This is a genomic window from Arthrobacter sp. K410C (assembly GCF_059090105.1).
This window is the reverse complement of sequence record NZ_JBNHFJ010000013.1, coordinates 1-53824: the sequence shown is the minus strand read 5'-3', so window position 1 is coordinate 53824 and position 53824 is coordinate 1. Positions and strand designations below refer to the sequence as shown.

General features: G+C 65.1%; 58 protein-coding genes, 2 pseudogenes and 1 riboswitch (1 of these 61 cut by a window edge). Of the genes and pseudogenes, 34 read left to right on the top strand and 26 right to left on the bottom strand.

Annotated elements, in window-relative coordinates; genetic code table 11:
- The 3 genes from thrS to AC5RU7_RS16470 form a co-directional block, all read right to left on the bottom strand.
- Window positions 1-905, bottom strand: partial view of a threonine--tRNA ligase gene (thrS, locus tag AC5RU7_RS16480; protein ID WP_494009288.1) — the 5' end (the start) only. It extends 1105 nt beyond the left edge of the window; the window shows 905 of its 2010 coding nt (coding positions 1-905); the start codon lies at window positions 903-905; the stop codon falls past the left edge of the window.
- Window positions 906-1021: 116 nt separating this feature from the next.
- Window positions 1022-4510, bottom strand: coding sequence for a DNA polymerase III subunit alpha (locus tag AC5RU7_RS16475; RefSeq protein ID WP_494053144.1), 3489 nt, complete (start codon window positions 4508-4510; stop codon window positions 1022-1024).
- The gene (locus tag AC5RU7_RS16470; RefSeq protein WP_494053143.1) at window positions 4507-4845 is read right to left on the bottom strand and encodes a DUF6504 family protein; all 339 of its coding nucleotides are present in this window, start codon (window positions 4843-4845) and stop codon (window positions 4507-4509) included. The genes AC5RU7_RS16475 and AC5RU7_RS16470 overlap by 4 nt, the downstream gene beginning before the upstream one ends.
- A 159-nt stretch (window positions 4846-5004) precedes the next feature.
- On the opposite strand from AC5RU7_RS16470, the gene AC5RU7_RS16465 reads away from it, so the two are divergent.
- Window positions 5005-5394 carry a hypothetical protein gene (locus AC5RU7_RS16465; protein ID WP_494053142.1) on the top strand — a complete coding sequence of 130 codons (390 nt, stop codon included), beginning with the start codon at window positions 5005-5007 and terminating at the stop codon, window positions 5392-5394.
- A gap of 32 nt (window positions 5395-5426) precedes the next feature.
- Here the strand turns inward: AC5RU7_RS16465 and AC5RU7_RS16460 are convergent, their stop codons facing one another.
- Window positions 5427-5747 (bottom strand): chorismate mutase, encoded by a 321-nt coding sequence (locus AC5RU7_RS16460; protein WP_494009292.1) that lies wholly within the window; start codon window positions 5745-5747, stop codon window positions 5427-5429.
- A 19-nt stretch (window positions 5748-5766) separates the two neighbouring features.
- Here AC5RU7_RS16460 and AC5RU7_RS16455 point away from each other — a divergent pair, with 19 nt between their 5' ends.
- Window positions 5767-6189, top strand: coding sequence for a VOC family protein (locus AC5RU7_RS16455; protein ID WP_494053141.1), 423 nt, complete (start codon window positions 5767-5769; stop codon window positions 6187-6189).
- 25 nt (window positions 6190-6214) lie between these two features.
- On the opposite strand, the pseudogene AC5RU7_RS16450 reads toward AC5RU7_RS16455, so the two are convergent.
- Window positions 6215-6658: pseudogene (locus tag AC5RU7_RS16450) on the bottom strand (SOS response-associated peptidase); the annotation flags it as partial.
- Between the two features lie 180 nt (window positions 6659-6838).
- Between AC5RU7_RS16450 and AC5RU7_RS16445 the strand changes: the two are divergent.
- The 4 genes from AC5RU7_RS16445 (at window position 6839) to AC5RU7_RS16430 (ending at window position 11358) form a co-directional block, all read left to right on the top strand.
- On the top strand, window positions 6839-8017 hold the full coding sequence (locus AC5RU7_RS16445) for a tyrosine-type recombinase/integrase (RefSeq protein ID WP_494053140.1): 1179 nt from the start codon (window positions 6839-6841) through the stop codon (window positions 8015-8017).
- Window positions 8004-10136, top strand: a complete 2133-nt coding sequence (locus tag AC5RU7_RS16440) for a tyrosine-type recombinase/integrase (protein ID WP_494053139.1) — start codon at window positions 8004-8006, stop codon at window positions 10134-10136. The genes AC5RU7_RS16445 and AC5RU7_RS16440 overlap by 14 nt, the downstream gene beginning before the upstream one ends.
- Window positions 10133-10549, top strand: a complete 417-nt coding sequence (locus AC5RU7_RS16435; protein WP_494053138.1) for a hypothetical protein — start codon at window positions 10133-10135, stop codon at window positions 10547-10549. The genes AC5RU7_RS16440 and AC5RU7_RS16435 overlap by 4 nt, the downstream gene beginning before the upstream one ends.
- An 89-nt stretch (window positions 10550-10638) precedes the next feature.
- A complete protein-coding gene (locus tag AC5RU7_RS16430; protein ID WP_494053137.1) occupies window positions 10639-11358 on the top strand; it encodes an SOS response-associated peptidase in 720 nt (239 codons plus the stop codon).
- Window positions 11359-11368: 10 nt separating this feature from the next.
- On the opposite strand, the gene AC5RU7_RS16425 is transcribed toward AC5RU7_RS16430, so the two are convergent.
- A complete protein-coding gene (locus AC5RU7_RS16425; RefSeq protein ID WP_494053136.1) occupies window positions 11369-12028 on the bottom strand; it encodes a hypothetical protein in 660 nt (219 codons plus the stop codon).
- Between the two features lie 205 nt (window positions 12029-12233).
- Window positions 12234-12557: pseudogene (locus tag AC5RU7_RS16420) on the bottom strand (SOS response-associated peptidase); the annotation flags it as partial.
- Between the two features lie 131 nt (window positions 12558-12688).
- Between AC5RU7_RS16420 and AC5RU7_RS16415 the strand changes: the two are divergent.
- Window positions 12689-12946 carry a mycoredoxin gene (locus AC5RU7_RS16415; protein WP_009357459.1) on the top strand — a complete coding sequence of 86 codons (258 nt, stop codon included), beginning with the start codon at window positions 12689-12691 and terminating at the stop codon, window positions 12944-12946.
- 34 nt (window positions 12947-12980) lie between these two features.
- Here the strand turns inward: AC5RU7_RS16415 and AC5RU7_RS16410 are convergent, their stop codons facing one another.
- Window positions 12981-13754 carry a lipoate--protein ligase family protein gene (locus AC5RU7_RS16410; protein WP_494053135.1) on the bottom strand — a complete coding sequence of 258 codons (774 nt, stop codon included), beginning with the start codon at window positions 13752-13754 and terminating at the stop codon, window positions 12981-12983.
- 144 nt (window positions 13755-13898) lie between these two features.
- Window positions 13899-14702 carry a thioesterase family protein gene (locus tag AC5RU7_RS16405; protein WP_494053134.1) on the bottom strand — a complete coding sequence of 268 codons (804 nt, stop codon included), beginning with the start codon at window positions 14700-14702 and terminating at the stop codon, window positions 13899-13901.
- Window positions 14703-14878: 176 nt separating this feature from the next.
- Between AC5RU7_RS16405 and AC5RU7_RS16400 the strand changes: the two genes are divergently transcribed.
- The gene (locus AC5RU7_RS16400) at window positions 14879-15556 is read left to right on the top strand and encodes an endonuclease/exonuclease/phosphatase family protein (RefSeq protein ID WP_494009298.1); all 678 of its coding nucleotides are present in this window, start codon (window positions 14879-14881) and stop codon (window positions 15554-15556) included.
- On the opposite strand, the gene AC5RU7_RS16395 is transcribed toward AC5RU7_RS16400, so the two are convergent.
- Both AC5RU7_RS16395 and AC5RU7_RS16390 read right to left on the bottom strand, forming a co-directional pair.
- Window positions 15553-16083 (bottom strand): NUDIX domain-containing protein, encoded by a 531-nt coding sequence (locus tag AC5RU7_RS16395; RefSeq protein WP_494053133.1) that lies wholly within the window; start codon window positions 16081-16083, stop codon window positions 15553-15555. The genes AC5RU7_RS16400 and AC5RU7_RS16395 overlap by 4 nt on opposite strands.
- 50 nt (window positions 16084-16133) lie before the next feature.
- Window positions 16134-16325: a DUF1918 domain-containing protein gene (locus AC5RU7_RS16390; protein WP_494009300.1), complete on the bottom strand. Its 192-nt coding sequence runs from the start codon at window positions 16323-16325 to the stop codon at window positions 16134-16136.
- A 74-nt stretch (window positions 16326-16399) separates the two neighbouring features.
- Between AC5RU7_RS16390 and AC5RU7_RS16385 the strand changes: the two genes are divergently transcribed.
- Together AC5RU7_RS16385 and AC5RU7_RS16380 are read left to right on the top strand one after the other, a co-directional pair.
- Window positions 16400-16906 (top strand): metallophosphoesterase family protein, encoded by a 507-nt coding sequence (locus AC5RU7_RS16385; protein ID WP_494053132.1) that lies wholly within the window; start codon window positions 16400-16402, stop codon window positions 16904-16906.
- Between the two features lie 88 nt (window positions 16907-16994).
- Window positions 16995-17888 (top strand): glucose 1-dehydrogenase, encoded by an 894-nt coding sequence (locus AC5RU7_RS16380; RefSeq protein ID WP_494053131.1) that lies wholly within the window; start codon window positions 16995-16997, stop codon window positions 17886-17888.
- 3 nt (window positions 17889-17891) lie between these two features.
- Here the strand turns inward: AC5RU7_RS16380 and AC5RU7_RS16375 are convergent, their stop codons facing one another.
- The 4 genes from AC5RU7_RS16375 to AC5RU7_RS16360 are packed head-to-tail and all read right to left on the bottom strand — an operon-like array spanning window position 17892 to window position 20633.
- Window positions 17892-18335 (bottom strand): DUF1810 domain-containing protein, encoded by a 444-nt coding sequence (locus tag AC5RU7_RS16375; protein WP_494053130.1) that lies wholly within the window; start codon window positions 18333-18335, stop codon window positions 17892-17894.
- The gene (locus tag AC5RU7_RS16370; RefSeq protein WP_494053168.1) at window positions 18319-18906 is read right to left on the bottom strand and encodes a DNA alkylation repair protein; all 588 of its coding nucleotides are present in this window, start codon (window positions 18904-18906) and stop codon (window positions 18319-18321) included. The genes AC5RU7_RS16375 and AC5RU7_RS16370 overlap by 17 nt, the downstream gene beginning before the upstream one ends.
- A complete protein-coding gene (locus AC5RU7_RS16365; RefSeq protein ID WP_494009304.1) occupies window positions 18903-19259 on the bottom strand; it encodes a TraR/DksA family transcriptional regulator in 357 nt (118 codons plus the stop codon). The genes AC5RU7_RS16370 and AC5RU7_RS16365 overlap by 4 nt, the downstream gene beginning before the upstream one ends.
- Before the next feature lie 21 nt (window positions 19260-19280).
- Complete coding sequence (locus tag AC5RU7_RS16360; protein WP_494053129.1) at window positions 19281-20633, bottom strand: aggregation-promoting factor C-terminal-like domain-containing protein; 1353 nt, start codon at window positions 20631-20633, stop codon at window positions 19281-19283.
- Between the two features lie 280 nt (window positions 20634-20913).
- A riboswitch (cyclic di-AMP (ydaO/yuaA leader) is annotated at window positions 20914-21084 on the top strand.
- Between the two features lie 3 nt (window positions 21085-21087).
- On the opposite strand from AC5RU7_RS16360, the gene AC5RU7_RS16355 reads away from it, so the two are divergent.
- Window positions 21088-21951: a LysM peptidoglycan-binding domain-containing protein gene (locus AC5RU7_RS16355; protein WP_494053128.1), complete on the top strand. Its 864-nt coding sequence runs from the start codon at window positions 21088-21090 to the stop codon at window positions 21949-21951.
- A 134-nt stretch (window positions 21952-22085) separates the two neighbouring features.
- Here the strand turns inward: AC5RU7_RS16355 and AC5RU7_RS16350 are convergent, their stop codons facing one another.
- The 6 genes from AC5RU7_RS16350 to AC5RU7_RS16325 all read right to left on the bottom strand — a co-directional run bounded on the left by AC5RU7_RS16350 (window position 22086) and on the right by AC5RU7_RS16325 (window position 27452).
- Window positions 22086-23561: a protein adenylyltransferase SelO gene (locus tag AC5RU7_RS16350; RefSeq protein ID WP_494053127.1), complete on the bottom strand. Its 1476-nt coding sequence runs from the start codon at window positions 23559-23561 to the stop codon at window positions 22086-22088.
- Window positions 23558-25000 carry an APC family permease gene (locus AC5RU7_RS16345; protein ID WP_494053126.1) on the bottom strand — a complete coding sequence of 481 codons (1443 nt, stop codon included), beginning with the start codon at window positions 24998-25000 and terminating at the stop codon, window positions 23558-23560. Before AC5RU7_RS16345 ends, AC5RU7_RS16350 begins: the two co-directional genes overlap by 4 nt.
- Window positions 25001-25019: 19 nt before the next feature.
- Complete coding sequence (locus AC5RU7_RS16340; RefSeq protein ID WP_494053125.1) at window positions 25020-25946, bottom strand: ribonuclease Z; 927 nt, start codon at window positions 25944-25946, stop codon at window positions 25020-25022.
- Between the two features lie 342 nt (window positions 25947-26288).
- Complete coding sequence (locus AC5RU7_RS16335; protein ID WP_494009310.1) at window positions 26289-26717, bottom strand: hypothetical protein; 429 nt, start codon at window positions 26715-26717, stop codon at window positions 26289-26291.
- Between the two features lie 105 nt (window positions 26718-26822).
- A complete protein-coding gene (locus tag AC5RU7_RS16330) occupies window positions 26823-27221 on the bottom strand; it encodes a hypothetical protein (RefSeq protein ID WP_494053124.1) in 399 nt (132 codons plus the stop codon).
- An 18-nt stretch (window positions 27222-27239) separates the two neighbouring features.
- Window positions 27240-27452 carry a hypothetical protein gene (locus AC5RU7_RS16325; protein ID WP_494053123.1) on the bottom strand — a complete coding sequence of 71 codons (213 nt, stop codon included), beginning with the start codon at window positions 27450-27452 and terminating at the stop codon, window positions 27240-27242.
- 406 nt (window positions 27453-27858) lie between these two features.
- Between AC5RU7_RS16325 and AC5RU7_RS16320 the strand changes: the two genes are divergently transcribed.
- The 4 genes from AC5RU7_RS16320 to AC5RU7_RS16305 are packed head-to-tail and all read left to right on the top strand — an operon-like array spanning window position 27859 to window position 31079.
- Entirely contained in the window at window positions 27859-28143 is a 285-nt protein-coding gene (locus AC5RU7_RS16320) for a universal stress protein (protein ID WP_494053122.1), read from the top strand.
- Window positions 28140-29609 (top strand): DUF4389 domain-containing protein, encoded by a 1470-nt coding sequence (locus tag AC5RU7_RS16315; protein WP_494053121.1) that lies wholly within the window; start codon window positions 28140-28142, stop codon window positions 29607-29609. The genes AC5RU7_RS16320 and AC5RU7_RS16315 overlap by 4 nt, the downstream gene beginning before the upstream one ends.
- Complete coding sequence (locus AC5RU7_RS16310) at window positions 29606-30064, top strand: universal stress protein (protein WP_494053120.1); 459 nt, start codon at window positions 29606-29608, stop codon at window positions 30062-30064. Before AC5RU7_RS16315 ends, AC5RU7_RS16310 begins: the two co-directional genes overlap by 4 nt.
- A gap of 13 nt (window positions 30065-30077) precedes the next feature.
- Window positions 30078-31079: a polysaccharide deacetylase family protein gene (locus AC5RU7_RS16305; protein ID WP_494053119.1), complete on the top strand. Its 1002-nt coding sequence runs from the start codon at window positions 30078-30080 to the stop codon at window positions 31077-31079.
- 157 nt (window positions 31080-31236) lie between these two features.
- On the opposite strand, the gene AC5RU7_RS16300 is transcribed toward AC5RU7_RS16305, so the two are convergent.
- A complete protein-coding gene (locus tag AC5RU7_RS16300; protein WP_494053118.1) occupies window positions 31237-31677 on the bottom strand; it encodes a universal stress protein in 441 nt (146 codons plus the stop codon).
- A 322-nt stretch (window positions 31678-31999) separates the two neighbouring features.
- Between AC5RU7_RS16300 and AC5RU7_RS16295 the strand changes: the two genes are divergently transcribed.
- Window positions 32000-32623 (top strand): response regulator, encoded by a 624-nt coding sequence (locus tag AC5RU7_RS16295; protein ID WP_494053117.1) that lies wholly within the window; start codon window positions 32000-32002, stop codon window positions 32621-32623.
- 26 nt (window positions 32624-32649) lie between these two features.
- Here AC5RU7_RS16295 and AC5RU7_RS16290 read toward each other — a convergent pair whose 3' ends face one another.
- Window positions 32650-34332, bottom strand: a complete 1683-nt coding sequence (locus AC5RU7_RS16290) for a GAF domain-containing sensor histidine kinase (protein ID WP_494053116.1) — start codon at window positions 34330-34332, stop codon at window positions 32650-32652.
- Between the two features lie 436 nt (window positions 34333-34768).
- Between AC5RU7_RS16290 and AC5RU7_RS16285 the strand changes: the two genes are divergently transcribed.
- The 5 genes from AC5RU7_RS16285 to AC5RU7_RS16265 all read left to right on the top strand — a co-directional run bounded on the left by AC5RU7_RS16285 (window position 34769) and on the right by AC5RU7_RS16265 (window position 38698).
- Window positions 34769-35635: a universal stress protein gene (locus AC5RU7_RS16285; RefSeq protein WP_494053115.1), complete on the top strand. Its 867-nt coding sequence runs from the start codon at window positions 34769-34771 to the stop codon at window positions 35633-35635.
- 34 nt (window positions 35636-35669) lie between these two features.
- Window positions 35670-35957 (top strand): DUF5655 domain-containing protein, encoded by a 288-nt coding sequence (locus AC5RU7_RS16280; protein WP_494053114.1) that lies wholly within the window; start codon window positions 35670-35672, stop codon window positions 35955-35957.
- A gap of 431 nt (window positions 35958-36388) precedes the next feature.
- Window positions 36389-36655, top strand: coding sequence for a YegP family protein (locus tag AC5RU7_RS16275; protein WP_494053113.1), 267 nt, complete (start codon window positions 36389-36391; stop codon window positions 36653-36655).
- A gap of 273 nt (window positions 36656-36928) precedes the next feature.
- Window positions 36929-37792: a universal stress protein gene (locus AC5RU7_RS16270; protein WP_494053112.1), complete on the top strand. Its 864-nt coding sequence runs from the start codon at window positions 36929-36931 to the stop codon at window positions 37790-37792.
- Between the two features lie 6 nt (window positions 37793-37798).
- Window positions 37799-38698, top strand: coding sequence for an HNH endonuclease (locus AC5RU7_RS16265; protein ID WP_494053111.1), 900 nt, complete (start codon window positions 37799-37801; stop codon window positions 38696-38698).
- Window positions 38699-38714: 16 nt separating this feature from the next.
- Here AC5RU7_RS16265 and AC5RU7_RS16260 read toward each other — a convergent pair whose 3' ends face one another.
- Complete coding sequence (locus tag AC5RU7_RS16260) at window positions 38715-38987, bottom strand: hypothetical protein (RefSeq protein WP_494009326.1); 273 nt, start codon at window positions 38985-38987, stop codon at window positions 38715-38717.
- 215 nt (window positions 38988-39202) lie between these two features.
- On the opposite strand from AC5RU7_RS16260, the gene AC5RU7_RS16255 reads away from it, so the two are divergent.
- The 6 genes from AC5RU7_RS16255 (at window position 39203) to AC5RU7_RS16230 (ending at window position 47198) form a co-directional block, all read left to right on the top strand.
- Window positions 39203-40225 carry a LacI family DNA-binding transcriptional regulator gene (locus tag AC5RU7_RS16255; protein WP_494053110.1) on the top strand — a complete coding sequence of 341 codons (1023 nt, stop codon included), beginning with the start codon at window positions 39203-39205 and terminating at the stop codon, window positions 40223-40225.
- Between the two features lie 143 nt (window positions 40226-40368).
- Complete coding sequence (locus tag AC5RU7_RS16250) at window positions 40369-41661, top strand: ABC transporter substrate-binding protein (RefSeq protein ID WP_494053109.1); 1293 nt, start codon at window positions 40369-40371, stop codon at window positions 41659-41661.
- Between the two features lie 73 nt (window positions 41662-41734).
- Complete coding sequence (locus AC5RU7_RS16245) at window positions 41735-42709, top strand: carbohydrate ABC transporter permease (protein ID WP_494053108.1); 975 nt, start codon at window positions 41735-41737, stop codon at window positions 42707-42709.
- A gap of 1 nt (window position 42710) precedes the next feature.
- Window positions 42711-43589: a carbohydrate ABC transporter permease gene (locus AC5RU7_RS16240; protein ID WP_494009330.1), complete on the top strand. Its 879-nt coding sequence runs from the start codon at window positions 42711-42713 to the stop codon at window positions 43587-43589.
- Window positions 43590-43592: 3 nt separating this feature from the next.
- Complete coding sequence (locus AC5RU7_RS16235) at window positions 43593-45113, top strand: glycoside hydrolase family 32 protein (protein ID WP_494053107.1); 1521 nt, start codon at window positions 43593-43595, stop codon at window positions 45111-45113.
- A gap of 213 nt (window positions 45114-45326) precedes the next feature.
- Window positions 45327-47198 (top strand): vWA domain-containing protein, encoded by a 1872-nt coding sequence (locus AC5RU7_RS16230; RefSeq protein WP_494053106.1) that lies wholly within the window; start codon window positions 45327-45329, stop codon window positions 47196-47198.
- Here the strand turns inward: AC5RU7_RS16230 and AC5RU7_RS16225 are convergent.
- Both AC5RU7_RS16225 and AC5RU7_RS16220 read right to left on the bottom strand, forming a co-directional pair.
- Window positions 47195-48079 (bottom strand): hypothetical protein, encoded by an 885-nt coding sequence (locus tag AC5RU7_RS16225; RefSeq protein ID WP_494053105.1) that lies wholly within the window; start codon window positions 48077-48079, stop codon window positions 47195-47197. The two genes, AC5RU7_RS16230 and AC5RU7_RS16225, sit on opposite strands and share 4 nt — an antisense overlap.
- Window positions 48060-49826 (bottom strand): NAD(P)/FAD-dependent oxidoreductase, encoded by a 1767-nt coding sequence (locus AC5RU7_RS16220; protein ID WP_494053104.1) that lies wholly within the window; start codon window positions 49824-49826, stop codon window positions 48060-48062. Before AC5RU7_RS16220 ends, AC5RU7_RS16225 begins: the two co-directional genes overlap by 20 nt.
- A gap of 99 nt (window positions 49827-49925) precedes the next feature.
- On the opposite strand from AC5RU7_RS16220, the gene AC5RU7_RS16215 reads away from it, so the two are divergent.
- The 7 genes from AC5RU7_RS16215 to AC5RU7_RS16185 all read left to right on the top strand — a co-directional run.
- Window positions 49926-50288, top strand: a complete 363-nt coding sequence (locus tag AC5RU7_RS16215; protein WP_494053103.1) for a UBP-type zinc finger domain-containing protein — start codon at window positions 49926-49928, stop codon at window positions 50286-50288.
- 61 nt (window positions 50289-50349) lie between these two features.
- Complete coding sequence (locus AC5RU7_RS16210) at window positions 50350-51042, top strand: MSMEG_4193 family putative phosphomutase (RefSeq protein ID WP_494053102.1); 693 nt, start codon at window positions 50350-50352, stop codon at window positions 51040-51042.
- Between the two features lie 24 nt (window positions 51043-51066).
- Window positions 51067-51621 (top strand): DUF3090 domain-containing protein, encoded by a 555-nt coding sequence (locus AC5RU7_RS16205; RefSeq protein ID WP_494053101.1) that lies wholly within the window; start codon window positions 51067-51069, stop codon window positions 51619-51621.
- Window positions 51621-52391, top strand: a complete 771-nt coding sequence (locus AC5RU7_RS16200; RefSeq protein WP_494053100.1) for an SCO1664 family protein — start codon at window positions 51621-51623, stop codon at window positions 52389-52391. The genes AC5RU7_RS16205 and AC5RU7_RS16200 overlap by 1 nt, the downstream gene beginning before the upstream one ends.
- A 612-nt stretch (window positions 52392-53003) precedes the next feature.
- Window positions 53004-53171: a hypothetical protein gene (locus tag AC5RU7_RS16195; protein WP_494053099.1), complete on the top strand. Its 168-nt coding sequence runs from the start codon at window positions 53004-53006 to the stop codon at window positions 53169-53171.
- A complete protein-coding gene (locus AC5RU7_RS16190) occupies window positions 53171-53353 on the top strand; it encodes a hypothetical protein (protein WP_494053098.1) in 183 nt (60 codons plus the stop codon). Before AC5RU7_RS16195 ends, AC5RU7_RS16190 begins: the two co-directional genes overlap by 1 nt.
- Window positions 53354-53504: 151 nt before the next feature.
- Window positions 53505-53824 (top strand): hypothetical protein (locus AC5RU7_RS16185; RefSeq protein ID WP_494053097.1); only part of this gene is annotated, 320 nt, incomplete at its 3' end.

The window sequence follows — 53824 nt, the reverse complement described above, 5'->3', positions numbered from 1 at the left end:
CGCTGGCGTGAGTAGTCCTCCATCTCCTTGCGGATGATGCCGCCCTTGGGGTGGAAGACGGGCAGGCCGGAGCCCAGCTCGTCCGGGAAGGAGAAGAGGTCCAGTTCCGAGCCGAGCTTCCGGTGGTCGCGGCGTTCTGCCTCGGCGAGCCGCTCCTGGTACGCCTTGAGCGCGTCCTTGGTGGGCCAGGCGGTGCCATAGATGCGCTGCAGCTGCTGGTTCTTCTGGTTGCCCAGCCAGTAGGCGGAGGATGACCGGGTCAGGGCAAAGGCGTTGGAGATGAGCTTGGTGTTGGGCAGGTGCGGCCCGCGGCAGAGGTCGCACCAGACGGTGGTGCCGTCCTTGCGCTCCACGTTGTCGTAGATGGTGATGTCACCGGCACCCACCTCGACGTTCACGCCTTCACCGGCCTCGGCGGCGTCGTTCTTCTTGCCCAGCAGCTCCAGCTTGTAAGGCTCGTTCTTCATGGCCTCACGGGCTTCGTCCTCGTTGACCACGCGGCGGACGAACTTCTGGTTCTGGTTGATGATCTTCTGCATCATCTTCTCGAGGGTCTTGAGGTCCTCGGGGGTGAACGGCTCTGCGACATCGAAGTCGAAGTAGAAGCCGTCGGTGATGTAGGGGCCGATTCCCAGCTTGGCGTCCGGCCGCAACTGCTGGACTGCCTGGGCCATGACGTGGGCGGTGGAGTGGCGGAGCACGTTCAGCCCGTCAGGGGAATCGATGGTGACGCCTTCGACGTCGGCGCCCTCGGGAAGTTCCTGGTCCAGGTCCTTCAGTTCGCCGTTGACGCGGGCCACAACTACATCGCGGCGCTCAAAGAAGAGTTCCGCACCGGTTGTCCCGGTAGTCACCTTGGTCTCTTCGCCATCGACGACGAGGGTGATCTGCTGGGCATCTGACACGGGTGTCTCCTATTCAAAGTTCAGGCTTCATAGCTTGTGGCGTACGGGGACCACAGCCAGCCATCGTCAATGCTATCTGTTCGGGGATAGGCCGACCAACGCGGCGCACGGCAGTGTCAGCCGTTGAATCCGGTAATGGCGAGGCTTCTGCTGATCCCGTCCAGAGGATGTGGCACGTCCGGCGCCTGGGCTGCGGGATCCGGGAACGGCAGGGTTTCGGTCCGGCTCAGGTCCCAGGCCATGCTGGCACTCAAACTGATTCCCCGGGGACCGGTCCGCCGGGTGGTACCCCTGATCAGGAGCAGCCGGGTGCCGAACAGGAGCATCCCAGCTTTTTCCTGGGCCTCGTGGAAGAAGACAGAGTCAACACAGCCGGTGCCGTCGTCGATGCTGATGAACACCACCCGCCTGCCGCCCCGCATGGGAGGCGTCTGGGTGGCCACACGCACCCCGGCCACCAGGACCTCCGTACCGTTGCGCAGGCCCAGCAGTTTGTCTGCGGTGGTGACGCCCAGCCTGTCCAGCAGGGGCCGGTGGCTGTCCATCAGGTGGGTACTGACGTCCACCGCCATCAGGTCAAGCTCTGCCCGGACGTTTTCCACCAGGGTTGGTTCCGGCAGTCCCGGGGCGACATTCCGGAGTTCAACATCCCCAAGGGGCAGCGGTAACTGTCCCTCCAGGACCTCGACGCCTTTCCTGCTGCTGCCGGACGCCTGGAGCTTCTGCAGATGCTGCACCAGGTCTGCCCGGTTGGCAGTACCTCCCGCCTCCCGGTGCAGTGAATCGAAGGCACCCAGCTGCGCGAGCCTTTTGATGTTTGGCTTGCTGATTTTCGACCTTGCCCGGAGGTCGGCCAGCGATTCGTACGGCTGTCCGGCAACGATTCTCTTCAACTCTGTCCTGGAGAGCCCGTAAATACCGTTGAGGCTCAGCCGGATACCGAGTTTTCCGGCGTCAGGGCCGGACTGGACCCGCTCCACCCGGTACTCAGCCTTGCTGAGGTTGATATCAAGAGGAAGGATAGGGATGCCCAGCCTTCTCGCCTCGGCAACCAGCAGCCGTTTGGGGTACATGCCCGGATCGTGCTCCCACAGCCCGGCAAGGAATGCCTCGGGGTGGTGGGTTTTCAGCCAGGCTGACTGGTAGGTGGGCACAGCGAAGGCCGCACCGTGGGCTTTGCAGAAACCGAAGCTGGCAAAGGATTTAAGGGTGTCCCAAACCTTGTCAACGACGTCTGCTGAATACCCCTTCACTTTTGCCTTCCTTCGGAAATAATCTTCGACGCCGGCTTCGCCTTCTTCGCTGCTCAGGGCCCTGCGGAACTCGTCCGCTTTGGCCAAGCCGCACCCGGTCATGACGTCGAACGTCCTCAGGATCTGCTCGTGGAACACGGTCACGCCGTGTGTTTCCGCCAGCACCGGTTTCAGGTCGGGGTGGGGGTAGACCTCCGGGGCAAACCCGTGCCGGTGTTCAAGGAAGGGCCGCACCATATCCGACTTCATGGGCCCGGGCCGGAACAGCGAAATATCGATGATGAGGTCGTTGAATTCACGCGGGGCCATCTTGCCGATCAGCTCGCGCTGGCCCGGTGATTCGATCTGGAAGCAGCCTAAAGTGTGCGTGCTGCGGATCAGTTCGTAGGTGGGCTCGTCATCGAGCGGCACGGCGTTGAGGTCGATGTGGCCGTTGTCAGCAATATAGGCTGGTCCCGAACCATCCGCCCCGGCAGGGTGCCGGCCGGCAGTAACAACCTCATTCTTTGAAGGATGAATCCGGATGATTTCCCGGACCGCGAATGCCATGGCGCTTTGCATCCGCACACCCAGGACATCGAGCTTCAGCATGCCCATGGGGTCCATGTCGTGCTTGTCGAACTGGCTCATGGGCAGCCCCAGTCCGCTGGGCTGTACCGGGGTGCGGTCCAGGAGCGTGGCGTCACCGAGGATCACCCCACAGGGATGCATGGAGATGTGGCGTGGCAGCCGGTCAAGGCGTTCGGTCAGGTCCACCAGCAGATCGAGCTGCTGGTTGCCGTCGGCATCGCGCTGCTCAACCCTTCCGGCGAACTCCTTGAGTTCGGGCTTTTCCTGCAGCGCTTCACGGAACTTGCGGGCCGAGAAGCGCCACAGCTGCTTGGCGATCTCACCCACTTCGCCGTCATCCATGCCGAGTGCCATACCGGCATCGCGTACCGCTCCCCTGGCCCGGTAACCGTTCTGCATGCTCATCAACGTGACCCGCTCGGCACCGAACCGCTCGAAAATCCGCCGGTAGACGTTATGGCGCTCGGCACTTTCGACGTCGATGTCGATGTCCGGCAGGGTTGCCCGGTCCTGGGAGAGGAAACGCTCGAAGATCAGGTCATGCTGGAGGGGGTTCACGTGGCTGACATCGATGAGGTAGTTCACAAGGCTGGAAGCGCCGGATCCGCGGGCCGCAGCCCGGACACCCATGTCCTGGATCATCCTGGACACCTCTGCCACTGTCAGGAAGTAGGAGGAAAAACCGAGGTTCCGGATGATACGCAGTTCATGCTCAAGCCGTGACTCCATGGTTCTTTCCGCCGCCCCGCTGATGCCTGGAAACCGCCTGCCGATCCCTGCATTGCAACGCTCCACCAGCTCCTGGTGCGGGTCCTGGCTGATCCCCAGCACGGCTGTCTCCGGCACAACAGGCTGCTTCCACCCCATATCGGCAGCGGGATCAATCCGGCACAGGTCGGCGAGCGCCTCGGTCTGCGTCATCAGCTGCTTAAGGTCAGCGGCACCGTAACCTGCGGCAGCGATGATTTCCTTGCCGAGCAGGAGCATCTGGTCAGCAGACTTTAGCCAGCCCTGGCCGGTGGGTTGCAGCAGCGGTTCGGTGGCGAGCTCCGGAAGCGATTTCAGGGTCCTTGCCGAATCAAGAACGTCAGCTGTGGGTGCGCCGTCTGCAGCACAGTACCGGACTGCGTTTGTCAGGATCGCCGGTACGTGGTGTTCCTCGGCAAGCCGGAGCATGCGGACTGCGTGGGCAGTGCTCAATGGTGACCCCGGGGCGCTGAGCTGGGAGACAATCTCTGCCACCACCGTCCCGCCTGGCATGGCATCCAGCCATTGCTTAAAAAGGGTACGCGGGCGGAGATAGCGCCGGCCTCCCATTGCCCGGCCAACATCCGAATCAGGGCCGATCAGGACAGTCAGTACCGGCTTGAGGGTCTGGGGATCAAGCGTCCGGGAGGCAAGTTCGGCACGTGTCACGGCAACCGGCACCGCTCCCCCGGCTTTTCCCGTTGTCCGTGCGTGGGCATCGGAGATCAGGCGGCACAAGGCCCGATAGCCGGCACCGTTGTTGTGCCCGCGGGCAAGGACAACCACCCTGCCTGCCACCTGGGTACGGTGGTCGCCGTCGTCGTCAAGGACCGCAAGGTCAACTCCGACGATGGGATCCAAACCGGCAGCCATGCAGGCCTTAAGGTGCTTGATGGTTCCATACAGGCCGTCGCGGTCCGTGCAGGCAAGGGCGGTGGCGCCGTCCGCGGCGGCAGCCTGTGCCAGTTCATCCGGCCAGGAAACCCCATAGTGGGCGCTGAATGCGGTGGAGACGTGAAGGTGCGTGAAGCTCATGCTGTTCTGGGCCGGAGGGCATCATGGATCCGCACCAGCCGCCAGCGGCCACTGCGGATATGGCGGGAAAGGTCAAGGGTCAGTGGTTCACCGTGCGCCGTGCTTCCGGCGGCTCCACCCGGGGACGGCAATACCTGCACCCGCCAGATTTCATGGTCCACCACCCCGGGACCGCTCCCCAAAGGCGCCCTGCTGTCTTCCGCCCACCACTGCCGGCGCTCATACCAGCGCATTGGTTCGGCACAGACATCGTAGGACCTGCCGGCCCAAACAAGGCTTACAGGTTGGCCCTCAGGAGAGCACAGGACATCAACGGATTCGCTGAACATGCCCATGGCGCCTCCCGGAATAACCTGACCCTATTCGAATATGTGTTCGAACAGTTCAAGTCTACGCCCGGTTCAGCCCAATGCATAGAAAGGGGTCGCAGGGCTTCCCCGCCGTTACCGGACAAGGGGGTGGACGGAGCGGAAAGCAGGGAGCAGGATGGAGCCATGGAAACCCAAGACGCACTCCTCAAGCAGGCAAGCCTCAAGGCACAGGACTCCACCCTCGTGGCCACCTTCGACATCGACGGCACCATTCCAGGGTCCGGCGCATATGTCGTGGGAATGGTCGGGGCCACACCGGATTATTCGTCGCAACGGCGGCTGTGCATTGAGTTCATGAACGGGGAGGCCATTGCCTTCTACTCGTTCAACCGCGAACAGGGCATTGAGGAGAACTACGACCTGTCAGGTGTATCGCACTCCGAAAACACCATTACCGGGCAGTTTCCCAAGGCAGCCATCAACGGGCTGGGGCAGGGGCATGTCATCTCCGCCTTCAGTGAGGCGGACGGCCGGGAATTCCAGTCCGGCGTCCCGGTAGAGGAAGCCCTGTAAGGCTTCCTCTTTTTCTTGCCCTGGCGCGGGGTTCAGCTGGATTCTTTGTGGACCCGCATCTCGAGTTCAATGAAGCCCGAGATCATGGCCCGGTACGTGGATTCCACGATGTCCGGGTCAATGTCCTTCTTCTCAGCGGCCGAACGGACGTGTTCGATAATCCGTTCCACGCGGTCGGGCGCACGGACCTCCGCGTCGTCGCCCTTCAGGGTGCCGGCGATGCGAATCAGCCGTTCGCGGCGGGCGATGAGGGTGACGATCTGTTCATCCACCTCATCCACAGCAACCCGGACGGCAGCGAGCTGTTCTTTGTCGGCCAAAGCGTCCCGATCGTTTCCTTGAATAGTTGCCATCGTCTGACAGTATCGAAGCATGCAGCCAAGAGTCGACTTCATTTCACTGGGCGTCCGCAGCGTTCCAGCGTCCAGGGCGTTCTACGTGGATGGCCTGGGCTGGCCGGTCCACAAGGAGGTTGCCGGGGACGTGGTGTTCATCCAGGTCAACCATGGCCTGGTGCTTTCACTCTGGGACGCGGGGCAGATGCAGGCGGAAGCAGGCGTCAGCGCCCCCGGGCCGGTCCCCTGCATCACCCTCAGCCAAAACCTGGCGAGCGTTGAGGAGGTGGACCAGGTAATGGCGGAGGCGGCGGCCGCGGGTGCCGCCATTGTTGCCGAGCCGGTCACCCAGCCGTGGGGCGGCTATACAGGGTACTTCGCGGACCCGGACGGTTTCCGCTGGGAAGTGGCGTACAACCCCACCTGGGCTGTGGACGACGACGGTTCAGTCACCGTCTAAGTCAACGCCGCCGGGGCGGGGACTCCTAGAACAGCGCCTCTACGGGCCTGATCAGTTCCGGACCGTTGTTGCGCACGTTGCCCACTTCCTTGCCCACCGACTCCACGCGCCAGTCCGCAGCAACGTCCTTGACGCCGGACCGCACGAGGTCCACCAAGCCGGCGGCATCATCAGCTTCCGGGTCCAGCCAGGCCCGCATGGTGGCCTTGTCCATGGGCAGCGGAACCCGGTCATGCAGGGCAGTGAGCTTCCCGAACACTGTCGATTCTGATCCCGGGGGCGGTGTGTCCGTTGTCAGGATGGAGGTGGAAAGCATCCACTGCCCGGGCTCGCCGGCCGGCACGGAGGGGTCCCTCCACCATTCGTAGAGGCCGGCAAAGACCAGGCCCCCGTTTTCCCCGGGATGCACGTAGTAGGGCTGTTTGGTCTTCCCCGGGCCCTGCTTCCATTCGTAGTAACCGTCCGCCGGGTTATCCGGTACTCCCAGGCCGCCGTCTTTTACGTCTTCAACAGTCAGACTTTGCCCTCTGGAAAGTGTTGAAGTCGGCATTACCCGGTACCCGTCTTTGACGCTGCGGCCATCTTTCGTGTCGTTGCGAGGCAAGCGAGCAGGCCGGGTGGACTATGGGCTTGGCAAAGGAGCCGCGCGATGAGGGTGCAAAGCATTCGGTTGGAGGGCGAGGAGCCCACTTGGACTGTTCTGGGCGCTGATCTACTGCCAGCCAAGGAGATCGAGTCGTACCTTGAGTTTTTGCGGCAGACCGACGCCTCGCCGAACACAGTCAAAGCTTACGCGCGAGGGTTGGCGTTGTGGTGGGAGTTCCTCGAGCTTCGCGGTCGGAGCTGGGACGTGTTCGGTGTTGAGGATTTCACTGGGTTCCTCGGCTGGATGCGGTCGGGGCTTCCGCCGGGAGTTGCATCGTTGTCCGCTGTGCCGGCGCGGATCGCGGATGCAACGGCGGCCCAGAGACTGCAGGCGGTTCGCTCGTTCTATGTGTTTCAGCAGTGGCGCGGCCTCGAGGGAATTCCGGCGCTGTTCCTGGGTCGGGAATCTAGTTCGCCGTACTTGCCGTTCCTGACTCACATCCGACGCGGTTCTCGTGCGGCGTCGGTGTCGGTGAAGGTCCACCGGCGACGGCGGGCGGCACCGACCTTGACGCCCGTGCAGATCGATTCCATCAAACATGCCTGCGCGCACTGGGACCCCGGCACGCGCTCGTGGTCGGGATCTCTCAGGGACCGATTGTTCTTTTCTTTGCTTGAGGAGACAGGCTTGCGGCTGGGCGAGGCGCTGTCGTTGCAGCACCGGGACTGGCATTCAGGTGGCGGCGAGAACCCGTACATCGAGGTTGTCCCACGCCCCCATCCCCACGGGGCGCGGGTGAAGGGCGGAAATTACCGCAAGCTCTACATTTCCGACGGGCTGGACCGTCTCTACGCCGAGTACGTCTGGCACCTCTGCGAGGCGGGTCTGGACCTGGTGGTGGAGGACATCGACGCGTCATACGTTTTCGTGAACGTCGCCGGCGGAGAGCGCTTCGCGCCGATCCGCCCGGAGACGATTTACAAGCTGATCACCCGGATAAAGCGCGTACTTGGCGATCTTGTGCCGGCGCGTTGGTCCCCGCACTGGTTCCGTCACACGCATGCCACGGCCCTGCTTCTCTCTGGGCGACCGATTCATGTGGTCAGTCGGCGACTCGGCCACGCCGATGTCCAGACGACTTTGAACACCTACGCCTGGGTGACTGAGGACGAAGAGTTACGGGCACTGGCCGATTGGGCCGCCGTGACAAAGCAATGGAGGGACGGGCATGCGGACATCTGACGCAGAAATGGTCGGGATCCTGAGTGCCGGCGGAGCGCCGGGCTTCAATGCGGCACGGAACGAGGAACTGGTCAGCGCAGTCCCCGAGGGCCTTCGGCTGCTGCACTACACGCGGGACTCGATCCCGGCCGAGCATTTGAGCTCATTCGGTTTTTATCATGACAAGATCGGCAACATTCACCTCGACGGCCTGACCACGACGATGCAGAACGAGCTGATGTTCGCGATCTGGCGCATCGTGGAGCTCGGCGGGCGAGTGCCCTGCGCGCCGCTGGGATTACTCCTGAGGGAACTCGCCGCGACATCGAAACGGCTGCAGCGGGCCGGCCAGCCGTTCGAGAGCGTGATGGACTACACGCCGGCCGAATGGCGCACGGAACTCGCTACGACTTGGGTCCGACGCACGAAGCAGCTGCCTAATACGAACACGCTGCGCACGATCCTGTCGCCGCTGGATCGGGTCAGCAAGCTTCTCTGGTTCGCCTATGACACGAGGCCATGGTGGCAGCGAGAGATCTGGGACCTGACCATGGACCGGCGGATCCCCCGGCGGCCCCAGGAGATGCTCTCGCAGGTCGCGGTCCACTGGCACCGACTCCAACCCACATGGTTCCGTCAGGGCGCGATGTTCTACGTCAAGACCCAGCTCGAGGCGGGCCAGCTGACCTGGGCAAGCGTGCACGGCCGCCACAACGCGCTCCTTCCCTTCGGAGAATTTGCGGCAGCCCGAAATCTCCCGGGTCCGCGACTCACGCCGGACCCTGCCCGACTGCGCCCGTTGATGCTGGAGTTCCTGGGCGAAACCCGTCAAACGAAAACGCGCCACGGGAAGAACACCGGCAAACCGCGCTCGATTGGGAGCGTTGCCCAGATTACAGCGGCGGTCCGGGGCCTCTACGCATTCATGAACGATTTCGGACCCGAGGCTGCGGCCGCGGTCGGTGATGAGCGGTGGGCCGGTATTGGTCCTGAGTATCTGAGGTTCTGGCGACCGGGAGACATCCCGCGCGTTCACAAGAACCGCTACGACGAACGGCACCTGTTTACCGACACAGTCATGTCAGCGCTGGCGTCACATGCCCATCTGCTTGGCGTCCCTCGCCCGCTGGGTGGATTAGGGGATGAGCAGGGGATGCGGATTCTGTTGCTGATGATGGCTACCGGGCGTCGGATCAATGAAATCTGCATGCTGGATCCGGATCCGATCATCCCGGTTGAGGGCCCTACGCCTGAAGGCGGAAACATCGCGAAACTGCGCTACCAGCAGACGAAAATCGTGGACGCGCCGGACACGATCTTCGTCGACCAGGAAGTCACCGCCATCATCGCAGAGCAGCGCCGCTGGCTCACCGAACACTTCGAAGCCGGGGTGACGCCGAAGTACTTGTTCGTGAAGGCTCAGGGAAATCTGCTTGGCCAGCACCCCTACAAAGACGGACGGTTCCGACGACAATTGCATCATCTCGTTGCCCTCGCCGGGTTGACTGAAGCCGACGGGACCCCGCTGGACTTGGGCAAAACGCACCGGTTCCGGCACACGAAAGCGACAGGCCTGATCAACGCAGGCGTGCCCCTGCACGTCGTCCAGCGCTACATGGGCCACCTAAGCCCCGAAATGACGATGCACTACGCGCAGACCCTCGACGCGACAGCGAAGGCCGAGTTCCTCCGCTACCGCAAGATCACAACGTCGGGTTCCGCATCAGCGATCCAGGGTGAGGACCTCTATGAGCTGATGGCGTTGGACTCACGCACCGACCGGGTACTACCAAACGGCTGGTGCACACTGCCCCCTGCCAAGAGCTGCGACAAAGGCAACGCCTGCCTCACCTGCAACCTGTTCGTCACCGACGAACGATTCCTGGGCGTCCACGAGGGCGAAGCCGTCGCTCTCGACCAGCTCATCGACAACCGGCAGGCTGCGCACCAGCAACGCACAGGACAACCGATGAGCGAAAACCACGTCTGGCTCACCCTCCGGCGCCGCGAGCAGCTTGCACTCAAGACCATCGTTGAAACGCTCACTACACAAACGGACGATGCCCACGAGCCAATCCGCGGCGCAGGAGAGCAAACCCGAATCAGCGCGGACCGACGCGATCCGCAGGAGTCGCAATGAGCCGCGGCAACCCGGAACTACTCGCCCAGGCCGCGTCACGAAAACGCCAAGCAGCGCGGGACCGCGCTGACGCCGGCATACGCGCACTACTAAAAGCCGGCGCACCCATCACCTTTGAGGCGGTCGCGACGGCGGGCCACATTTCCAAGGACTTTCTCTACCGCACGACTGATCTGCGTAACCGCATCCAAGACCTTCGCAGCCGCACAGCCGGCATACGGGCGGCAGGGCCGCCCAGCGAGCCCGCCGCGGCAACCTCCACAAGCAACATCGTCCGCACACTCACCATCGCCCTCCGAGACGAACGGGCCCGGAATCGGGCCGAGATCTCCGAACTCAAGGCCGCTCTGGAAGCCGCCCATGGCGAACTGCTGCGGCTGCGGCGCCACCCTGGTTTGCACGACGCCGACTGACCAACGGATCCCCCTTCCATCAATGCAATAGACGATAGTTGCGGCGATGGGACAGGATCAGCGGCCGCAGCAGCGGGCATAATGGCCCTATGTGCGGCAGATACGTCATGAGCAGAGCTGTCGGTGACCTTCTCGCGGCTTTCGACGTCGAGGAATCCTACGTCGATGAGCTCCAGCCTTCCTACAACGTCGCCCCAACCGACATGGTCCCCCTGATTCTGGACCGGAGCTCAGGAGACGGCGCACCAGTGACACGAAAGTTAGTCACCGCCCGCTGGGGCCTGGTTCCGTCCTGGGCCAAGGACCCCAAAGGCGGCGCGAGACTCATCAACGCCAGAATGGAAACCATCACAGAAAAACCCTCCTTCAGGAAAGCCGCATCCGCAAGACGGGGATTACTCGCAGGCGACGGATACTTTGAATGGGAAAAAACCCCTGACGGCGGGAAGATCCCCACATACCTCTACGGGTCGGACGACCAGATCCTTGCCTTCGCCGCCCTCTTTGAAAACTGGCCCGATCCTTCCCTGCCCAACGACCACCCGGACAAATGGCTGCGAACAGCCACGATCATCACCACCAATGCCTCCGACGCCCTCGGCCACATCCACGACCGCACCCCGCTGATCGTGCCTCCGGAAATGTATTCGGACTGGCTCGACCCGGACACAACCTCCGAGGCAGACGTCCGTGCCCTACTGGATTCCATGCCCGAACCGCACCTGGTCCCACGTGTCGTCAGCGACCGTGTCAACAGCGTCCGCAATGACGGGCCGGAGCTTATAGAACCAGCCACCGCAGGAAAGTAACCCAGCCGGCTCAGAAAGATGATCCGTGACTCACCTGGTTGGCCGTGCGTGCCAAGAACCGGCCCGCCCGCCGGAAGTCCCGGACAAACAACAACACTGCAATCACAGCGACAACAACTCCGACTGCCATCACCCAAGCGGCCACGCTGTTACCGCTCAGAGCAAAGTTCACGGCCTGAGGAGTAAAGACGAGCGGTAATAGCGGTGCCTGGATCACGAGTTGCGTCGCCAAACCCTTCCGCTGTTGCACCGCGGCACCCCGCGAGACTAGAAGGTGTTGCGGATCCACGTCAGTCTTCCCGGCTATCTCCCTACGAACCTGCTTTCGCTCATCGCTCTCCAGCGAAAGCAGCACATCGATTCTCCCAGTTCTGGCCGCAGGGACCACTTTTTTGGAGTTGTAAACGAGACCCCCAACTAGAACACCGAGGACTGCGAGGAAAAACCCGAACACCAGATAGGCTGCCCAGTCCCCTCGAAGACCCGGGAAGGCCACCATCCCGCCCACCGTCCCGGAGGCAAGGAGTAATACCAGCCCGGCGGGAAAATACCGCGTGTAATACATTTTCACGGCCTCGCCCAAGCCGTCGTCACCAAGCCCCTGAGCTCTTCTCGCGGCATGATCCCAGCGCTCATTGGACTCGTCCATGAGACCTTCGATTCCGCCCATCGTCTTCTTCCCATGGAGGCCACTGACGCCGACAAGACCTTCGGAAAATCATCTGGAGCCGCTGGCCATGTTCAAATACTGGACCATTCGCATGCGAACGCCAACGGGCTTGACGAAAAACTGAGGGTTACGGCTTCTTTACGGACGCGTCTTCAACAGTTCCGGCCCCTACCTTGCCCGGCCGATCGACAGACAACTACAGATAAGCCGGCACTGCACAGCGCCGCGACTGGACAGCCTTACGGAACGCCGGCTTCTCCAGCACGGATTCGCTTCTGGCATTGATCATCCGGGAACCGATGCCCGGATCCTTCGCCCAGGAAGGGACGAGCCCCCAACGGGCCACATGCAGCTGCCGGACCTGCCTGCGCTCCGGCCCGTCATCCACCAGCCGTTCCAGGACGATGGGGACGTCGTCAGTGGGCGCCACATTCCACGACGGCGGAATGCTCACCTCGTCCTCCAGCTCGGCGTCGAATTCCGCCAGGAGGTCCCCCACAGCACGTGCCATCACATAGCGTCCACACATGGCTCCAGCATGCCATCGGCGACATCTGCTGTCATCCGGGCCGTCCGGGAAGCCGCGGGCGCACGGGAATAGGGGGAGGCACGCTACCGTTGACAGGAACGGAACCCTACATCGACACAGAGGAGACCCCTGTGGATTTCACTCCCGAATCCGGCACCATCACCATGTTCTCCACCACCTGGTGCGGCTACTGCAACCGGCTGAAGAAGCAGCTGGATGCGCAGGGCATCGGCTACACGGAGATCAACATCGAGGAAGTGGATGGCACCGCCGAACTCGTGGAGCAGCTGAACGGCGGCAACCGCACCGTTCCCACCGTCCTGTTCCCGGACGGTTCGGCAGCGACCAACCCGTCAGCAGCCGAGGTGAAGGCGCGCCTGGCGGCATAAGCACGGCCGGCCGTAAACACTTTCGCGATGCGGGTCATGCCCCCAGGCTGCTGAAGGAAGCAGACTCCAGGGCGGCATGGCCCGCATACGTTTGCAGCAGCGCGTCCTCAACGGCCTGGACGGTGGCACCGGGCACCAGGTCTTCGACGGCGCCCGCAGTGGCAGGATCCCATTCAAGCCCCAGGGCGGCGTAGCTGTCCGTCAGGACTTTCCGGATCGGGGCAGAGTTTTCCACGACGATCACGGAGCTGAACAGCCAGCCGCCCGCCACGACCCGCTGGGCCGTGCCTACGAGCTTGATCCGGTGTGAGGAATCGTCCGGGTGTGTTCCGTGGACGCTGAACTCGCCCGGGCAGTACTCCCCCGGTATTTCCCCCACGGCGGCGTGGACGCCGACCACCTGCAGTGCCTGGGCGAACAACTCCCCGAAGTACCCGAAGCGGGTTTTGGAGCCGGCGATCGCATCCACGTCCGGCTCAATGTGGTCCACCACCAGCGTCCCCTGGTGATAGGCAGCGGCGCGTCCGCCGGCCCTGCGGACCAGCGGTTCAAAGCCGTTGTCACGGCAGGCACGGGCCGCTGCTTCAAACCCCGGCAGGCGGGTGTCCCGCTGTCCGAACGCCACGGTGGGGGCGGGACGGTAGAGCCGAAGGGTGGGGCCGATCTGCCCCGACCTGGCCTGTGCCAGGAGCTCCAGCCCGAATCCCAGGTCCCGCCCCGCTCCCAGCGAAACTTCCTGCCGCACCACAGTCAGCGTGCGCGTTTCCTGAACGGGGTGGTGCATGGTGCCGGGCTCCCTTATGGTCATCTCGCAGTTCCTGGTTGAACTGCCGGCGGACAGGCCAACCCTAGGTTACGCCGTCGCCCCCCCACGACGTTTAAAGGCCACGGCGTCCGCCCACAGGCCCGGCAGCAATCCGGCCACCACCAAGTCCCACGGATCGGCAGCCGGTCAGGTACGGCGCAGTGTCAAAATCTGTTCGGCCCGCCCGAAGGGGCCCTGCCGGTCATGCAGGACCGTGGACGTCAGGCCGATCCCGTCCCCGCCGAAGGACACCGCGTTGTCCAGCCCCAGCCACTCCCCTTCGGGCCGCCGGTACATGTGGATCTGCAGGTCCAGGTTGGGGAAGGCGTAGCTGTCCTTGCCGGGAGGCACCCGGGCGGCGATCCCGTTGGCGGTGTCCACCAGGCCCATCAGGCGGGCCAGATCGGTACTGTCCTCCCGGTCCGTCAGCGGGTGGTCGGTGCGGAGCCACACCTTGCCGGCGCCCGGCCGGTGCCCTTCGGCAACGCGCATCTCGAGGGACCGGATGTAGCCGCCGGGCCAGACAGCCGAACCGTCGTAGGGCTTGCAGTCGTCCGGGCCCGGAATGGCCGCATCCTCGACGGCGGCGACGGCAGCAGTGTCGCTGGTGATCATCCGCCAAGCGGTTGCCCGGATTGCTGTCCGGCCCGCAGCCACCAACTCTGCCTGCAGCAGTTCGATGGTCTTCCCTGGCCTCAGCGTAGAGGTCTCGATCTGGAATTCCCCGCCCGGGATCAGTCCCAGGATCTCGTAGCTGAGCCGGGCCATCCGCATGTCCGCCCGCGGCTGGTGGCGTTCAAGGGCTTCGGCCAGCAGGCCGGAGGCAGGCGCCATGTGTTGTTCGTGGGCGTTCCAGGCCCCCTGCGCATGGATGGTGGAGCGGAAGTGGCCGCCGCCCAGGACCTGGTAGTAGGCGTTGCCTTCAGCAAGCTCTTGGAACTCTTCAGTCAACGCTGGCCTTTCGCAGAGAACTTCAGTGAATTGCCACTAACTCTAACCGCTCGCGCCGGAACGGCAGCAGCGGTCCGGCGCGAAATGCTGGGCCAGCGAAATGTTTGAGACTGGATGATGCCAGCGGACTAGACTCAGGAACTGGTCCTGTCAGCGACCTCGAAAAGAGGTATTCCATGCGCGTCATCAGCTACAACCTCCGCAAACACAAAGCCAGCGGCGAGCTTCTTGCCCTGGCCAGGAACCATGACGTCGATGCCCTCTGCCTCCAGGAGGTGGATGCCACGGACCTCCCCGAAACCCTGGGGCCGCTGCATCTGGCGCATGTCACGAAGGGAAACCGCTTGGGCCTCGCCGTCTACTACCGCACCAGCCGCTTCACCGCACTGGACACCCAATCCTTCGCCCTGAAGAAGTCGATGCACGACAGGGTCCTGGCTCCGGCGCACGAACGGCTGATTGGGGTGCGCGTGATGGACAACGACACCCAGCATGAACTGGTGATCGGCTCGTTCCACGCGGCGCCGCTGACCGCCTCCAATTCGCTCCGGCGCAAGCAGATCCACGCTGCCCATGCCGAACTGCTCAGCATGGGAAAAGGCCTGATGACGCTGATGGTGGGCGATTTCAACTACCCGTTCTTCACCAAGAACCTGGACATCCACATGAAGAACTCCGGGTATGCCCTCTCCCTCAGCAACCGGCGCACCTACACCAGGTACAAGGTATTCAAGGGCCACTTCGACTTTGCCACGTCCCTGGGCCTGGACATCCAGAACGTAGAGACGCTGCCGCGCGGCAACTCGGACCACCTGCCCATCCTGGTCACGGCGGAATACGGTCCGGACTACTAGCAAGCGCCGCCGGGATACGGGCCGGCGCCAGCAAGCCGTCGCCTCAGGTCCGGCCAGGCGGCAGCGAAGCCGGGGTGCAGTTCCTTCCGCTCCACCTCGTCAAGGGGGACCCACAGCAGTTCGATGCTCTCGGGATCGCTGATCACCGGGTCGAACGGCTCCCGCACCAGCACCACCACCGTGGTGTAGGACCAGTAGCCCAGGTCCAGGAGGGAAGTGAACAGCACGTCAACACCCTCCGGCGGAACCGCCGCCTCCTCCTGGGCTTCCCGCAGCGCGCCGGCCACGGGCTCCTCGCCCTGGTGGAGCGCTCCACCCGGCAACCCCCACGTTCCGCCGTTATGGCTCCAGACCGCGCGGTGCTGCAGCAGCACCCCCCTGGGCGGATCGAACGCAAGAACGCCGGCCGCACCGAAACGCCCCCAAAAGCGTCCGCGGTCCCCCTCCACCCAGGCGTCGCCCGGATCCCGGGGACCGGTGCGGAGGGGCGGGGTGGTGGACGCTGCGGAAGCCAGAGAATGATCCATCAGCCCAGTCTGACAGGTACATCATGCCCGGGCCCAGCACACGCCGGGCGTCAGTTGCCGTGCGGGCGTTCGACGGCGAAATCACCGCCGGGATACATGATGGTTTCGTGCCCGTCATCAAAGCGGACCAGGTAAGGCGGGGTTCCGTCCTGTCCCCGCACCTCCAGGATCACCCCGTGGCGGTCCGTGGATCCAACATGCCGGCCGTGGACGATAATGCGGTCGCCCTGCGCTGCCTCCATGGCAATCACCTCCCAGCCCCCAGATTACGACTCTCACGGGAACCGGAACAGGCCCAGCGTGGCAGGATTTCCCTATGCCGCTGAACATCGTCCTGGTTGCCGATACCCACATCCCCAAGCGGGCCAGAGACCTGCCCGCCCCGGTGTGGGCCGCCGTCGAAAGCGCAGACGTGGTCTTCCACGCCGGTGACTGGGTGCAGGCCGGGGTCCTGGACAAATTCCAGGAACGCAGCCGGTACCTGGTGGGCGTCTACGGGAACAATGACGGGCCGGACCTGCGCGCCCGCCTCCCTGAAACCGCGCACATCACCCTGGACGGCATCCGGTTTGCCATGGTCCATGAGACCGGGCAGGCCAAGGGGCGGGAGCTGCGGTGCGAGGCGCTCTATCCGGACACGGACGTCCTGGTCTTCGGGCACAGCCACATCCCCTGGGACACCACGTCCCCGGCAGGCCTGCGGCTGCTCAACCCCGGCTCGCCCACGGACCGCCGGCGCCAGCCCGCCTGCACATACATGACAGCAAAGGTCGACGGCGGCCGGCTGGCGGAGGTGCGCCTGGTGGAGGTGGCGCGGGAGTAGTTCCGGGTTGGCAGGTGGCCGCCGGTTGCCTAGGCTGGGACGGTAAGCATACTTAGCTTCTTGGAATCCACCCAGCAGGAGGACCGCCATGACAGACCAGTACACTTTCCGGAATCCGGTCACCGCCTACGAGCACATTTCCCCGCCGGAGCAGCACCAGCCCGAGCCGGGACTGGACGCGGAGCTGACGCCCAAGGCGGACCTCGGTGAGGAAACTTACCGCGGCACGGGACGGCTGGAAGGCCGGAAGGCAATCGTCACCGGTGCGGATTCGGGTATCGGTGCCGCCGCGGCCATCGCGTTCGCCAGGGAGGGGGCCGACGTCGTCATGTCGTACCTGCCGCAGGAGGAGGAGGACGCTGCCAGGATTGCGGGCATTATCGAAGCCGCGGGACGCAAAGCCGTGAAGGTTCCCGGGGACCTCAAGGACCCGTCTGTCTGCCGTGACGTGGTGGATACCGCGGTGGCCGTCCTGGGTGGTGTGGACATCCTGGTCAACAACGCCGGAAAGCAGGTGGCCCAGGAGGACCTCGCGGACATCACGGACGAGCAGTTTGACCACACGCTGAAGACCAATGTCTACGCCATGTTCTGGCTGACCAAGGCAGCCCTTCCGCACATGCCCGCGGGGTCCACCATCATCAACACCACCTCGGTGCAGGCCTACAACCCCTCCCCGACGCTGGTGGACTACGCCACCACCAAAGCCAGCATCAACAACTTCACCAAAGGCCTGGCCCAGCAGCTCGCTCCCAAGGGGATCCGTGTCAATGCCGTGGCGCCGGGACCCATCTGGACTCCGTTGCAGGTCAGCAGCGGCCAGCCCAAGGAGGAGCTGCCGGAGTTCGGGCAGTCCACTCCGCTGGGCCGCGCCGGCCAGCCCGCAGAACTCGCGCCGGCGTATGTTTTCCTGGCCTCGCCCGAGTCCAGTTTTGTGCTGGGCGAGACGCTGAACGTCAACGGCGGCAGCCCCACCCCGTAGTTCTTATGCCTGGTCCTGCCCGGCGAGCAGTTCATCGGTGGCTTCGTCGGGCTGGCCGTCGAAGAACTGTGCAAGAACGGTCTTGAACACCGTTTCGCCGGGCGCCGCGCGGAGGAACAGCGTCATGGACGACTGCAGCTTGCGGGCGTCAATGCCGCCCAGAATATCCTCGGCCGTGCGCCCGGCGTGGTTGGTCAGGGCCTGTGCGCACTCCAGCAGGCGCGGACCCAGCACGTCGTGCTCAAGGTATCCCCGGGCCTCGTCCAGTGACCTGATGGCATACTTCCGCGAGGTGGCGCTCTGCCCCAGCCCGGCGATCTGCGGAAAGACGAACCACATCCAGTGGCCGCTCTTGCTGCCCAGCTGCAATTCGGACAAGGCCTGCTCATATGTCCCGCCGCTGTCCTGTGCAGCGACGAAGCGTTCAAGGTCATAGGGATCGTTCATGGATGTCTCCTTGTCGGGGGGTGTTGGGACCGGGCGGGAAGCCGGCGCCTGGCGGCTGCCCAAGTACTGCTGCAGCCTGGCGCAGGCTGGTGTGCGGGTCCTGGGCCCACCGCGCCAGCACCACATCGGCGCGCTGCCTGTCGCGCTCCGGCAGCCCGGCAAGCAGCGGCGCCACCACATCGGCCACGAGGGGGCCTTCCAGTTCCGCTGTAGAAGCGGAGCGGAGGAACCCTTCGATCCGGGTCAGGTCCGAGTGGCGGAGCCATCCGGCCTTGGCTTGGAGCAGCACCACGGCAGCCAGCCGCCGCTCGAAGACCGGCCTTGCGCCAGGGTTGGGCCGGCCCCAGAGGACTGAGGCCAGCTGGACCGTGGCATCGTGGTCCAGGGCTTTGAATTTCCGCAGCGCATCACGGACGGTTCCCCGGACAGCGCCCACGGAGGCTCCGTAGGAGGCGAGGACCCCGCCCAGCCGGGTGGCGACGTCGTCCGCGCGGTACCAGGAGCCCTCGTTCTGCAGCGTACGGTCGATGAATTCCGCCGCCGCGGCAACGATGTCCGGCCCCGCTGTCACTGCCGGCCTGCCGCGGCGTGGTTGATGCAGAACGCGGTCCATGGCCGGGCTTCCAGCCTGCCCTCGGCAATGGCTTCGCCGCAGACGGCGCAGGTGCCATAGGTTCCGGCGTCCAGCCGGGCGAGGGCGGCCTCCACCTGGTCCAGGCCGGCGGCGCTCTGCTTCAGGAGTGCGGCCGCCTGGGACAGCTCGAAAGCGATCGTGGCGCCCTCGGGATCGTGTTCGTCATCGACGTTTGAATTGAGCCGTGCCGAACTGGCCGAGGCGATGTCCGCGCGAAGGTCCGGAAGCAGTGCAGCCTTCCGCTTCCGCTCCTCCTCGAGCAGCACCCGGAACCGCTCAAAATCTGGCATGGAGAAAGCCTAGCGCGCCTCTCAGTACCAGTTCCTGGCTACGGAGTGGTCCCACGCCGCGCAGGGTGTACGGTAGCGGTCCCGGATATACCCGAGCCCCCACTCAATCTGCGTACGGTAGCTGGTAAGCCAGTCGCTGCCGGCGCTTCCCAGCTTGCCGGGCGGCAGGGCCTGCGGAATCCCATAGGCCCCGGAGTAGGGGTTGGTGGCGGTGGTCAGCCAGTTGGATTCCTTGGTCCAGAGCTGGGCGAGGCACAGGAACTGGTCCTGGCCCCAGCCGTAGGCTGCAAGGCGGCCGGAGGCGTAGCTCTTGGCCGCAGCGGGATCGTTGACTGCGCCGCCTGGAACGGAGGGCACGACGACGGCGGGCGGGCCGGGGATTGCAGGCGCCGGGGCAACGGGGGCGGGGTTCGCCGGGGCCGGGTTCACGGGAGCAGGATTTACCGGGGCCGGATTTAGCGGCGCGGGATTCGCTGGCACCGGCGCTGCCGGGACCGGGTTTGCCGGAGCGGGAGGTCTTTGAGCACCGGCAAGGGCAGCATCTGCAGCTGCCTGCCGGCGGGCCTGCTCCTCGGCAGCCGCTCGCTTGGCAGCCTGCGCCGCCTCATAGGCTGCAAGCGCCGCCTGGCCTTGCCGGTATTCGCCCTCGAGCGCCGCCGTCGTGCCCTTGAGGGACGCCAGCTGCGCGGTCAACTCTCCGCTGCGCCGCTGCTCTTCGGCGACCTGCCGGGCCACCGCGTCCTGGGCGGAACGGGCAGTGTCCAGCTTGGCCTTCGCCTCCCCGGACAGGCGTTCGCGCTCCGCCCTGGCGGTCTTTTCCTGCTCCGCCAGCGCAGCGGTGGCTTTGCCGGCGGCCTCCGCCCGGCTGACCAAATCCGCGGTCTTGGCTCCCACCACCTCAACGACGTTGAGCCCGTGGATGCTGTTGTTCTCCAAAGCTTCCAGTGCCACAAAGAATCCCATGGTGGTTCCGCCGGTCTTGTACGATCTGGCGGCCAGCGCACCAACGGCCTGTTGATGCCGCTGCAACTCCGCGTCCGCCTGGGCAGCCTGGCCTGCAAGGGCATCCACCCTGGCCGTTGCGGACTGCAGGGCGGCATCCGCCAGTGCATAGTCGGCTGCGGATGCCACGGCGGCCGTCCCGAGCGCTTCGGACTCGGACCGCAGGCCTTGAAGCAGGCCTGTGATGTTCTCGATCTCGGCCGCCTTCCCGGCTTCAGACTGCTGCGCCTTCTGAACGTCTTCCCACGATGGGTACCCGCCCGGCGGAGCCTCATCCGCGGCCGCCGGAGGCAGGGCAGCGGGGCCGGCCAGGGCAAGTGCCAGCAGCCCTCCCAGCAGCGGGGGCTTGAACATGCTTCCGATCAGGCGCATAGCTCCGAAGCTTAGCGGGTTTCAACACTAGGTTGAGGGTTGGGCGACCTCCCGCCGCTACCTTAATAAGTTTGTGACATAAATAACAGGCGACGCCAGCCGCAAAATATCACGCGAGGTCAGAAAGGTGTGCTAGTACCTCCAGACGTTTGCTTAATTTGATAGAAGCGCCTCGTATGTTACCCAAACGTGACAATTGCTCCGGGGCCGGGTTATGGTCTTCAGGTGTCCCTCCCAATCGGGACATTCCCATCAGTATGCCGAGCCCTGCCACTGACCCGGGATTCAATCGCTTTCCAGCTGGCAGGGACGGGGGAACCAAGTTTCCACGGCCGTTACGGCCTTGGGGTTAAGTCGATAGCGCCTCCGTCCATTGTGGGCGGTTGCCTTCGGCCGGGTATCTCCAACCCGAACCCGACAGCTCACCCCGCAGGCATGGGAGAGGCGATCACACGTGTCAAAAAATTTCCCTACCGCCCGTCACCGCGCAACTCCGGCCCGCTCAATCGCGCTCCAGGGCTTGGCTGCTTCCGCAAAGTCCCAGGCACGGACGCTCAGCCGTCCGATGCTCGCAGTTGCCGCTGCGTCCGGCATTGCGTTCGGTGTTGGAGCTCCCGCCCATGCAGGCGTGACCGGCCCGGATACCACCGAAACCGCTAGCGTCCAGGCGTCCAGCGCTCCGGCAGCCGCAGTGGCTGCCCCCGCTGCCGCAGCCCCTGCCGCCGGCAACGTCTACACCGTGGTTTCCGGAGACACCCTGGGCGCCATCTCGGCCGCTCACGGCGTCAGCCTGAACGATGTGCTGGCCGCCAACGGCCTGGACATCTCCACCATCATCTACCCCGGTGACCAGATCACCATTCCGGGCGCCGGCTACGTGGCACCTGCCGCTGCTCCTGCCCAGGCCGCACCTGCCCTGGCGAACACCGGCTCCACCATGAACTATGCCTCCGCGGCCGTTGCCCCGGCTCCGGCTCCGGCCCCGGCCCCCGCACCTGCCGCGACCGGCACCGGCACGGGTGCAGCCATCCTGGCTTCCGCCTACGGCCAGTTGGGCGTGCAGCAGGACTGCACCGCCATGGTGGAGAAGGCCCTCCGCTCCGTCGGCAAGTCCGTCGGTGACCTGGCTCCCGGCCAGTTCTACCAGTACGGCACCACCGTGGGCACCCCCGCCCCCGGCGACCTGGTGATCACTGCAGGCCACGTGGGCGTGTACGCCGGCGACGGCCAGGTTGTCAGCGGCGGCGTGGACGGCTACAAGACCGAAGTCCACTCCATCAGCTGGCTCGGCGGAGCTTCCTTCGTCCGGGTAGCGTAGTTACCCCGCGCAACTGAAGCAGCCGCACCAAGAGCTGCGCACATAAGGGCGGCAGCCGGGAAGACCCCGGCTGCCGCCCTTGCCGTGTTAACGTGTTGCCACCGGGACCCCCCGCCACTTTGCGGCGCAGCCTGTCACGTGCCGCAGAACGTCATGTACTTGCCGAAATCTTCCGGCGCGCCTTCGGCGTAGCGTTCCAGCCCGGGTCGCTCTTCGTAAGGGGAGCCCACTGCTTCAAGGAGCCTGGTAAGCGGCTCCAGGTCGCCGCCGGTGGCCGCAGCGAGCGCCTCTTCCACCAGATGGTTGCGCGGAATGTACACGGGATTCACCCGGTCCATCCGGTCCGCATCCGGCTTCATGGACCGCCAGCGCCCGGCCCAGGCGTCGAATGCTGCCAGGTCCATGACCATGCCCCGGACAGGCCTTTCATTTCCGCGCGCTGCTTCGCCCAGGTTGCGGAAGAACCGCGTGTAGTCCACCGGGCCGTCCTTCAGGATCGCAACCACCCCGTCCACCAGTTCGGATGCCGCTTCGGCCTCAGGGCTTCCGGCGGGGCTGGCGGGCAGGCCCAGCTTGGTCCTCATCCCGTCGAACCAAGCATCGCTGTACTGCCTGCGGAATTCGCCCAGCGCCTCCACGGCGGGAGCGACGGCCTGCTCCTGGTCCTCGTTGATCAGCGGAAGGATCGACTCGGCGAGGCGCGCCAGGTTCCATTCGGCAATAACAGGCTGGTTGGCGTAGGCGTACCGCCCGCCCACATCGATGGAACTGTAGACGGCGGCGGGATTGAAGTCGTCCATGAACGCACAGGGCCCATAGTCGATGGTCTCGCCGGAAATGGTCATGTTGTCCGTGTTCATCACGCCGTGGACGAATCCCACCAGCATCCATTGCGCCACCAGCGCGGCCTGGGCCGACACCACCGCCCGGAAAAGCGCAAGGTACGGATTCTCAGCTTCCGCGGCGGCGGGGTAATGCCGGCTGATGGCGTGGTCCGCCAGGCGGCGCAGCAGCTCCAGGTTGTCCGTGGCCCGCGCATACTGGAAACTCCCCACCCGCAGGTGGCTGCTGGCCACCCGAGCCAGGACTGCCCCGGGCAGCATCTCGTCCCGGCGCACCAGGCGTCCGGTGCCGACGACGGCGAGAGACCTGGTGGTGGGAATCCCCAGCGCGTGCATTGCCTCACTGACGAGGTATTCCCGGAGCATGGGCCCGACGACGGCACGCCCGTCACCTGCCCGCGCAAATGGTGTGCGGCCCGAGCCTTTGAGGTGGATATCGCGCAGGCGGCCGTTGGCGTCCAGGATCTCGCCAAGCAGGAGGGCCCGCCCGTCCCCCAAGAGGGGTGAGTATCCGCCGAACTGGTGCCCGGCGTAGGCCTGGGCCACCGGCGCTGCCCCCTCCGGCACGTGGTTGCCCAGCAGCAACCGCACCCCCTCCGCGCTGCGCAGGTAGCGGGCATCAAGCCCGAGCTCTTCCGCGAGGGCGTCGTTGAAGACCAGGAGCCGGGGCTCCGGAGCTTCCTCCGCCTGCCAGGGAACAGCCATGTCTGCCAGTTCGCTGGCGAAACGGCTTTCGAGGATGACCGTTGATTCTGCAGCGGTAGTCATGGGTTAACCCTATCCCCGCGGTTGGTCCGTCGGTTGATCAGCCAGGTGACAAGCCACAGGATCACGCCGATTGCCATCAGCCCGCCGGCTATCTGGTACTGGATCACGTTGCGTCCCACCCATGGGCCGGCAAGGAAAGCACACAGGATGGCTGCCACCAGGGGCAGTGGGCCGGGCGAGGTGAAAAAGACCTTACGGTTCGGATCCCGCTTCCGGCGCAGCACCAGGCATGCCACGTTCACCACGGTGAAGACGCACAGCAGCAGGAATGCCGTTGTGCCGGAAAGGTTGGCGACGATGTTGCTTTCCGGATCGCTGGCCACATAGAGGATGAGTCCCAGGGCAAGGACCGTGGAGAAGGCGATGCCGGCCCACGGGGTGCGGCGAACGGGCAGGACCTTGCCCAGGGGACGCGGCAGGACCTGCTGCCGGGCCATGCCGTAGATCAGCCGGCTGGCCATGAGCATGTTGATCAACGCAGTATTGGCCACGGCGAAGACGGCCAGGAACGGGAAGACCCTATCGATGGGAAAGTCCGGTGAGCCCTTATGCACCACTTCGAGCAGTGCCGCGCCTTCGGCTTCGCGGATTCCCTCCAGTTCTGTGGGTGTCAGCACGCTGACTACGGACACTGCAACCAGCATGTAAAGGAGCACGGCGATGCCGAGGCCGGTCAGCATGGTCCGGGGGAAGATCTTCTCGGGATTGCGCGTTTCCTCCACCATGTTCACCGAGTCCTCAAAGCCCACCATGGCGAAGAAGGCGATGGAGGTGGCGGCGGTGACGGCGAGGAACAGGCCCTTGTCCTGGTAGTCGCTGAAGACGAAGATCTCGCCGGGGTTGCCTGTGCCCTGCGCCATGACGAAGAACCCGACGCCGATCACGATGCACAGCGCCACCATTTCCACCACGGTGAGCACCACGTTGAACTTGACGCTCTCCCCCACACCCCGCAGGTTGATGGCGGCCAGCAGGAGCATGAATGCCAGGGCGACGGCGGTGATCATGCCCTGGCCGGGATCACCCATGACCCCGTTGACCTCCAGCCCGCCGAAGAAATTCTGTGCCAGGACATTGGCCGAGGTTGAGGCGCTGGTGATGCCCGAGCAGACCACCGCGAATGCCACCAGGAACGTGACGAAGTGGATGCCGAACGCCTTGTGCGTGTACAAGGCGGCGCCTGCCGCCTGGGGATACTGGGTGACCAGCTCCAGGTAGGAAAAGGCCGTCAGCGTCGCCACCACGAAGGCCAGGAGGAACGGCAGCCAGACAATCCCGCCCACCGTCCCGGCCATGGTGCCCGTCACGGCGTAGACGCCGGCGCCAAGGATGTCCCCCACGATGAAGAGCAGGAGGAGCTTGGGGCCAAGGACCCGTTTCAGCTCGGGCTCCCTGCCCTGCGGAGTAACGCCCTGGACTTCCTCGGATGTGGCGCTCATTGTCGGCCTCCTTGCCGGATCAGGTGGTGGGACTGGAAGATGCGTGCCAGGTCGACACGGGGCTGCGCCGCTGCGGAAAGGGAATCCGCTGCAGGTCCGCGGCGGCCGTGACGGCAGACGTGCCCGCGCGTGCGGATGCCTGCGCGGCAAGCACGGTGGCGTCGTCGCCGTAGCGGGACGAGAAATGCGTCAGTACCAGAGTGCGGACACCGGCGCGCGACGCCAGCTCCCCTGCCTGCCCGGCGGTGAGGTGGCGGTATTGCTGCGCCAGGCCGGCGTCGTCATCGCTGAAGGTTGACTCGGCAACCAGGAGGTCGGCGCCGTCGGCCAGTTCCTCAGCACCTTCGCAGGGCGCGGTGTCCATGACGAAGGCGAAGCGCTGGCCGGGCCGATGGATGCTGACGGCCTCGAGACTGACGCCGTTGAGGGTTCCTTCACGCTGGAGGCGCCCGACGTCGGGGCCCGCGATGCCCGCTGCCGCCAGGCGGTCTGGCAGCAGGGTCCTGCCGTCCGGTTCCACCAGCCTGTAGCCGTAGGTATCGATGCGGTGCTTCAGCGGCCGGATCTCCAGTCCGTCAGCGATGATCCCCGCTCCCCCATGGGGGTGCAGGCGCAGGTCGATGCCGGGCGAACTCACGGAGACCAGGGCACGGACCACGTCCTCGCCGGCACGCGGATAGTGAAGGTGAACGGGGTGCCCCAAACCGTCGAGGGCCATCCTGGACAGTACGCCGGGAAGACCGTAGCAGTGGTCGCCATGGACGTGAGTGAGGCAGATCCTGGTGATCTGGGTAGCCGGGATACCAGCGTGGATCATTTGCCGCTGCGTTCCTTCGCCCGGATCGAAGAGCAGCCCCTCGCCGTCCCAGCGCAGCAGGTATCCATTGTGGTTCCTGCTGCGGGTGGGGACCTGGGATGCGGTGCCGAGGATGACGAGTTCACGCATGTCTGAAAGGACCAAAAAGCAGGTTCCGGACGTATCCGGGACCTGCTTCCTGGTTTGGTGGTTTTAGTGCCGCCTGAGCATTCCCATAATCTTGTGGGCCATGCCGCCGGTCCTGCCGCCCGTTGCATGGGGCGTCCGCCTGGCGGCATTCATCCCGGTACCGCGGACTGTTCCACTGGTTCCGGTCCTGCCTGAGAATCGTCCAGCGGCATTCCTGATCATGCTTCCCAAGTTCATGTGAAACTCCCTTAGTCCTGATCTACCAACTGATATTCATCAGCCTACTTATTAGTCTAGTCGTGATTCCGTTTTCGGCTAGGGTCCAAGGCCCCATCCTAGATGTCAGCGCTCCAGGTCCTCGGGGTCGAATTCGCTGAGCGGCGACCCGCCGAAGTTCTCGGTGTCGTCACTTGCTTCAGCCTCGAGGCCCGTCGGGTTCTCACCGAAGTCCACGTCCGCCACGGCTTCACCGAGGGTGGGCGCATCCGGCGGCACCTGCTCATCCCCAGCGTTGTACCTGGCTTCCGCCGTCTCGTCGCGCAGCGTCTGATCACTCAGGAAATCCTCCTCTTCACCCGAAACAGCCTCTCCCTGGAGAAGCGGATCCTCCTGCCAGCGGTCCGGGTTGTCCTCCGCCGCGCCGGGGTAGCTGTCCGGACCCTTGACGGGATCCAGTTCCAGGGACGCGCCGGCGCCGGGAGTCTCATCAAGGAGCACATCGTTCTCCTCGACCACCTCGAGGTTGTCATCGGGGAGGTTCTGTTCAGTCATGGTGATGCCTTTCTCTTGAACTCCGGCGAACAATAGTAAGCATACTGACGAAAAGGCCGGGATGTGAACCACGCACTGCCCGCTCCCACCACTTGTGCTGCCGGCCTATGCTTTCGGAGCTGCAGGTTCCGCCTGACCGTCGTCCACCGCCATGGGCGTCAGCACAGCCACCTGGTAGCCGCCGGCCCCCTCCACGAGCTGGTAGCAGAACCGCTCACGGGCCCTGCCGCCGGAGAACCATGTGACATCGGCCCAGACACTCCCTGGCGCCTGGGCCAGCACTGCCACATGCTTCTCGATGTGGTTGACGCCTTCGTACTGCGGCCAGGCAGAGGCAAAAAACTGCTCAGTCTGGCGGGCGTCGGTCACGGCGAGCAGCTGGCCGGGAAAGACGATGAGCGAGGGAACGGCGTAAAGCCGGGACATCGCGGTTTCGTCACGGGCCAACAGTGAGGCGGCATACCGGTCGAAGAAAGCTTCAACTTCCGGCTGTGGAGCCGTCATGATGCTCCTTCTGCTGGATCAGTGCAGCAGCCAGGATCCGTCCGAGGGCGGTTCCGGCTTCCTGCGCAATTTGCGGAACAGGACAAGGAAAGGCCACGCCAGCAGCTGCAGCAGCCCTGCGACCAACAGCAGGCCTACCAGCAGGACGAGGACCGGCGAGTACAGCAGGAATACGCCGATTGCGGCAGCGATATAGCCGCCCACAAGCGCCATAACTGTCCCAGGGTCCATGGGGACTCCTCTTGAGTTGTCGAAAAATTGAGGGAGGCGCGAGCCGTTTGGACGGGAAAACGCCAGACGGGAAGGGCGCACTTGATTCCGGGGCAGGAATGCCGGTCCCGGGCACTTAAAGCGCCCTGAGCGTAAACGTGGATCCGAGAGGTGGTGCGGGTTCGAGCGCCTGCCAGGCATCCCTCCGAGGGGCTGGGGTAATTCACCCAATGCATCCGGGCCGCATACTTCCTAACGGTCATCCCAGAGTACCCGGCGGCCTCCCAGGGTGGAAGTACCCACCGGGTCCCTTCCATGCCCCCGACTGGCAGCCTCTGCCCCCAGTGACCTTTGGCCCTATAAAACGCCGCCACCGGGCGGGAGGGTTGACCGTATCCAGCGCGGCAAAACACGAGGAAGCACGGCCATGACAATCCATGAACCAGTCGCCGTCGGCATCAACGACGCGGTGCAAAGCCAGGCAGCCGTCCGGTGGGCAGCCCGACGTGCCCAAGCGGCGGATGTCCCGCTGGCGGTCCTCCACGTCGTTGATGACCGCCAGGTGGCCGCGCTCGCCAAGTATTCGGGCAAGGCGTCCACGATGGTTATGGGATCGGGAAGCACACACCTTGGTTGTGTCCTGGCCGACAGGGCACTCCGGGTTGCGGCTACTGCAAAAGTTCCGGTTGCCGTGGCGGGGACAGCACCATGAAGAAGACCGGTGCAGTCATCCTTCTCGTTTTCGGCATCCTTGTCTCGATCGTCGGCGCCACCATTTTGGCCGCAGGAGCAGTGGCCTCGGTGGTGGGGTCCGTCCAAGGCGACGGATACTTAACGTCCGGCACCGCACGTCTCTCCGTCGGTTCCCATGCCCTCACCTCGCCCGGGCTTGATGCCGTGGGCGAGGACGTTCCACCCCGGCTGCCTTTCGACGTCGGCACGCTTAGGCTGCGTGCAACATCCGTTGATGCAGGCAAGGAGATCTTCATTGGGATTGCTCCCCAGGCAGATGTAGAGCGCTACCTGTCCGGCGTGCACCATTCCGAGCTGCTTGAGGTGGACAGCCGGCCCTTCCGGGCTGAATACCGTGACATTCCCGGCACCGGCACGCCGGCACCTCCCCGGGAGCAACAGTTCTGGAACGCATCCGTTGCAGGCTCCGGTGAACAGGAGCTGACCTGGGACTTGGCTGCCGGGAGCTGGGCGATCGTCATCATGAATGCCGACGCCGGCCCGGGCATCGATGCCCGCGTGCAGGCAGGTTTCCGCTCCGATCTGTTCCGGCCTGCCGCCAGCGGTCTGCTGGTGGCAGGCGCTGTCGCGCTCGCCGTCGGCATCCCCCTGCTGGTTTTGGGAGCGGTGGGACTGGGGCGCCATGCCGGCGCGCAGTCTCGCGGACCGCAGCTGCCAGTGCACCATGGCGAACCGGACGACCGGGCTCCGTACCCGGCGAAGCTCATCGGGGAGCTGGATCCCGCCTTGTCACGGGCCATGTGGCTGGTGAAGTGGTTCCTGGCCATTCCGCACTTCATCGTCCTGGTCTTCCTGTGGTTCGCGTTCCTCGTGACCACCATCGTGGCAGGGTTCGCCATCCTGTTCACTGGCCGCTACCCGCGGGCCCTGTTCGACTTCAACGTCGGGGTCATGCGCTGGAACTGGAGGGTGGCGTTCTACGCCTACGCCGCAGCAGGCACCGACCTCTACCCGCCCTTTACCCTGGCACGCACCGCCTACCCGGCGGACTTCGAGGTGGACTACCCCGAAAGGCCCTCCCGCGGCCTCGTGCTCGTTAAGTGGTGGCTCCTGTCCATTCCGCACCTGCTGATCGTTGCCGCCCTCGCCGGCACCACCTGGACCTGGCAGGCAGAAAGCGAAGACCTCGGAACCACCTATGAACGGGGTACCGGCTTGTCCCTGCTGGGAATCCTGGTCCTGGTGGCAGTGGTGGCCTTGCTCTTCACCGGCCGCTACCAGCGCCCGCTGTTCGACCTGATTCTCGGCATCAACCGCTGGATCTACCGCGTCATGGCCTACACGGCCCTGATGCGTGATGAGTACCCTCCCTTCCGGCTCGACCAGGGACCCGGGGAAAGCAGGCGGACCTTCGGCCCTACCCCTCCGGCAACCGCCGCGACAAAATACGAGGGACCACCGCCGCCACCTGAGGAGCTGAAATGAGCACAGCGGAAACACCATTTGCCCGGATTCTCGTGGGCGTCGACGGGTCAGAGCCGTCCGTCGAGGCGCTCCGGCAGGCCCAGCGCCTGGCGCTGCCCCTGGGCGCCAAGGTCCTCGCCACCGCCTACTGGGACTACCCCCAGGTGTACGCCGGCTACGTCATGATGGGCATTGAAGGCTTCCAAGAACGCGCCGGGCAGATCCTTGACGAGGCGGTGACAACAGCATTCGGCCCGGAGACGCCGTCGAACATCGTTGTGAGCCTGGTCCGGGGGCACCCGCGCGAGTCCCTGATCGAAGCCAGCCGGGACGCGGACATGGTGGTGGTTGGACGGCGGGGCCACGGAGGTTTCGGGGGCTTGCTGCTCGGATCCGTCAGTTCGGCCCTCGTGTCCCATGCCCATTGCCCGGTGCTGGTGGTCCACACGCCCGAATCCGGCCAGGGCGGGCACTAAGGGAGGAAACCGAATGAGCGGGCCGGTTATCGGCGGACCGCCAGCAGGTCCGCAGCCAAGCACTGGACGACGGCGGGCAGCCGCCATCGGGATCGCGGCCGCCTTGGTGCTCGTCGCCGTCGTCCTGGCCGTCCTGCTCCAGCGCCCCGCGGGGAGCCCCCAGCCCCCGGCCGGACCGTCACCGACGGGCGCGGCCGCCAGCGGCACCGCCTTCCCCACGCCGTCCAGCCCGTCTGCCACGCCGTCGCACCCCGGGCCAACCGGGACCGAGACCCCGGAGGCAGGACAGACTCCGGTGCAGCCGCCGGTCACCGTGCCTCCCGTACCCGCTACTACGCCACCCGCCCCGGACACCGTTCCGCCGCAGGACCCGTTGCCTGCCGGGCTGCGCAACCAGGACCTGACAGCTATCCCCGGCGCCGGGCGCGTCGTGGCGCTGACCTTTGACGCCGGAGCCAACGCGGCAGGCCTGCCGAGGATCCTGTCGACGCTGTCTGCCAAAGGAGTGGCCGGAACATTCTTCCTCACCGGAAACTGGGCCGCGAACAATCCGGACGGAGTCCGGCAGATCGTCTCAGCAGGGCACCGCGTGGGCAACCACTCCATGACCCACCCCGGTTTTACCGGGCTCAGCGATGCCCAGATTGTGGAGCAGGTCCGCGGGGCTGAGGAAGCCATCCTGGCCGCCGGCGCCGACCCGAGGCCGTTGTTCCGCTTTCCTTTCGGGGAACGGGATGCGCGGACCATCGACGTGGTCAACGACCTTGGCTACGCCGCCGTCCGATGGTCGGTGGACACACTTGGCTGGAAGGGGACCAGCGGGGGCATCAGCGCCCAGACGGTCTCCGACCGGGTCATGGCTGCGCTGCAACCAGGCGAAATTGTCCTCATGCATATCGGCTCAAACCCGGACGACGGCAGCACCCTTGATGCTGACGCCCTGCCGCAGGTGATCGACCGGATCAGCGCGGCAGGTTACGGCTTTGCCACCCTCGACGCTTTACTTGCGCAGTAGGATCTTCGCCCTCCTTCATCGCCGCATCATCCGGGCGGTCGCTGGCCGAAGCGGTGGAGGGACTCCACGAGTTGACGGGAGAGGCCGCCCGCCACGGACACGGGCACGACGCCGGCCGTCACTGAGAGGCATCGGCCCCGGCTTGCTTTGCTGCCTCCTAAGCCCTCGCCGCCTCCGGGGCGTGGACAACCAGGACGGGACAGTGCGCATGGCTCACACACGCGGTGCTGACCGACCCAGGCACGAAGCCGCCGTGCCCGCGCCGTCCGACAACGAGGAGCAAGGCGCTCCGGCTCCCGTCAATCAGCAGGGGGCCGGGTTTGCCACGCACCAGCCGTGGCCGGACAGTGGCCGGCCGCTTGTCACCAAAGGCATCCGTGAGGGCCTGCTGCAACACCTGTTCGGCGGCGTATTTGAAACCTTCAATCCCTACCGCCAGATACACCCCGTACCCGGCCGGGACATCCCAGCATGCCCACGCTTCCACCGTGGCACCAAGCGGTTCCGCCAGCGTGGCCGCAACGCGCAGCGCCTCCACGGAGGCCTCGGATCCGTCCACTCCGGCAATAATCCTGGGGGTCCCCTCGGTTGCAGTCATCAGCTTCCCATCCTTTGTGACGCCTCTCCCCCAGAGTGCCCGACGACAGGCTTGCGGGGGTAGGGCCGAAGGTCACCGCGGGCCACGTGGCCCATGCGTCCGGACTGGCCAGGGTACGGCCATTGTCCGAGGGCGCTGAATGAGACCGGACTTTGGTCCCTTCCAGAGGATGACGGAGCAGGAAAGAATGGGATCAGCCCCCTTCCGGAGGGCTGCCCCACACGAAAGGTGCAGGCTGGGGGCCGGAACAATTTGGGAGTGCGGCGTGCAAAGGGAAGAGACAGGACCGGGAAACAGTCCGGAGCCCCAAGGACCGGTTCGGGTGTTCATCCTCGATGACCACGAACTCGTCAGGCAGGGACTCAAGGATCTGCTCGAAGGCGAGGGTTTCCTTGTGGTCGGCGAAAGCGGTTCTGCTGCCGAGGCCACGCGCCGGATACCCGCGCTGCACCCGGACATCGCAATTTTGGACGGACGCCTTCCGGACGGCACCGGCATCGAGGTATGCCGCGACGTGCGTTCCCTCGACCCCCGCCTGCGCTGCCTCATCCTGACAAGCTACGACGACGAGCAGGCACTCCGGGGCGCGGTCCTTGCCGGGGCATCGGGCTACATCCTCAAGCAGATCAGGAGTGATGACCTCCTTAACGGAATCCGCAGGGCTGCGGCAGGTGAGTTCCTCTTTGAACCGGGGGTGGAGCAGCGGGTGATGGCAGGACTGTCCCATGCGCCGACAGACCCGCGGCTGGAGGCCCTCAGCGCGCAGGAGAAGAAAGTCCTGGCCCTGATCGGCCAGGGCTTGACGAACCGGCAGATAGGCGATGACCTGTTCCTGGCGGAAAAGACCGTGAAGAACTACGTCTCCTCGATCCTCGCGAAGCTGGGCTTTGAACGGCGGACCCAGGCGGCGGTCTATGTCACCCGGAACGTACCGGACTCGTCCTGAGCGTTAATCCCGCGGCATACGTGCGGTCACTTGCCGGAGACACACCACGTCACCCGGGTGCCCTCGCCGGGTGCACTGTCAATGGAACAGGTGCCGCCCAGCAGCTCGGCCCGGTGCCGCATATTCGCCAGGCCGCTTGTCTTTCCCGGCTCCTCGAAACCCTGGCCGTTGTCGCTGATGACAAGCTGGACCTGGTCCGCCGTGACGGTCACAGCAACGTTGATCGCCCCGGCCCCGGAGTGCCTCAATGCGTTGCTCAGGCCCTCCGTGAGGACGGGCAGCAGATGCGCCGTCAGATCCTCCCGCAACGAATCCACCGGCCCGTTGAGGGACACAGTGGGGTCTACAGGGTAGCTGCGAGAGTTGTCCCGAACGACCCGCAGGATCCGGCCGGTCAGGGGCTCCCGTTCCTCCTCGCCTGTCCGGAGGGAGTAAATGGTGTCCCGCAATTTCCGGATAGTGTCGTCCAGTTCGGAGGTGACGGCTGCAATGCGGTCGTTGGCCACCGGATCGAGGGTGTAGCGCCGCAGGCTCTGGATGCTCAGGCCGGCCGCGAAAAGGCGCTGGATCACGAGGTCGTGCAGGTCCCGGGCGATGCGTTCCCTGTCAGTGAACAGCAGGTTCTGTTCGCGGAGGGCATTGACCCGTGCCAGGTCGAGTGCCAGGCCAATCCTGCTCCCGAACAGGGCGCTCGAGTCGATGTCTGACTGCGCGTACACCGATGATCCCTTCGGACGGGCAAGCAACAGGGCGCCGTTAGCGCTGCCTCTGTGGCCAAGCGCGCAGACGAGGACGGGTCCCAGCTTTTCCGTGACCTCCTCACCAAAGAACTCCTGGGGGTCCCGTGCCACCGCCGACTCACCTGTTTCGAGGACTTTGGCAACCATCCCGGAAGCCTTGAGTTCCTGGCCCGCCTGGAGGCTCTGGGTGCCAAGCGAAGCGCGGCACCTTAGAACACCGTCACCAGCCGGGCCGGCGACTACCGCAAGGGAGGAACCGGAAACTTCCAAAGCGGTTTCCAGGACATGCTCCAGGGCTGCGTCGTCCGCCGTGTGGGAAGTCATGATGAGGCGGGTGCTGAGCTCCATTCCTGCTTCAAGCCACTTCTGGCGGCGCTTGCTGTCTTCGAAGAGGCGTGCGTTCTGGATCGCTACACCGGCGGCTGCTGCCAAAGCGACCGCAAGGTCTTCATCCTCAGGTGTGAAATCCTGGCCACCGTTCTTCTCCGTGAGGTAGAGGTTTCCAAAAACTTCGTCCCTGACCCGTACAGGGACCCCCAGGAAAGTCTTCATTGGAGGGTGGTTCGGTGGAAAGCCGGATGCTATCGGATGCTGGCCCAGGTCGTGCAGCCGCAGCGGCGTTGGCTCGCGGATCAGGAGCCCCAGGACACCGTGGCCCGTGGGCAGGTCCCCGATGGACCTGGTGCCCTCCTCGTCAATCCCCACCGTGATGAAGTGGCTCAGCTTGCGGTCTTCTCCGATGACTCCCAGTGCGCCGTACCTGGCGCCGACCAGCACGCAGGCGGACTGGACCACGCGATCCAGCACAGCTTCCAAGCTGAGGTCCTCCGCGAGCGCCACCACCGCCCCGAGCAGGCTATTGATCCGTTCCTGGGTGTCCAGCAGCTCATCTGCACGGGCAAGGAACTCGCGGAGAAGGTCTTCCGCTCGTTCCTTGATCGGGGACTGCCAGGGCCGGTCACTGCTCATGTCCACACCTCCTGGTGACAGCCTGCCTCATTGCAGATCGTCCCCATCAACAGACCGGTGGAGCGTGCGGCGCCGCCGGGAAGAATTGTCCCTCCCGTGGCAGGAAGGGAAATATGGCACCAGTGTAGAAGATCAGGTAACGGCCGGAAACAGGCCGTCGGGCCACTGCCGGAAGGCGCTGATAGACGGGTTTATTCCGCGGGACTTTCTTCCCTATCCCGGAACGGTTCCGGGACCTAAGCTACGGCCATGGATACAGCTGCAGCGGAACCGGAAATCGAGAGCCTGGTAGTCCGCGACTGCTGGAGGTCATCATCAGCGGCCGGTGGTTTGCCATCGCGCCGCCCACCCACTGGTGGCCGCCGTTCGACGCAACAACTGACGAAACCTGATCGCTCGATCCGCTGCCAGGACCAGCACCAGAAAGTGATCCCTCATGGAAACAGCCAAGCCCATCGCCGTCGGCATTACTGAATCTTCGGCCTCCAACGCTGCTGTGGCTTGGGCGGCTGCTCGGGCGAAAAAGCACAAAGTTCCCTTGGTTCTCCTGCATGTCCTGGATGACAGTTGGATGGTGGGGGAAGCCCTCCCCTACGTCGACGTCCTGCGCCAGTCGGGCCGTGACCAGCTCAAGGAAGTCGGGGAGCGCGTCCAGGAAATGGAGCCGGGGCTGCAGGTTTCACTCGAACTGCTCGAAGGGGCCATTGGTTCATCCCTGGGCGACTACTCAAAAAACGCGTCGATGCTGGTCCTGGGTTCCAGCGGGCACGTACACGGCGCAGTGACGGACAGGGCGCTGCAGGCCGCGGCCGTGGCGGAGTCGCCGGTTGCGGTAATTGGTCCCGGGCAGGACAACGGACGCGGCGTCGTGGTCGGCGTCGACGGGTCCCAGGAGTCCACCCAGGCGGTGGCATTCGCCGCGGCCGAGGCGGACGCGCTGGGCGAGGAACTAACAGTCCTCTACGCTTTCACCGGCCCCAACCGCTGGATCAAGGCAGGCCTCCCCTCCAGCAGGTTCGCCGCCCATGTCCTTGAGGAGGAACAGGTTGTCCTGTCCGAAACTGTGGCGGGGCTCAGGCAGCAGTACCCGGACATCGTGGTGCATGGCGTTCTGGAAACCGTTCTGGAACCGGCGGATGCCCTGATTCAGGCCGGCTCAAACGCCAGGCTCCTGGTGCTGGGCAGCCGGGGCAGGGGCAGCTTCGGACGGCTCCTTCTGGGATCCACCGCCCATGCCGTGCTGACCCGGCCGCCCTGCGCCACCATCATCACGCACCTGCGGAAATCCGAGCACAAGAAATAAACCGCATAACGGCCAAAGCAGCAGGGGTGAGGCAATGGAACCCCGCGACGATATCTGGACGGTTGCCCGCTTCCTGGAAGGCTCCCCCTCTGCCAAGGCAATCTATGAGGCGGCGGAACGCATGCCGTCCAGCCTCGGGCCGATGGATGTGAGGGTCAGCAAGAGCCAGATTTCATTCCGCCGGCGCCGCGGCTTCGCCTACCTGTGGCGGCCGGGCAGGTATGTCACGTCAAATATTCCACTGGTCCTTTCGATTCCCCTTCCGCGGCATGACGTATCCCCACGCTTCAAGGAAGTGGCCCACCCTTCCCCCGGCGTCTGAACGCACCACCTGGAACTCATGGACAGCAGGGCCCTCGATGGTGAGGTGCAGCAGTGGATGCGCGAGGCTTATTTTGCGGCCGTCTGGGCCGGTGCGACCGCCGCAAGCCGGGCCCAACGGCAGAACCCCCCTGTCCTAGGTAGGCTCCATTTGCTCGTCGCTGACTGCCATCAGCCGTTCGATTTCAGCTTTGGATTGCACGGTACCCGCCCTCGTGTCACGGGCGTGGCCGCATTCGTCCGTGTCCGTCCTCCTTGTGCCGGACGTGCCATGTGCTTTTCGCTTACTCATGCGCCCAGCGCAGATGGCATCGGGAATAGGCAAAATGCACCATGGCTGGGGTGTTGTGTCCGGGCAGCCGCACCGGATGCCGGTGTGCCCACGTACTCCGGAGTGGCCCGGAGACAGGATGCTTGAGGGAGAGCAAACTTATGGCTGGAAGGTTCGAACTGTTTGCCGATGAGGACTCGCGGATCAGGTTCAGGCTTGTGGCGCCGGACGGCAGCGTCCTGGCCGTATCCGGACAGTACGCGGACAAGTACCGCGCTGCGGCTGCCATCAAGGATGTCCGTGAATGCGCCGGCACCGGTTTGATCCGCGATCTTGCTCCTACCCTTGTCCTCGCCGGCGCAGCACGCCCGGGCCTGCAGGTCCGCTCGCCAGCGGTAGGCGCCCCGGGTTCCCTCGGTGCAGCCTGAAGGCCCGGCGGCCATGACGGTAGATCCAGCCCCAAAGGGCCCAGGTCCTCCGCGTCCAAGGCCTGGTCACGGCCGAGGCGTCACCGACAGGGACTCGTCCAGACCGGCAACCAACGTCCTGGTGTCCGTGGTGGAAGGACTACATCCTTGCTTCCCCCGGCTTGCCGTGCCTGCTTAGATAAGCGGGATAGGCAGTGCCCCACCACATCAGGATGGAACTTCCCCGGAGGCCCTTCCAGTGCCTAAGGTCCCCGGACCAGGAATGAGGGAGCGATGCAGGAGAACGGCGCCATCGTTGCCGGCTATGACGGGTCGGCTGAAGCTGTGGCAGCAGTCCACTGGGCAGCGCACCAGGCGGACCTGCGGGGTTGCCCCCTGCACGTGGTGCACTGCTCCATTTGGCCCCTGTTGACGAAGAACCTGGGCCCGGTCCCCGGCATTGCTGACAGCGGACTCGAGCGCTCCTCAGAGGCAATCCTTGAGGAAGGAATAGACAAAGCCAGGGCGGCCGTACCCGGGCTGGACGTTGAGGGGACGCTGCTGCACGGGCTGCCAGCATCCCACCTGGCCCAGATTTCTGCCGGCCAGCTGATGGTTGCCGTAGGCAGCCGGGGCCTGGGCGGGTTCCTTGGCCTGCTGGTGGGATCGGTGAGCCTCGAACTGGCCGCCACAGCCGGCTGCCCGGTTGCCGTCATCCGCTCCGATATCCACCCTGCCGGGCCCGTCGTCGTGGCCGTCGACGCATCAGGGTCCCCCACGGCGCTTGAAGATGCCTGTGCCATGGCGTCAGTGTCACGGGCAGGACTCATGGTGGTCCACGTCCGGCACACGCCTGCCGGGCACCGGCAGGCGGATCCGTATAACGCACTTGCCCCGGATGAGGCAGCCGAAAAAGTCCTAGGCGCGGCCCTGACCCGCGCCCGGGCCCTGGCACCCGGTATCCCTGTTGACGGCGCGGTCCTGGCTGATACGTCAATACCGCACGCCATCCTCAAAGCCTCTGCCCAGGCGAGGATGCTGGTGGTGGGAACGCAGGGACGCGGGTTCCTTCGGGAGACGATCGGTTCAACGGCGCACGCGGTCCTTCACCACGCACGGGGCCCGGTCCTCATCTCCCGCCGCGGACCGGCGGAGTGACCGCGCATGGCAGGAATCGAGCACGGAGTGGACCTGGCGGGGCTAATCCTGGTCTGGAGCGCCAGGCACTGGAACCGCTGGAACTACCCTGCCGCCGTCGAACAGGTCCTTCGGTCGGGACGCATCCTTGACCGCTGGGAAGTTGGTTCCAGCCGGAGCATTCGGCCGGGTACCGAGGCGTGGCTGCTCTTCCACGGAAGCAGCGGCGCGGGCAGCGGCCTGATAGGGCACGGTGTTGTGGTCTCCGGAACCGCGGAGGCGGGCGGTGGCACGGAAGGCGCTGCCGCCAGCCGATCCATGGGCGTGGCCTTCGACGCCCTGTTGCCATTGGGCGACCAGATTTCTTTGGCCACCTTGACTACGGAAGTCCCTGACATCCACTGGGCCGACGCAGCAAACTCCGCCCTCCTGTCCGTCCCCACGCGGGCGGACCACAGCCTTCGACGGCTCTGGCGGGAGCAGGGACCAGAGGCAGTGGACCCCTTCGACGTTGTTCCCGGCGCCTATCCGCCAGAGGCAGCCGCCACCGTGGGCGTCAACCGATACGAGCGCGACGACGACGCACGCCGCGTGTGCCTGGCCTTCCACGGAACGGCTTGCGCCGCCTGCGGCTTCTCCTTTGAAGCCTCCTATGCGGACGTGGGCAATGGGTTCATCCACGTGCACCACACAGTGCCGGCGTCCCAACTGCGGGCCGGCTATGAGCTGGATCCCATCACAGACCTTGTGCCGCTCTGCGCCAACTGCCACGCCATGGTGCACCGCGGCGTCCGTACGCCGCGCACGGTCCAGGAACTGCGGAACATCCTCTCCGCAGCAGGCCACCTGCGGGGCGAAGTGGTGACCGAGCAGGCGCTGGAGGCGCAGGAGAACGCCCGGCGCCTCCTGGACGGGCAGGCGGACTAAGAGCCTACTGCCCCCGCTACTGCCCGGCCGGCGTTGTCCCGAACATCAGGGTCCGCCGGCGGACGTCGTAGTAGACCGTTCCGGAGCGTTTCAAGAGGTTCTGGAGGACCTCGGCATCCTCGGCGTCAAGGGTGAGCACTTCCTCCCACGCCCCTTGGTCAAGGACCAACTGGAGGGTCCAGGTGCCAGGCTTTCCCGCATCTCCGGCCACCCAGCTGAATTGGTAGTGGTTAACCTGGCGGACCTGGATGCTGTCATCGGTGATTGGTTGTTTTGGTGCGGGGCTCATGGTCACTCCTGCATAGGTGTCGGGCCTGCTGGATAAGACAAGAACCAATGTAGACCCGGCGGCCATCCTGATCCAGAGCTTCAGCCCGGCGTGCTGATCAAAAGTCTTGCCGCGACCGGAAGCCTTAATCAGGATGCAGTGCCCTTGACGGGTGCAAAACGTTTTGCATATAGTGATGCAGGCAACATACAAAACGTTTTGCAAAGGAAGAGTCAATGGCGACGAAGGTGAACATACGGGACGTGGCAAAGGCTGCCGGCGTCTCTGTTACCACGGTGTCGCATGCCCTGAGCGAAACGCACAGCTCCCGGGTCAATGCCCGCACGGTGGAGCACATCAAGGCAGTAGCCGGCGATCTCGGCTACGCCCCCAACCGTCTGGCCAGCGGGCTGCGGAACCAGCGCTCCCAGATCCTAGGGCTGGTCAGCGACGAGATCACCACCACCCCTTTCGCGGGCGCCATGATCCAGGGTGCGCAGGATGCCGCCTCGGAGCACGGGCACCTTCTGATGGTGGTGAACTCCGGACTCGACAATGAACTTGAAAGGCACGAGATCCGGGCCCTGAAACAGCACCAGGTGGACGGGATCATCTACGCCCGCATGTACAACCAGCTGGTGTCCGTCCCCGAAGAGCTCCAGGGCATGCCCACCATCGTCCTTGATGCCACCACGGACAACCCCGCGCTGTCCTCGGTGGTGCCGGACGAGTTCGGTGCCGGCGAATCGGCCGCCGGACTCCTGGCGGAGGCAGGACACCGCAGGATCGCCATGATCAACAACGAGGACGATATCCCCGCCGCCCACGGACGCCTGGCAGGCTTCCGGGCGGGGCTGGAACGTCATGGACTTGGACTTGGACCCGGCCAGCTGGTGTCCGCCCATCCCAGTACCGCAGGAGGCAGGGAGGCTGCACTCCGCCTGCTGTCCGGAGCGGAACGGCCTACAGCGCTGTTCTGCTTCAACGACCAGATGGCGATGGGCGCCTACCAGGCGGCCGGCCACCTTGGCCTGAAAATCCCTGCCGACCTGTCGGTGGTCGGCGTCGACAACCTTGAACTCATCGCCGACGGCCTGTGGCCGGGGCTGTCCACCGTGGCGCTCCCCCACTACGAGATGGGCCGGTGGGCCGTCCTCCAGCTGCTTGCCGAACTGGAAAATCCCGAAACTCCCCGCGCCCACGAGTCCAGCAGCTGCCCGCTCGTGGTGCGGGATTCTGTCGCCCCTCCCCGGGGCTGACCCTGCCAGCGGCTGCCAAAGCGGCGGCCGCACCCCGATAACACCACCCTTGCCCCAACAAAACGGGAACGCAGCCGTTGCAGCGGCCGCGTTCCCTGCAGGACCCTCATCAATCCCTCCTGTCCAAGCAGAAAGACTGACCCATGAACACGAAGTTCACCAAGATCCTGGCGACCAGCATAGCTGCCGCAGCCCTCACCGCCACCCTCGCAGGCTGCGGCAAAGGCAGCGCCTCCTCCTCATCCGAGGGCTCCGGCGAGATTGCCCTGTGGACCCACAATGCCGGCAATCCCGACGAACTGGCCGCAGTCCAGAAGATCGTTGACTCCTACAACGGCAGCCAGGACAAGGTAAAGATCAAGGTCCAGGCCTTCCCGCAGGACTCTTACAACGATTCCGTGGTTTCGGCGGCAGCTGCCGGGAACCTGCCCTGCATCGTGGATATCGACGGCCCCAACGTGCCCAACTGGGCTTGGGCCGGGTACCTCGCACCCCTGGAGCTGGATGCAGACCTTTCGAGCCAGCTTCCCAGCACCGTGGCCGAGTGGGACGGAAAGCCCTACGCGGTGGGCTACTACGACGTCGCCCTGGCCATGATGGCCCGGGCCTCGGACCTGGAGGCTGCCGGCGTCCGCGTTGCCACCATGGAGCAGCCCTGGACCAAGGAGGAGTTCCAGGAAGCCCTGACCAAGCTCAAGGCGCTGGGCAAGTGGGAACACCCGCTGGACCTGGGCACCGCCGGCACCGGTGAATGGCTCCCCTACGCCTACTCCCCCTTCCTGCAGTCCTTTGGCGGCGACCTCGTGAACAGGGACGGCTTCCAAAGCGCCGAGGGCGAGCTCAACGGGGACAAGGCCGTTCAGTGGGCCGAGTGGTTCCGGGGCCTGGCCGACCAGGGCTTCATGGCAAAGAAGAGCGGCAAGGATTCCACCCAGGACTTCCTGAACAACAAGAGTGCCATCGTCTATACGGGCTCGTGGGCCGGGGACAAAGCCAGGGCCGCACTCGGCGACGACCTGGTGGTGATGCCGCCGGTGGACCTGGGCGAGGGCCCCAAGATCGGCGGCGCCTCCTGGCAGTGGGGCGTGACCAGCGGCTGCAGCAACGCCGAGGCCGCCATGGACTACCTCTCCTACTCGCTGAAGCCGGAGAACATCGCCGCGGTGGCGAAGGCCACCGGCGCCATTCCGGCCAGCGAAGAGGCGGCAGCGCAGATCCCCAGCTTCGCCGAGGGCGGTGCAAACCGGATCTTCATGGACTTCTCCCGGGAGTACGCCGTGATGCGTCCCGAAACGCCCGCCTACCCCTTCATTGCCACCGAGTACGGCAAGGCCGTCCAGGACATCCTGAACGGTGCGGACGCCAAGTCCACGCTGGATAACGCCGTGAAGGCGATCGACGCCAACATCAAGTCCAACGGCGGCTACAAGAACTAGCCGGAGCCGCGGGAGGACTTCCGGCCAAACAACGCCGCAGTCCTCCCGCAGCCCGACCTACGAAAGATCCCTCATGGCAACTGACCTTCCCACCCGCCCGCGCCCTGCCGCCCACGGCGCCGCACTGCCGCCGTCGAACGCTGACGTAAAGCCCCGCAGGACCCACCGCCGGCCCGGCTTCCGCCGCGAGCAGCTCAGCGGCTGGGGCATGATCGCCCCGGCGGCGCTGCTGCTCCTGGCCTTCATCTTCACCCCGGCCATCCTCGGGTTCGGGCTGGCCTTCACCAACGCCCGGCTCATCTCGCCGCGTCCGGTCGAATTCGTGGGCCTGGACAACTTCGCCAGGCTCTTCTCGGACCCCACGTTCTACCGCGCCCTGCTCAACGTCGCCTACTTCACCGTGGTCATCGTTCCGGTGCAGTCCGGCCTGGCCCTGGTGATGGCGCTGCTGATCAACAAGAAGTTCCGCGGCGTGAATTTCTTCCGCACCGTGTACTTCCTGCCCGTGGTCACGTCCATGGTGGTGGTCTCGCTGCTGTGGCTGTTCATGTACCGCAAGGACGGCCTGGTCAACGAGATCCTGTCCGCAGTCAGCTTCGGCCTGATCAACGGCCCGGACTGGCTCGGGGATCCGAATACAGCGATGCCCGCCATCATCATCCTGTCCATCTGGCAGGCCGCCGGGTTCCACATGATCATCTGGCTTGCCGGGCTGCAGGGCATCTCCGGGGAGCTGTACGAGGCGTCGCAGCTGGACGGCACCAGCCGGTGGCAGCAGTTCCGCTACGTCACCTGGCCCGGCCTGTTCCATACCCGCAGCCTTGTCCTGGTCACCATCACCATCCAGGCCCTCGGCCTCTTCGACCAGATCAGCGTGATGACCCAGGGCGGACCCATGGACTCGACCACCACCATCATTTACGAGGCCGTCCAGTCCGGCTACCGGCAGCAGGAGACGTCCTACGCCTCCGCCATCTCGCTGGTGTTCTTCGTCCTCGTCCTGATCGTCTCCGCGGTGCAGCGCCACCTCACCCGGGAGAAAGACTGACATGAAAAACCAACTGCTCCTGAAAAACGCCGGCACCATGCTGGTGCGCATCCTCTTCGCCGTCGTGGCCGCGTTCCCCATCGTCTTCATGCTGGTGTCCTCGCTCAAGCCGGACCAGCAGATCTTCGGTGATATGTCCTCGCTGGCAGCGTTCCTTCCGGTGGGCAACATCTCCTTCGACAACTACGCAGCGGTCTTCGACCGTGTCCCCGCGGCCCGCTTCCTGCTCAACTCGGTGGGCGTCTCCGCCGTCACCGTGATCCTGGGCATCTTCGTCAACAGCCTCTGCGCCTTCGCCCTGTCCCGTATGCAGGTCAGGGGCAAGAAGATCGTGTTCACCGCGATCCTGGCCACCCTGATCGTCCCCTTCCAGACCCTGGCACTGCCGCTGGTGTGGTGGGTCAACCAGCTACCCTACTTCGAGCTGAACGGCTTCAGCCTTGAGTTCTCCAAGGGCTGGCTGGACACCTACCAGGTCCAGATCATTCCGTTCATCGCCAACGCCTTCTCCATCTACCTGTTCCACCAGTACTTCGAGTCCATCCCCAAGGAACTGGACGAAGCCGCACGGATCGACGGGGCCGGCTGGTTCAAGATCTACCGCCAGGTGGTTATGCCGCTGGCAGGCCCCGCCACCGCCACAGTGGCGATCCTGACCTTCCTGCCGGCGTGGAACTCCTACCTCTGGCCCCTCATGGTGGTCCAGTCCGAGGAGCTGCGGCCCGTGATGATCGGCATCCAGTACTTCTTCCAGCTGAACGTTTCCTGGGGCGAAGTGATGGCATACGCCTCCCTGATCACCGTTCCGGTGGTGGTGCTCTTCATCGCCTTCCAGCGTTCATTCGTCAACAGCATCGCCTCCAGCGGCGTGAAGGGCTGAACCATGGCTTCACTTTCGACGGCGGCCGGCGCGCCGGCAGCGTCCCTCATTGACCGGTTCCGCCCCCAGTGGCATTACTCCGCAGCGCGGAACTGGCTCAATGATCCAAACGGGCTGGTGTACCTCAACGGCACCTACCACCTCTTCTACCAGCACAACCCCCTCGGCACGGACTGGGGCAACATGTCCTGGGGCCATGCCACGTCCCGTGACCTGCTCCACTGGGACGAACAACCGGTGGCCATCCCCTGCGATGACCAGGAAGCCATCTTCTCCGGCTCGGCCGTGTTCGACGAGCACAACACCAGCGGCTTCGGCACGACGGACACACCTCCGCTGGTTGCCATCTACACCAGCGCGTACAGTGAGGCCTCCCCGCTGGCCGGGCGGCAGGCCCAGTCCCTCGCCTACAGCCTGGACGAGGGCCGAACCTGGACGAAGCACCAGGGCAATCCCGTCCTGGACCGCGCCTCGGCGGACTTCCGCGACCCCAAGGTCTTTTGGTACGACGGCGGCGGCGGAAGTTACTGGGTGATGGTCGCCGTCGAAGCGGTGCAGCGGCAGGTGGTGCTGTACAAATCCGCCGACCTCAAGTCCTGGGAGTACCTGAGCACTTTCGGCCCCGCCAACGCCACCGGCGGGGTCTGGGAATGCCCGGACCTGTTCGAGCTGCCGGTGGACGGAAACCCGCGGGACACCCGGTGGGTCCTCGTCGTGAACATCAACCCGGGAGGCATCGCCGGCGGTTCGGCAGGACAGTACTTCGTGGGAGAGTTCGACGGCGTGGCGTTCCGGTCAGGGTCGACCGTCACCGAGGGGCTCCAGAAGGACGACTCGCGCATGCGCGAGTACGGCTGGCTGGACTGGGGACGGGACTACTACGCCGCCGTCTCGTTCAGCAACATGCCGGACGGCCGCCGAATCATGATCGGCTGGATGAACAACTGGGACTACGCCGGTTCCACGCCCACCGGAGACTGGCGCAGTGCCATGTCACTGCCGCGGGAGGTCACGCTCACCCGGGTGGACGGCAGGGTGGTGCTTCGGCAGGAAGCCATCGGTTTCTCCGGCGAGACGGATGGCCAGGGCTTCCGGCTTGGTCCGGGGCCTTTGCCGCCGGGAGTGGCGGAGCTTCCCGTGGCCGCGGCGGTAGCGCGCATCGATGCCGAATTCCGTCCGGGCAGCGCCGCGGCAGTGGGCCTGGTCCTTCACGCAGGCGATGCCGGGCGGACGCTTCTCACCTATGACACCGGGCAAGGCATACTGCGCCTGGACCGGAGGGAGTCAGGAATTACCGGTTTCCACGAAGCCTTCCCCTCAGTAGAGGCCGTGGCCGTGCCGCTGCGGGAAGGCCGCCTGCGCCTGCGGGTGTTCCTTGACCGGTGCTCCGTTGAGGTCTTCGCCCAGGACGGGGTCGCCACCATCACGGACCTGGTGTTCCCCGCTGAGGAATCCACCGGGATGGCGCTCTTCGCGGAAGGTGAGGGCGCGCAGCTCGTGGCGCTCGACGTCGTCGGACACTGAATGCCCCGGGACCCGGACCCTGGAGCCCGCGCGGAACCCGCGGGATTGGTTCAAAATGTGAATCCGGACACTCACTTTCTGCCAGTCGGGGTTATCCTCAAAGGGCGTATCCAGGTGCCGGGGGCTAGGCGCACCGCGGTGTCATTGCCGCGGGCCAGTTTCATCATTTGCATTCACGCCGGGGGAACCCGGGGGATTTCAAAGGAAACGAGCATGGGCCGTCGACGCGCAGCAACTGACCCGAGCTATCCGCGCTGGGTGTGGATCGCCGCGGCAGCCACGGTCGCGCTTCTCGTTGTTGGCGGCGCGTTCGTGTTGCGGGTGCTGATCTTCCCCGCCGATCCAGGAGACGGCGGCGGCCCATCAGCAGGGAATGGCAGCACCCCTGCCCCAGGTGAACCCCTGGCGCAGGACAGTCCTGCTGCCACCGCCGGAGGATCTCCGTGCATCGCCTTGAAAATCCTCACCTCGCTCGAGAACGCTGACATGGTCCGTGCCTTGGCTGCCGGGTACACCGCGAAACCCCGCAGCGTGGACGGGAAGTGCGTGGCACCCGAAGTCAGCCAGGAAAAATCCGGCACGTCCGCCGGGAAGGTTGCTGCCCAGTTCCCGGGCGTCGCAGCCGGCGACCGGCCCGCCGTCTGGATGCCGGACTCTTCAGCCTGGCTGCGCATCGCAGGAGCAGGTGCCGGGGGCAGCCAGGTCCCGCAGGAAGGAAGGAGTGTTGCGCGGAGTGCCGTCGTGGTGGCTATGCCGGAGAGCATGGCTGCTGCACTCGGCTGGGACAGCAAAGCGCCCTCGTGGTCCGATGTCTTCAAAACCGCGGAGGACCAGGGCGTCTGGGAGCGCCTCGGCCATGCCGACTGGGGAAAGTTCAAGTTCGGCAAGGCCAGTCCGCTGGTCTCGACGTCGGGCCTCATGGCCCTTGCCGCTTCCTACGGTGCCGCCGGCGGGAACGTGGGAGGTCTGGACGGCATGGACCTGGAAGCGGCTTCCCTGGTGGACAAAGTGCGTGCCGTGGAGCTGCGTACCAGCCACTATATGGCCACTCCCGAGCATTTCCTGTGGCACGTGCGGGAAGCCGATGACGCCGGGAACGTCGCGGAATTTCTCTCCGCCGTCATCGTGGACGAGAAGTTTGTCTGGGACTACAACCGCGGGGTAGTGAGCGAAGACGGGATTACGAAGCAGTCCGGTCCCCCGCCCCAGGAACCCCTCCGTGCCATCTACCCCAACGATGGCGTGCAGGTGGCGGATAACCCGGCCGTAATCCTTAACGGCGATTGGGTTGAGGGCCGGCAGCGCTTGGCAGCCGAGGATTTCCTCCGGTTCGCTGTGACAGAGCAAGGCCAGCAGATCGTAAAGACTTCCGGATACCGGACCCTTCAGGGTGACCTGGACCCCGGGGTGGCAGGGACCGGACGGTACGCTGAAACCCTCCAGCCGCTGCCGCTTCCCAAAGCAGAGGCCCTTCTTGCCATGCAGGACAGCTTTCCTGAAGTCCGCAAACGCGCCCGGGCCCTGTTCCTGGTGGACGTCTCCGAGTCTATGGTGCAGGATCCCGCAGCAAACAAGCTGCAGCGGGCCAAGGATGCCGTTCTCAAGGCCCTGGACCATTTCACCGATGAGGACGAAATCGGGCTGGCCGCTTTCTCCCATGAGGGTGACGGGCCCTTGACGCCGGGCATCGTCAGCCCGGTAGCGCCGCTCGAATCCAACAAGGAAGACATCACGGCCAAGCTCCGCGAGCTTCAGGCTGTGGACGCAACACCCCTTTTTGAAGCCGTCAGCCGCTTCGCGGGCGAGCAGGCCAAGGAATACAAGGAAGATTTCATCAACACCATCGTGCTGCTGAGTGACGGCAAGAACGACACCACGCACCCCGGAGACCTGGGCGGGCTCTCTGAACAGCTGAACCATCAGAACCATTCGACGCCGGTGCTCGTTTTTACCCTCGCCTACGGCCCCGAGGCAGACGTACCCACCCTGCTGGAAATCGCCAAGGCAAGCGGCGCCCACTACTACGACGCCACCGATCCGAACCGGCTCGAAGAGGTGCTTGGCGAACTGGTGACCAGTTTCTAGGCCGGCGGTCCTGGCACGTTTCCGGCCCGGGCTGCCGGCGAACGGGATAATGCTAGTGCCCATGCGCCGGCCACTCCGATGGCAATCAGGAGGGTGACAAAGCCGATCGCCGGCGCACCCGTCCATGCCAGGGCGTCGCCATACCGCAGCAGGGCAAGTGTCTGCAGAATGACGAACGCAACGGAGGTCAGGGCAACGGGGCGGACGGTGCGGAGGTCCCCGCTGAACTGGCCCTGCGCGGCGGACCACCCCAGGCCCACCAGCCACGCTCCGACGGCCCTCGCAGTGAGCTCGGACAATGGCCACGGCCACCACGTCGCGGCAGCAGCGGGTACTGCCAGGAGCGCCACGCCATACAACACCAGCACCCCGGCGATTCCCAGCAGGAGCAACCGCAGCGCGGGCGGCAGCACGGGCCGTCGCGCCGGCACGGACTTCGGGGCGGGACGCCGGGACCGGACCTGCATCCAGCCGATCACGAGCATCGCCACGGGCACGATGGCATAGATTGCCAGCCACGCCCAGGTGGCTATCTGGGCAAGGGGCCCGGCGGCTGGCGACAGGTGGAAGCGGTCGAGATGTATCAGGGTGACTCCAAGAGTCAGCGTAGTGAAGACGAACACGGGCCAGACTGCGAGCCTCGCTGACTCCCAGCTTTCTGAGCGGGCGCCCGTCACCTCCAGGCCGGCCGCCGACCAGTATGCCGCGCCGAGGAACACCGCGGTCATGGGCGGATTGACTGTCCATGCGAACCATTCCGCAGTCCGGAGCGGAAACACGAACAGCACCAGGCCAGCGAGAAACACGAGGAATGCGGCGATGTAGAGCAGCCACCGCATCGGCGCAATCACCGGTGCGGCGTCAGTTGAAGCGGACGTCACCGGAGAGCTCCTCGGGCGCGGCTGCCACACCGGGGGCGGCGGGCGGGGCGGGCAGGGGGTGCCCGGCCAGGTAGGCATGGAGCATCGAGACCACGGTGGCCCCGTCCCCCACTGCCGTAGCCACTCTTTTGATGGAACCGGCCCTGACGTCACCGATCGCGAAAACGCCGGGCATGCTCGTTTCCAGGGCCAAGGGCTGCCGGTCCGGCCTGGTAGCCCCGACCTTACTGTCGTCCAGGCTGGTGCCGGTCCGGAGAAAGCCGGCCTGGTCGCGCTCCACCGTGTCGGGCAGCCAGGAGGTCCGCGGCATCGATCCGATGAGCACGAACAAGCCGCCCGCTTCGATCTCCTCGGTTGACGTTGCGCCGCCGGCCCCGGTTGCGGCCACTTGCAGGCTGGCAAGGAATCCGTCCTGGTCGCGGGCCCCCACGATCGCTGTCCCGTACCGGATCGCCACGTTCCGGGTGGCCTCGAGCTGGGAGATGAGGTACTCGGACATGCTGGCCGACAGGGTGGGTCCGCGCACCAGCAGCGTGACCTTCTTCGCGTATTTCGCGAGGTGCAGGACGGCCTGTCCGGCCGAGTTGCCGCCGCCCACAACGCAGACGTGTTTTCCAGTCATCGACGGCGCCTCGGAGACCGTTGCCCCGTAGAAGACACCCCTCCCCACCAGGTTTTCAAGCTGGGGTAGGCCGAGGCGGCGGTAGTCCACGCCGGTGGCCACCACCACTGTGCGGCACCGCACCACGGTGCCGTCGGAAATCGATACCCGGTACAGGCCTCCATCGACGCTGAGCTTCTCCACTTTCCGCAGGAAGAGGAAGTCCGTGCCCAGGGTCCAGGCCTGGTGGAAGGAGCGGTAGGCCAGGTGGGCTCCACTGACGCCGCGGGAGAAGCCGGGGTAGTTGCGGATTAACGAACTGGTGCCGGCCTGGCCTCCCACGGCTTCCCCCTCCACCACGATGGTGGAGAGGCCTTCCGAGGAGGCGTAGACGGCGGTGGCGAGACCGGACGGACCGGCTCCCACCACCACAACATCAAAGACCTTGTCCGCCGGCGGTGGCCGCGTCACCCCAATGGCTTCGGCGATCTCAAGGTCGCTGGGGTTCTCGAGGACAATGGGGGCATCGGTGAACTGCAGCACCATGACCGGCAGCACCGGGTCCCGCAGGCCCAAATTCTCTAGTGTCCGTTGCGCCGTCTCTGATCCGACCGGGTGGAAGCCCACGGGGATGTGGTTTCGGCTCAAGGAGTCGCGCAACACGTGGGTCCTTTCGTCGCCCACCTGCCCGATCAGCCGGACCGCCTCGAACCCGACCCCCTGGGCCAGGTGCCAGTCATCGAGGGCATCGGTAATGGCCCCGTGGAACTCTTCGTCGCGCGGCCGTTCGGGACGAATGATCAGTAATTCGGCGTATCCCTGCCCGATCGCCCGGAATACAGTGGGGGCGCTGGCGAAGTCGCCCCACGTCACCACCACACCGCGCTTGGCGGCCGGGTGGAAGCCATAGGCCCGCCGCAGGAAATCGAGTCCGCCACGGTCAGCCGGGCCGTAGCATCCGAGGATAAGGGCCACCTGGCGGTTCCAGCGCCGGAGCCCCTCAAGCACTGCCCGCCCGTGGGCGTGGCCGGCGCAGGCCACCACTTCGTAGTCGGCGCCGTACCGTCGGCGTAGCTCATCTTCGAGGATGCGCCGGGAGGCCGGGTCCGGGGTGGCAATCAGCAGGATCGGAACCGAGTCGTCCATGGCCGCCGTCTTTCCGGATCAAGGGTTCGGTGGCGATCACGATACTCCCGCTGGGACAGGGGGGACAAGGTACGGAGATTCTGCCAGAATGAGGACGTCATGGAAGACCGCCCTATTCCCGGAATCAGCCCCGCCGCCACGCCCAGCGGAACAGGATGCGTGGAGTGCCTCGGCGGTGACGGCCCGGGATGGTGGCTGCATCTGCGCCGCTGCGCCCAATGCGGCCATATCGGGTGCTGTGATTCATCCCCCTCGCAGCATGCCAGTGCCCACGCACGCACCGATGGCCATCCAGTCATGAGGTCCTTTGAACCCGGGGAGGACTGGTTCTACGAACTCACCACGAAGAAGTTTTTTCGCGGCCCGCGGCTTCCCGATCCCCAGTCCAGGCCGCCGGAGCAACCGTCACCCGGACCGGCTGACAAGGTACCGGCAGACTGGCAGGAGCACATCCACCGCTGACCGCGGGCCGAATCAACCGCGCCGGCAGGGTCCGGCGAAGGATGCTGGGTAGGCTGGATGGATGGCGACAGTTATCCTCGTGCGGCACGGCCGCACCACAGCCAATGCCGCTGGACTGCTGGCGGGCCGGGCGGCTGGCGTCAGTTTGGACCAGACCGGGTGCGAGCAGGCAGCTTCGACCGGAGACCGGCTCGCGGTGGTGCCCCTGGCCGGCGTGGTCTCGAGCCCCCTCGAGCGTTGCCAGCAAACGGCACAGTTCATCCTGGAGCGCCAGGCTGGTAATCCTTCTGCGCTGGCCGAGCCCGACCTCACCGAGTGCGATTACGGCCAGTGGCAGGGCCGGATGCTCGGTGATCTCGCAACCGAAGACCTGTGGGCGGCCGTGCAGTCGCAGCCGTCCGCCGTCGTTTTTCCCGGGGGCGAATCCATGGCGACGATGCAGGCCCGCTCGGTGGCAGCAATCCGGCGCCACGATGCAGCCTTCGAAGCCGAATACGGGCCAGGAGCCGTGTGGGCGGCCGTGAGTCACGGTGACGTCATCAAATCAATCCTGGCCGACGCGCTTGGTATGCACCTCGATTTGTTCCAGCGCATTAGCGTGAGCCCTGCCTCCTTGTCCATCGTCCACTACGGTGCACTTCGGCCAAGCGTCCATGCGACGAACACCGACGCCGGGGATCTGTCGTGGCTGTCGAAGGGCATCAAAACCGGCGATGCGCCGGTGGGCGGCGGAGCAGGGCACACGGCGCCGTAGACCTCATGTGCCTAAGATACTGACATGCCCACACTTGTTCACGAGTTTGCCTGGCCTGACCGGGTCGTCATCGGCACCATCGGCGTTCCGGGGGCGCGCACGTTCTACCTGCAGGTACGGACCGGTAAGCAAATTGTGAGCATCGCCCTCGAGAAGCAGCAGTCGGCCCAGCTCGCCGAGAAGATTGACGAAATCCTCGATCAGCTCATCGCGCTGGAGGGCAACCCCTTCAGCGTTCCCACGGGTACCCCCATCGAACTCGTGGACAATGACCAGCTCGAGGCGGTCGAGGAGCAGTTCCGGACCGGGGCCATGACCCTGGGCTGGGACCCGACGACGGCGCAGGTGGTCATCGAGGCATACCCCATCATGGATGCCGATCCTGATGACGACGACGAATTAGTTGATGGGAACGGCGCCGAAGTGCCCGAAATGTTGCTGGTGCGGATGCCGGTTGGCACCGCCCGCGCTTTTGCCAAGCGGACACGGGAGGTGGTGGGTGCCGGGCGTCCCGCGTGCCCGCTCTGCGGCTACCCCGTGGACCCCGACGGGCACGTCTGCACACTGCCCGAGGTCTGATGCCGGCGCCCGACCTGCTCACTACCGAGCTGACCCTCACCGGTCGCATCGCGACGGCGTCGAACGCCACCTTCCTGGGCAGCATCGGCGACACCACGGTCGTTTACAAGCCGATAGCCGGGGAGAAACCGCTGTGGGATTTTCCCGACGGCTTCCTTGCCCACCGGGAGGTCGCAGCGTACCTGGTTTCCAAGGTCCTCGGCTGGAACGTGGTGCCACTCACCTGGCTCCGCGATGGTCCTTTGGGCGAAGGAATGGTGCAGCTGTGGCAGGAGTCAGACCCCGACCAGACTGCGGTGGATCTCGTTGCGGCGGACGACGACGTGCCCGGGAACGGGTGGAAACACGTCCTTGAGGGCCAGGATGAGAGCGGACGGAGAGTCGCCCTCGTCCACGAGGACACGCCGGCGCTTCGTCGCATGGCGGTGTTCGACGTCGTCGTGAATAACGCCGACCGCAAAGGCGATCACATCCTTGCCATGGCAGACGGACACCGGCACGGCGTGGACCACGGGCTCACCTTTCACCGGGACTACAAGCTGCGCACGGTGCTGTGGGGGTGGCTGGGAGAAACGTTGACCGCTGAGGAACGCGACGGCATCGATCGCATCATCGAAGGACTGCGCGGTGAGCTGGGCCGAAGCCTGGCGGACCTGCTCAACGCCGAAGAAGTCGCGTCGCTCGCAGCGCGCTGCGCCCGGTTGCACTCGGCAGGGCGGTTCCCGGCGCCAAGAGCTGAGATGCCCGCGGTGCCCTGGCCGTTGTTCTGATTTAGTCACGGCCACGGTCTTCGCAGCATGCTCCAAGATCAGGACAATGTGGTCGCTGTACAGCAGCCAGTCCTCACTTCTGGTAGGCAGGTGGGCATCCTGCGGGCAACTGCAGGAGCTGCCGCCCGGGAGCCGGGATGGTCCAATCGTGCGGCCGCTCAACGCCGACTGCTGCGAACGGAGATTCGAGGGCGCCCCAGCGAACGGGGCGCGCCTTTCCCGTGCTCTGTGCAAGGTGAACCGGCCACTGGCCAGTGCTCGCGCAATCTTCGGCTCCGATGGTGCGGAGTTTCGCCCGGACCTCATAGCCCTACGGTCCTAGACTTTCGGCATGCACCCCTTAGTGGCGGTCGGCCTGGTGTTCCTCACCGCGCTTGCCTGGATGGCGACCGTCCTCACTCTGTTGATCTCCTTTGCCAGGGCCCGCCGGCGGCCGACTGCTGCAATTCGGGATATGCGGGCCCAAAGCTCCAATAAGACTGCAGCTTAGACACAGCTTGGTGCCACCCTAAGCAGACCAATCATGGGCCACCGGGGGACTATCACGTGCCCTTCCGCCGCGGACCCTTTGCGCCCGCGTAGCCTATGGGCAACGACTATTTGGGGGAAGTAATGACTCTGACACCAGCCTTTGGCATTCTCGGCATCCTGTACGCGGTCTTCACGATCGCCGTGGGCGTCCTGGCGGTGTACGCCCTGGTCCTGGCCATTGTCTTCCTGCGTTTGCGGATTGCGGAGCTGAAGCGTGCTGCGCCACCTAAGAGTGACCCCCTGCGCTGATGAACAGAAGCAGTCCCTGGCCGTCCGCCGCAGTGTGTGTCATGGTCCCCGCGCTAACCCTGCTGGTGTTCGGCCTGGGAAATCCACTCGTCCAGCTGCTGCCCTGGTATGTGGCCGTCTACCTGCTGATCGGAGCGCGCATCTTCGGCCCGGACTCGCCGGGCTGTGGGTGCTGGGGATGATTGCATTCTGCGCCCGGGGTGTCCCCCGCCGCCGGAGGGCCATGCCCAATGACGGTGTCGCTGTCTAGGTCCCGGAGGCTTAAAATGACCATAGGTTTGCGCCCTTCTTACTCTCAGCTCGCCTAGGGTGCAGCGCCAGGGAGGGAACGCCATGGACGCCAGAGAGAATTCCGAGCCGCACGGCAACCCGTCGCCCGTCCATGTTAGATCGGCAGTGGCGACGGGGAATCCGGACCGATGGGCCGCAGTGGCAGGTCTGGTGTTCACCGCCCTGGTTCTTGCCGGCTTCTTCACGCCGGACTTGCCAGGTACCAACAGCCCGGCGGAGGACCTCGAGGTCCAGCTTGCAGGGGACCGCACCGCCCACCAGATTGCGCTGTTGCTGGGATTTCTCGCCAACATCGCCTTCCTGGTCTTCCTGGCCGGCCTTTGGGGCAGGCTGCGCCGATGGGAGGGCCCTGCCGGGATGTT

What these genes read in the sequence shown, in the direction of transcription:
- AC5RU7_RS16475 (WP_494053144.1), bottom strand. Translation starts at nt 4,510, where the DNA reads ATGAGCTTCACGCACCTTCACGTCTCCACCGCATTCAGCGCCCACTAT.
- AC5RU7_RS16470 (WP_494053143.1), bottom strand. Translation starts at nt 4,845, where the DNA reads ATGGGCATGTTCAGCGAATCCGTTGATGTCCTGTGCTCTCCTGAGGGC.
- AC5RU7_RS16465 (WP_494053142.1), top strand. Translation starts at nt 5,005, where the DNA reads ATGGAAACCCAAGACGCACTCCTCAAGCAGGCAAGCCTCAAGGCACAG.
- AC5RU7_RS16460 (WP_494009292.1), bottom strand. Translation starts at nt 5,747, where the DNA reads ATGGCAACTATTCAAGGAAACGATCGGGACGCTTTGGCCGACAAAGAA.
- AC5RU7_RS16455 (WP_494053141.1), top strand. Translation starts at nt 5,767, where the DNA reads ATGCAGCCAAGAGTCGACTTCATTTCACTGGGCGTCCGCAGCGTTCCA.
- AC5RU7_RS16445 (WP_494053140.1), top strand. Translation starts at nt 6,839, where the DNA reads ATGAGGGTGCAAAGCATTCGGTTGGAGGGCGAGGAGCCCACTTGGACT.
- AC5RU7_RS16440 (WP_494053139.1), top strand. Translation starts at nt 8,004, where the DNA reads ATGCGGACATCTGACGCAGAAATGGTCGGGATCCTGAGTGCCGGCGGA.
- AC5RU7_RS16435 (WP_494053138.1), top strand. Translation starts at nt 10,133, where the DNA reads ATGAGCCGCGGCAACCCGGAACTACTCGCCCAGGCCGCGTCACGAAAA.
- AC5RU7_RS16430 (WP_494053137.1), top strand. Translation starts at nt 10,639, where the DNA reads ATGTGCGGCAGATACGTCATGAGCAGAGCTGTCGGTGACCTTCTCGCG.
- AC5RU7_RS16425 (WP_494053136.1), bottom strand. Translation starts at nt 12,028, where the DNA reads ATGGGCGGAATCGAAGGTCTCATGGACGAGTCCAATGAGCGCTGGGAT.
- AC5RU7_RS16410 (WP_494053135.1), bottom strand. Translation starts at nt 13,754, where the DNA reads ATGACCATAAGGGAGCCCGGCACCATGCACCACCCCGTTCAGGAAACG.
- AC5RU7_RS16400 (WP_494009298.1), top strand. Translation starts at nt 14,879, where the DNA reads ATGCGCGTCATCAGCTACAACCTCCGCAAACACAAAGCCAGCGGCGAG.
- AC5RU7_RS16395 (WP_494053133.1), bottom strand. Translation starts at nt 16,083, where the DNA reads ATGGATCATTCTCTGGCTTCCGCAGCGTCCACCACCCCGCCCCTCCGC.
- AC5RU7_RS16390 (WP_494009300.1), bottom strand. Translation starts at nt 16,325, where the DNA reads ATGGAGGCAGCGCAGGGCGACCGCATTATCGTCCACGGCCGGCATGTT.
- AC5RU7_RS16385 (WP_494053132.1), top strand. Translation starts at nt 16,400, where the DNA reads ATGCCGCTGAACATCGTCCTGGTTGCCGATACCCACATCCCCAAGCGG.
- AC5RU7_RS16380 (WP_494053131.1), top strand. Translation starts at nt 16,995, where the DNA reads ATGACAGACCAGTACACTTTCCGGAATCCGGTCACCGCCTACGAGCAC.
- AC5RU7_RS16375 (WP_494053130.1), bottom strand. Translation starts at nt 18,335, where the DNA reads ATGAACGATCCCTATGACCTTGAACGCTTCGTCGCTGCACAGGACAGC.
- AC5RU7_RS16365 (WP_494009304.1), bottom strand. Translation starts at nt 19,259, where the DNA reads ATGCCAGATTTTGAGCGGTTCCGGGTGCTGCTCGAGGAGGAGCGGAAG.
- AC5RU7_RS16360 (WP_494053129.1), bottom strand. Translation starts at nt 20,633, where the DNA reads ATGCGCCTGATCGGAAGCATGTTCAAGCCCCCGCTGCTGGGAGGGCTG.
- AC5RU7_RS16350 (WP_494053127.1), bottom strand. Translation starts at nt 23,561, where the DNA reads ATGACTACCGCTGCAGAATCAACGGTCATCCTCGAAAGCCGTTTCGCC.
- AC5RU7_RS16345 (WP_494053126.1), bottom strand. Translation starts at nt 25,000, where the DNA reads ATGAGCGCCACATCCGAGGAAGTCCAGGGCGTTACTCCGCAGGGCAGG.
- AC5RU7_RS16340 (WP_494053125.1), bottom strand. Translation starts at nt 25,946, where the DNA reads ATGCGTGAACTCGTCATCCTCGGCACCGCATCCCAGGTCCCCACCCGC.
- AC5RU7_RS16335 (WP_494009310.1), bottom strand. Translation starts at nt 26,717, where the DNA reads ATGACTGAACAGAACCTCCCCGATGACAACCTCGAGGTGGTCGAGGAG.
- AC5RU7_RS16330 (WP_494053124.1), bottom strand. Translation starts at nt 27,221, where the DNA reads ATGACGGCTCCACAGCCGGAAGTTGAAGCTTTCTTCGACCGGTATGCC.
- AC5RU7_RS16325 (WP_494053123.1), bottom strand. Translation starts at nt 27,452, where the DNA reads ATGGACCCTGGGACAGTTATGGCGCTTGTGGGCGGCTATATCGCTGCC.
- AC5RU7_RS16320 (WP_494053122.1), top strand. Translation starts at nt 27,859, where the DNA reads ATGACAATCCATGAACCAGTCGCCGTCGGCATCAACGACGCGGTGCAA.
- AC5RU7_RS16315 (WP_494053121.1), top strand. Translation starts at nt 28,140, where the DNA reads ATGAAGAAGACCGGTGCAGTCATCCTTCTCGTTTTCGGCATCCTTGTC.
- AC5RU7_RS16310 (WP_494053120.1), top strand. Translation starts at nt 29,606, where the DNA reads ATGAGCACAGCGGAAACACCATTTGCCCGGATTCTCGTGGGCGTCGAC.
- AC5RU7_RS16305 (WP_494053119.1), top strand. Translation starts at nt 30,078, where the DNA reads ATGAGCGGGCCGGTTATCGGCGGACCGCCAGCAGGTCCGCAGCCAAGC.
- AC5RU7_RS16300 (WP_494053118.1), bottom strand. Translation starts at nt 31,677, where the DNA reads ATGACTGCAACCGAGGGGACCCCCAGGATTATTGCCGGAGTGGACGGA.
- AC5RU7_RS16290 (WP_494053116.1), bottom strand. Translation starts at nt 34,332, where the DNA reads ATGAGCAGTGACCGGCCCTGGCAGTCCCCGATCAAGGAACGAGCGGAA.
- AC5RU7_RS16285 (WP_494053115.1), top strand. Translation starts at nt 34,769, where the DNA reads ATGGAAACAGCCAAGCCCATCGCCGTCGGCATTACTGAATCTTCGGCC.
- AC5RU7_RS16280 (WP_494053114.1), top strand. Translation starts at nt 35,670, where the DNA reads ATGGAACCCCGCGACGATATCTGGACGGTTGCCCGCTTCCTGGAAGGC.
- AC5RU7_RS16275 (WP_494053113.1), top strand. Translation starts at nt 36,389, where the DNA reads ATGGCTGGAAGGTTCGAACTGTTTGCCGATGAGGACTCGCGGATCAGG.
- AC5RU7_RS16270 (WP_494053112.1), top strand. Translation starts at nt 36,929, where the DNA reads ATGCAGGAGAACGGCGCCATCGTTGCCGGCTATGACGGGTCGGCTGAA.
- AC5RU7_RS16265 (WP_494053111.1), top strand. Translation starts at nt 37,799, where the DNA reads ATGGCAGGAATCGAGCACGGAGTGGACCTGGCGGGGCTAATCCTGGTC.
- AC5RU7_RS16260 (WP_494009326.1), bottom strand. Translation starts at nt 38,987, where the DNA reads ATGAGCCCCGCACCAAAACAACCAATCACCGATGACAGCATCCAGGTC.
- AC5RU7_RS16255 (WP_494053110.1), top strand. Translation starts at nt 39,203, where the DNA reads ATGGCGACGAAGGTGAACATACGGGACGTGGCAAAGGCTGCCGGCGTC.
- AC5RU7_RS16250 (WP_494053109.1), top strand. Translation starts at nt 40,369, where the DNA reads ATGAACACGAAGTTCACCAAGATCCTGGCGACCAGCATAGCTGCCGCA.
- AC5RU7_RS16245 (WP_494053108.1), top strand. Translation starts at nt 41,735, where the DNA reads ATGGCAACTGACCTTCCCACCCGCCCGCGCCCTGCCGCCCACGGCGCC.
- AC5RU7_RS16240 (WP_494009330.1), top strand. Translation starts at nt 42,711, where the DNA reads ATGAAAAACCAACTGCTCCTGAAAAACGCCGGCACCATGCTGGTGCGC.
- AC5RU7_RS16235 (WP_494053107.1), top strand. Translation starts at nt 43,593, where the DNA reads ATGGCTTCACTTTCGACGGCGGCCGGCGCGCCGGCAGCGTCCCTCATT.
- AC5RU7_RS16230 (WP_494053106.1), top strand. Translation starts at nt 45,327, where the DNA reads ATGGGCCGTCGACGCGCAGCAACTGACCCGAGCTATCCGCGCTGGGTG.
- AC5RU7_RS16220 (WP_494053104.1), bottom strand. Translation starts at nt 49,826, where the DNA reads ATGGACGACTCGGTTCCGATCCTGCTGATTGCCACCCCGGACCCGGCC.
- AC5RU7_RS16215 (WP_494053103.1), top strand. Translation starts at nt 49,926, where the DNA reads ATGGAAGACCGCCCTATTCCCGGAATCAGCCCCGCCGCCACGCCCAGC.
- AC5RU7_RS16210 (WP_494053102.1), top strand. Translation starts at nt 50,350, where the DNA reads ATGGCGACAGTTATCCTCGTGCGGCACGGCCGCACCACAGCCAATGCC.
- AC5RU7_RS16205 (WP_494053101.1), top strand. Translation starts at nt 51,067, where the DNA reads ATGCCCACACTTGTTCACGAGTTTGCCTGGCCTGACCGGGTCGTCATC.
- AC5RU7_RS16200 (WP_494053100.1), top strand. Translation starts at nt 51,621, where the DNA reads ATGCCGGCGCCCGACCTGCTCACTACCGAGCTGACCCTCACCGGTCGC.
- AC5RU7_RS16195 (WP_494053099.1), top strand. Translation starts at nt 53,004, where the DNA reads ATGACTCTGACACCAGCCTTTGGCATTCTCGGCATCCTGTACGCGGTC.
- AC5RU7_RS16190 (WP_494053098.1), top strand. Translation starts at nt 53,171, where the DNA reads ATGAACAGAAGCAGTCCCTGGCCGTCCGCCGCAGTGTGTGTCATGGTC.